This is a genomic window from Micromonospora sp. (assembly GCF_048594385.1).
Lineage (GTDB): Bacteria > Actinomycetota > Actinomycetes > Mycobacteriales > Micromonosporaceae > Micromonospora > Micromonospora wenchangensis.
In genome coordinates this window covers 1-51,849 of the sequence record NZ_JBMDWU010000420.1, presented here as the reverse complement: position 1 = coordinate 51,849, position 51,849 = coordinate 1, and the positions used below count along the sequence as shown (strand labels likewise).

Annotated in this window: 50 protein-coding genes, 1 tRNA gene and 1 pseudogene; 24 read left to right on the top strand and 28 right to left on the bottom strand. The window is 73.3% G+C overall.

Annotated features, from left to right (window positions below):
• The 6 genes from tmk to ACOJTC_RS22740 all read left to right on the top strand — a co-directional run.
• On the top strand, positions 1 to 1,786 hold a 1,786-nt coding region (gene tmk, locus ACOJTC_RS22765; RefSeq protein WP_420118406.1), incomplete at its 5' end, for a dTMP kinase.
• Positions 1,786 to 3,078 (top strand): DNA polymerase III subunit delta', encoded by a 1,293-nt coding sequence (locus ACOJTC_RS22760; RefSeq protein WP_420118405.1) that lies wholly within the window; start codon positions 1,786 to 1,788, stop codon positions 3,076 to 3,078. The genes tmk and ACOJTC_RS22760, both read left to right, overlap by 1 nt.
• A 108-nt stretch (positions 3,079 to 3,186) precedes the next feature.
• Positions 3,187 to 3,516, top strand: coding sequence for a YbaB/EbfC family nucleoid-associated protein (locus ACOJTC_RS22755; protein WP_088643476.1), 330 nt, complete (start codon positions 3,187 to 3,189; stop codon positions 3,514 to 3,516).
• Position 3,517: 1 nt separating this feature from the next.
• Positions 3,518 to 3,823: a hypothetical protein gene (locus tag ACOJTC_RS22750; RefSeq protein WP_204925812.1), complete on the top strand. Its 306-nt coding sequence runs from the start codon at positions 3,518 to 3,520 to the stop codon at positions 3,821 to 3,823.
• The gene (locus tag ACOJTC_RS22745) at positions 3,823 to 4,479 is read left to right on the top strand and encodes a hypothetical protein (RefSeq protein ID WP_204925813.1); all 657 of its coding nucleotides are present in this window, start codon (positions 3,823 to 3,825) and stop codon (positions 4,477 to 4,479) included. Before ACOJTC_RS22750 ends, ACOJTC_RS22745 begins: the two co-directional genes overlap by 1 nt.
• A 75-nt stretch (positions 4,480 to 4,554) precedes the next feature.
• A complete protein-coding gene (locus tag ACOJTC_RS22740; RefSeq protein ID WP_204925814.1) occupies positions 4,555 to 5,415 on the top strand; it encodes a PSP1 domain-containing protein in 861 nt (286 codons plus the stop codon).
• A 31-nt stretch (positions 5,416 to 5,446) separates the two neighbouring features.
• Here the strand turns inward: ACOJTC_RS22740 and ACOJTC_RS22735 are convergent, their stop codons facing one another.
• Complete coding sequence (locus ACOJTC_RS22735) at positions 5,447 to 5,815, bottom strand: VOC family protein (RefSeq protein WP_420118404.1); 369 nt, start codon at positions 5,813 to 5,815, stop codon at positions 5,447 to 5,449.
• 60 nt (positions 5,816 to 5,875) lie between these two features.
• On the opposite strand from ACOJTC_RS22735, the gene ACOJTC_RS22730 reads away from it, so the two are divergent.
• Complete coding sequence (locus ACOJTC_RS22730) at positions 5,876 to 6,355, top strand: MarR family winged helix-turn-helix transcriptional regulator (RefSeq protein ID WP_420118403.1); 480 nt, start codon at positions 5,876 to 5,878, stop codon at positions 6,353 to 6,355.
• Positions 6,356 to 6,496: 141 nt separating this feature from the next.
• On the opposite strand, the gene ACOJTC_RS22725 is transcribed toward ACOJTC_RS22730, so the two are convergent.
• Positions 6,497 to 8,278, bottom strand: coding sequence for a metallophosphoesterase family protein (locus ACOJTC_RS22725; RefSeq protein ID WP_420118402.1), 1,782 nt, complete (start codon positions 8,276 to 8,278; stop codon positions 6,497 to 6,499).
• A 111-nt stretch (positions 8,279 to 8,389) separates the two neighbouring features.
• Between ACOJTC_RS22725 and ACOJTC_RS22720 the strand changes: the two genes are divergently transcribed.
• Positions 8,390 to 8,463, top strand: a tRNA-Thr gene (locus ACOJTC_RS22720).
• 177 nt (positions 8,464 to 8,640) lie between these two features.
• Here ACOJTC_RS22720 and ACOJTC_RS22715 read toward each other — a convergent pair.
• From ACOJTC_RS22715 to ACOJTC_RS22700, 4 genes and pseudogenes are all read right to left on the bottom strand, one after another.
• Positions 8,641 to 8,844 (bottom strand): hypothetical protein, encoded by a 204-nt coding sequence (locus ACOJTC_RS22715; RefSeq protein ID WP_420118401.1) that lies wholly within the window; start codon positions 8,842 to 8,844, stop codon positions 8,641 to 8,643.
• Between the two features lie 10 nt (positions 8,845 to 8,854).
• Positions 8,855 to 8,956 (bottom strand): annotated as a pseudogene (locus ACOJTC_RS22710) (hypothetical protein); the annotation flags it as partial.
• Positions 8,957 to 9,029: 73 nt separating this feature from the next.
• Positions 9,030 to 9,401: a hypothetical protein gene (locus ACOJTC_RS22705; RefSeq protein ID WP_420118400.1), complete on the bottom strand. Its 372-nt coding sequence runs from the start codon at positions 9,399 to 9,401 to the stop codon at positions 9,030 to 9,032.
• Positions 9,402 to 9,452: 51 nt separating this feature from the next.
• A complete protein-coding gene (locus ACOJTC_RS22700; RefSeq protein ID WP_420118399.1) occupies positions 9,453 to 9,998 on the bottom strand; it encodes an SRPBCC family protein in 546 nt (181 codons plus the stop codon).
• Between the two features lie 112 nt (positions 9,999 to 10,110).
• On the opposite strand from ACOJTC_RS22700, the gene ACOJTC_RS22695 reads away from it, so the two are divergent.
• The 3 genes from ACOJTC_RS22695 (at position 10,111) to ACOJTC_RS22685 (ending at position 11,735) form a co-directional block, all read left to right on the top strand.
• Positions 10,111 to 10,773 (top strand): TetR/AcrR family transcriptional regulator, encoded by a 663-nt coding sequence (locus ACOJTC_RS22695; protein ID WP_420118398.1) that lies wholly within the window; start codon positions 10,111 to 10,113, stop codon positions 10,771 to 10,773.
• Between the two features lie 149 nt (positions 10,774 to 10,922).
• The gene (locus ACOJTC_RS22690; RefSeq protein ID WP_204925820.1) at positions 10,923 to 11,075 is read left to right on the top strand and encodes a hypothetical protein; all 153 of its coding nucleotides are present in this window, start codon (positions 10,923 to 10,925) and stop codon (positions 11,073 to 11,075) included.
• A gap of 72 nt (positions 11,076 to 11,147) precedes the next feature.
• Positions 11,148 to 11,735, top strand: coding sequence for an HAD family phosphatase (locus ACOJTC_RS22685; RefSeq protein ID WP_307826212.1), 588 nt, complete (start codon positions 11,148 to 11,150; stop codon positions 11,733 to 11,735).
• A 22-nt stretch (positions 11,736 to 11,757) separates the two neighbouring features.
• On the opposite strand, the gene ACOJTC_RS22680 is transcribed toward ACOJTC_RS22685, so the two are convergent.
• The gene (locus ACOJTC_RS22680; protein ID WP_357925592.1) at positions 11,758 to 12,378 is read right to left on the bottom strand and encodes a pyridoxamine 5'-phosphate oxidase family protein; all 621 of its coding nucleotides are present in this window, start codon (positions 12,376 to 12,378) and stop codon (positions 11,758 to 11,760) included.
• A 147-nt stretch (positions 12,379 to 12,525) separates the two neighbouring features.
• Between ACOJTC_RS22680 and ACOJTC_RS22675 the strand changes: the two genes are divergently transcribed.
• From ACOJTC_RS22675 to ACOJTC_RS22665, 3 genes are read left to right on the top strand one after another with little or no spacing between them, the layout of a single operon-like run.
• On the top strand, positions 12,526 to 13,032 hold the full coding sequence (locus ACOJTC_RS22675; RefSeq protein WP_420118397.1) for a DUF2231 domain-containing protein: 507 nt from the start codon (positions 12,526 to 12,528) through the stop codon (positions 13,030 to 13,032).
• A gap of 50 nt (positions 13,033 to 13,082) precedes the next feature.
• Entirely contained in the window at positions 13,083 to 13,568 is a 486-nt protein-coding gene (locus tag ACOJTC_RS22670; RefSeq protein ID WP_420118409.1) for an Hsp20/alpha crystallin family protein, read from the top strand.
• A gap of 7 nt (positions 13,569 to 13,575) precedes the next feature.
• Entirely contained in the window at positions 13,576 to 14,703 is a 1,128-nt protein-coding gene (locus ACOJTC_RS22665) for a glycosyltransferase family 9 protein (RefSeq protein ID WP_420118396.1), read from the top strand.
• A gap of 77 nt (positions 14,704 to 14,780) precedes the next feature.
• Here ACOJTC_RS22665 and ACOJTC_RS22660 read toward each other — a convergent pair whose 3' ends face one another.
• Both ACOJTC_RS22660 and rfaE2 read right to left on the bottom strand, forming a co-directional pair.
• A complete protein-coding gene (locus ACOJTC_RS22660) occupies positions 14,781 to 15,653 on the bottom strand; it encodes a glycosyltransferase family 2 protein (protein ID WP_357925600.1) in 873 nt (290 codons plus the stop codon).
• Positions 15,650 to 17,539 (bottom strand): D-glycero-beta-D-manno-heptose 1-phosphate adenylyltransferase, encoded by a 1,890-nt coding sequence (rfaE2, locus tag ACOJTC_RS22655; protein WP_420118395.1) that lies wholly within the window; start codon positions 17,537 to 17,539, stop codon positions 15,650 to 15,652. Before rfaE2 ends, ACOJTC_RS22660 begins: the two co-directional genes overlap by 4 nt.
• A 122-nt stretch (positions 17,540 to 17,661) precedes the next feature.
• Between rfaE2 and ACOJTC_RS22650 the strand changes: the two genes are divergently transcribed.
• Positions 17,662 to 18,204 (top strand): type 1 glutamine amidotransferase domain-containing protein, encoded by a 543-nt coding sequence (locus ACOJTC_RS22650; RefSeq protein WP_420118394.1) that lies wholly within the window; start codon positions 17,662 to 17,664, stop codon positions 18,202 to 18,204.
• A 112-nt stretch (positions 18,205 to 18,316) separates the two neighbouring features.
• The gene (locus tag ACOJTC_RS22645) at positions 18,317 to 19,990 is read left to right on the top strand and encodes an MDR family MFS transporter (RefSeq protein ID WP_420118393.1); all 1,674 of its coding nucleotides are present in this window, start codon (positions 18,317 to 18,319) and stop codon (positions 19,988 to 19,990) included.
• Positions 19,991 to 20,141: 151 nt separating this feature from the next.
• Here the strand turns inward: ACOJTC_RS22645 and ACOJTC_RS22640 are convergent, their stop codons facing one another.
• Positions 20,142 to 20,633, bottom strand: a complete 492-nt coding sequence (locus tag ACOJTC_RS22640; RefSeq protein WP_357925609.1) for an NUDIX domain-containing protein — start codon at positions 20,631 to 20,633, stop codon at positions 20,142 to 20,144.
• Positions 20,634 to 20,717: 84 nt separating this feature from the next.
• On the opposite strand from ACOJTC_RS22640, the gene ACOJTC_RS22635 reads away from it, so the two are divergent.
• Positions 20,718 to 22,367: a fatty acid--CoA ligase gene (locus tag ACOJTC_RS22635; RefSeq protein ID WP_420118392.1), complete on the top strand. Its 1,650-nt coding sequence runs from the start codon at positions 20,718 to 20,720 to the stop codon at positions 22,365 to 22,367.
• 179 nt (positions 22,368 to 22,546) lie between these two features.
• On the opposite strand, the gene ACOJTC_RS22630 is transcribed toward ACOJTC_RS22635, so the two are convergent.
• The 5 genes from ACOJTC_RS22630 to ACOJTC_RS22610 form a co-directional block, all read right to left on the bottom strand.
• Positions 22,547 to 23,560, bottom strand: coding sequence for an NADPH:quinone reductase (locus tag ACOJTC_RS22630; RefSeq protein WP_420118391.1), 1,014 nt, complete (start codon positions 23,558 to 23,560; stop codon positions 22,547 to 22,549).
• 9 nt (positions 23,561 to 23,569) lie between these two features.
• A complete protein-coding gene (locus ACOJTC_RS22625; RefSeq protein ID WP_420118390.1) occupies positions 23,570 to 24,706 on the bottom strand; it encodes a glutathione-independent formaldehyde dehydrogenase in 1,137 nt (378 codons plus the stop codon).
• A 41-nt stretch (positions 24,707 to 24,747) separates the two neighbouring features.
• Positions 24,748 to 25,404 (bottom strand): HAD family hydrolase, encoded by a 657-nt coding sequence (locus tag ACOJTC_RS22620; protein WP_420118389.1) that lies wholly within the window; start codon positions 25,402 to 25,404, stop codon positions 24,748 to 24,750.
• A gap of 81 nt (positions 25,405 to 25,485) precedes the next feature.
• Entirely contained in the window at positions 25,486 to 25,704 is a 219-nt protein-coding gene (locus ACOJTC_RS22615) for a helix-turn-helix transcriptional regulator (protein WP_420118388.1), read from the bottom strand.
• 21 nt (positions 25,705 to 25,725) lie between these two features.
• Positions 25,726 to 25,917, bottom strand: coding sequence for a hypothetical protein (locus ACOJTC_RS22610; protein ID WP_420118387.1), 192 nt, complete (start codon positions 25,915 to 25,917; stop codon positions 25,726 to 25,728).
• A 540-nt stretch (positions 25,918 to 26,457) separates the two neighbouring features.
• Between ACOJTC_RS22610 and ACOJTC_RS22605 the strand changes: the two genes are divergently transcribed.
• The gene (locus tag ACOJTC_RS22605) at positions 26,458 to 26,730 is read left to right on the top strand and encodes a hypothetical protein (protein WP_420118386.1); all 273 of its coding nucleotides are present in this window, start codon (positions 26,458 to 26,460) and stop codon (positions 26,728 to 26,730) included.
• A gap of 15 nt (positions 26,731 to 26,745) precedes the next feature.
• On the opposite strand, the gene ACOJTC_RS22600 is transcribed toward ACOJTC_RS22605, so the two are convergent.
• From ACOJTC_RS22600 to ACOJTC_RS22570, 7 genes are all read right to left on the bottom strand, one after another.
• Positions 26,746 to 28,533, bottom strand: coding sequence for an ABC transporter ATP-binding protein (locus ACOJTC_RS22600; protein ID WP_420118385.1), 1,788 nt, complete (start codon positions 28,531 to 28,533; stop codon positions 26,746 to 26,748).
• A gap of 4 nt (positions 28,534 to 28,537) precedes the next feature.
• Positions 28,538 to 30,442 carry an ABC transporter ATP-binding protein gene (locus tag ACOJTC_RS22595; protein WP_420118384.1) on the bottom strand — a complete coding sequence of 635 codons (1,905 nt, stop codon included), beginning with the start codon at positions 30,440 to 30,442 and terminating at the stop codon, positions 28,538 to 28,540.
• Positions 30,443 to 30,447: 5 nt separating this feature from the next.
• Entirely contained in the window at positions 30,448 to 31,422 is a 975-nt protein-coding gene (locus ACOJTC_RS22590; protein ID WP_420118383.1) for a hypothetical protein, read from the bottom strand.
• The gene (locus tag ACOJTC_RS22585) at positions 31,419 to 34,901 is read right to left on the bottom strand and encodes an AMP-binding protein (RefSeq protein ID WP_420118382.1); all 3,483 of its coding nucleotides are present in this window, start codon (positions 34,899 to 34,901) and stop codon (positions 31,419 to 31,421) included. Before ACOJTC_RS22585 ends, ACOJTC_RS22590 begins: the two co-directional genes overlap by 4 nt.
• A complete protein-coding gene (locus tag ACOJTC_RS22580; protein ID WP_420118381.1) occupies positions 34,898 to 36,685 on the bottom strand; it encodes a hypothetical protein in 1,788 nt (595 codons plus the stop codon). Before ACOJTC_RS22580 ends, ACOJTC_RS22585 begins: the two co-directional genes overlap by 4 nt.
• 313 nt (positions 36,686 to 36,998) lie before the next feature.
• On the bottom strand, positions 36,999 to 37,823 hold the full coding sequence (locus ACOJTC_RS22575; RefSeq protein ID WP_420118408.1) for an SCO6745 family protein: 825 nt from the start codon (positions 37,821 to 37,823) through the stop codon (positions 36,999 to 37,001).
• Positions 37,824 to 37,962: 139 nt separating this feature from the next.
• The gene (locus ACOJTC_RS22570) at positions 37,963 to 38,610 is read right to left on the bottom strand and encodes an FKBP-type peptidyl-prolyl cis-trans isomerase (RefSeq protein ID WP_420118380.1); all 648 of its coding nucleotides are present in this window, start codon (positions 38,608 to 38,610) and stop codon (positions 37,963 to 37,965) included.
• Positions 38,611 to 38,798: 188 nt separating this feature from the next.
• Here ACOJTC_RS22570 and ACOJTC_RS22565 point away from each other — a divergent pair, with 188 nt between their 5' ends.
• Complete coding sequence (locus ACOJTC_RS22565) at positions 38,799 to 39,191, top strand: PPOX class F420-dependent oxidoreductase (RefSeq protein ID WP_420118379.1); 393 nt, start codon at positions 38,799 to 38,801, stop codon at positions 39,189 to 39,191.
• A gap of 64 nt (positions 39,192 to 39,255) precedes the next feature.
• Here the strand turns inward: ACOJTC_RS22565 and ACOJTC_RS22560 are convergent, their stop codons facing one another.
• Positions 39,256 to 40,296: a Ku protein gene (locus ACOJTC_RS22560; protein ID WP_420118378.1), complete on the bottom strand. Its 1,041-nt coding sequence runs from the start codon at positions 40,294 to 40,296 to the stop codon at positions 39,256 to 39,258.
• Positions 40,297 to 40,381: 85 nt separating this feature from the next.
• Here ACOJTC_RS22560 and ligD (ACOJTC_RS22555) point away from each other — a divergent pair, with 85 nt between their 5' ends.
• The gene (ligD, locus tag ACOJTC_RS22555) at positions 40,382 to 41,320 is read left to right on the top strand and encodes a non-homologous end-joining DNA ligase (protein WP_420118377.1); all 939 of its coding nucleotides are present in this window, start codon (positions 40,382 to 40,384) and stop codon (positions 41,318 to 41,320) included.
• Positions 41,313 to 42,224: a non-homologous end-joining DNA ligase gene (gene ligD / locus ACOJTC_RS22550; RefSeq protein WP_420118376.1), complete on the top strand. Its 912-nt coding sequence runs from the start codon at positions 41,313 to 41,315 to the stop codon at positions 42,222 to 42,224. Before ligD (ACOJTC_RS22555) ends, ligD (ACOJTC_RS22550) begins: the two co-directional genes overlap by 8 nt.
• A gap of 63 nt (positions 42,225 to 42,287) precedes the next feature.
• On the opposite strand, the gene ACOJTC_RS22545 is transcribed toward ligD (ACOJTC_RS22550), so the two are convergent.
• Together ACOJTC_RS22545 and ACOJTC_RS22540 are read right to left on the bottom strand one after the other, a co-directional pair.
• Positions 42,288 to 44,633 carry an esterase-like activity of phytase family protein gene (locus tag ACOJTC_RS22545; RefSeq protein ID WP_420118375.1) on the bottom strand — a complete coding sequence of 782 codons (2,346 nt, stop codon included), beginning with the start codon at positions 44,631 to 44,633 and terminating at the stop codon, positions 42,288 to 42,290.
• 193 nt (positions 44,634 to 44,826) lie between these two features.
• The gene (locus tag ACOJTC_RS22540; RefSeq protein ID WP_363650272.1) at positions 44,827 to 45,108 is read right to left on the bottom strand and encodes an SCO0607 family lipoprotein; all 282 of its coding nucleotides are present in this window, start codon (positions 45,106 to 45,108) and stop codon (positions 44,827 to 44,829) included.
• 100 nt (positions 45,109 to 45,208) lie between these two features.
• On the opposite strand from ACOJTC_RS22540, the gene ACOJTC_RS22535 reads away from it, so the two are divergent.
• Positions 45,209 to 45,955, top strand: a complete 747-nt coding sequence (locus ACOJTC_RS22535) for a TIGR03089 family protein (RefSeq protein ID WP_420118374.1) — start codon at positions 45,209 to 45,211, stop codon at positions 45,953 to 45,955.
• Positions 45,956 to 46,192: 237 nt separating this feature from the next.
• On the opposite strand, the gene ACOJTC_RS22530 is transcribed toward ACOJTC_RS22535, so the two are convergent.
• Entirely contained in the window at positions 46,193 to 46,489 is a 297-nt protein-coding gene (locus ACOJTC_RS22530; RefSeq protein ID WP_204925850.1) for a hypothetical protein, read from the bottom strand.
• Between the two features lie 129 nt (positions 46,490 to 46,618).
• Entirely contained in the window at positions 46,619 to 48,298 is a 1,680-nt protein-coding gene (locus tag ACOJTC_RS22525; RefSeq protein WP_420118373.1) for a DNA repair helicase XPB, read from the bottom strand.
• A 172-nt stretch (positions 48,299 to 48,470) separates the two neighbouring features.
• Here ACOJTC_RS22525 and ACOJTC_RS22520 point away from each other — a divergent pair, with 172 nt between their 5' ends.
• Positions 48,471 to 49,358, top strand: a complete 888-nt coding sequence (locus tag ACOJTC_RS22520; RefSeq protein ID WP_420118372.1) for a L,D-transpeptidase family protein — start codon at positions 48,471 to 48,473, stop codon at positions 49,356 to 49,358.
• A gap of 160 nt (positions 49,359 to 49,518) precedes the next feature.
• Positions 49,519 to 49,752, top strand: coding sequence for a hypothetical protein (locus ACOJTC_RS22515; protein ID WP_420118407.1), 234 nt, complete (start codon positions 49,519 to 49,521; stop codon positions 49,750 to 49,752).
• 30 nt (positions 49,753 to 49,782) lie between these two features.
• On the opposite strand, the gene ACOJTC_RS22510 is transcribed toward ACOJTC_RS22515, so the two are convergent.
• A partial coding sequence (locus ACOJTC_RS22510; protein ID WP_420118371.1) for a helicase-associated domain-containing protein occupies positions 49,783 to 51,849 on the bottom strand: 2,067 nt, incomplete at its 5' end.

The window sequence follows — 51,849 nt, the reverse complement described above, 5'->3', positions numbered from 1 at the left end:
CTGGGCGGCGATCGCCACCTTCCTGATCGAGTCGATCACCCTGCTCTGGATCCCGGCCAAGGAGGCCGCGGTCCCCAACCTCATCCCGCGCGCCCGGCTGGAGACCGCCAACCAGCTCACCCTGATCACCACGTACGGCCTGACCCCGGTCGCCGCCGCGATCGCCCTGGCGGTGCTGGACCGCAGCGTGCGCGGGGTCACCGGCGGCGAGATGCCGAGCTGGGCCGAGCCCGCCCAGCTCGCCCTCTGGTTCAACGCCTTCTCCCGGCTCGCCACCGCGCTGGTGGTGGCCTTCGGCATCAAGGAGATCAGCCAGGCCCAGGCCCGGGAACGGGGTGAGCGCGCCGAGCAGGGCATGTTCAGCCAGTTCACCGAGGGCTGGAAGTTCATCGGCCAGACCCCGCTGGTCCGGGGCCTGGTGCTCGGCATCTTCGGCGCGTTCGCCGGTGGCGGCATCGTGATCGGCACCGCCAAGTTCTTCGCCGCCTCGCTCGGTGCCGGCGACGCCGCGTTCTACATGCTGTTCGGCGCGATCTTCATCGGGCTGGCGGTCGGCATCGGGCTCGGCCCGATGATCGTCCGGGACATGTCCCGCCGTCGCTGGTTCGGCATGAGCATCGTGCTGGCCAGCGCGTCCGTGCTGGTCCTGGCCTTCGCCATCCACCTGTCGATGGCCATCCTCGGTGCGATCATGGTCGGCGCGGGCGCCGGCATGGCCTTCCTCGCCGGCACCACGCTGCTCGGCGGCGAGGTCGCCGACGAGGTACGCGGCCGGGTCTTCGCCGTGGTGCAGATCGGCACCCGGCTGGTGCTGATCCTGGCGATCGCGCTGAGCAGCCTGCTGGTCGGGGTCGGCGGCTCGCGTCAGCTCACCATCGCCGACCTCGGCATCTCCGTCTCCTCCACCCGGCTACTGCTGCTCGCCGCCGGCCTGGCCGGCATCTTCGCCGGGATCAGCGCGTTCGGGCAGATGGACGACAAGAAGGGCGTGCCGGTCCTGGCCGACCTGTGGGGCTCGATGCGCGGTCGGCCGCTGATGCCGGCCGAGCCGTTCGTCTCCAACGGCCTCTTCGTGGTCTTCGAGGGCGGTGAGGGGGCCGGCAAGTCCACCCAGTTGGAGCAGCTCGCCGCCCGCCTGCGCGAGCAGGGCCGGGACGTCGTGGTGACCCGGGAGCCGGGTGCCACGGCCGTGGGTGAGCGTATCCGGGCCCTGGTGCTTGAGGATTCCGGCGCGGACGCCCCCTCCCCACGCGCCGAGGCGCTGCTGTACGCCGCCGACCGGGCCCACCACGTCGCCACCGTGGTCCGCCCCGCCCTGATCCGGGGCGCGGTGGTGATCAGCGACCGGTACGTCGACTCGTCCCTGGCCTACCAGGGCGCGGGTCGTACGCTGCCGGTCGACGAGGTCTCCTGGCTCTCCTCCTGGGCCACCGGCGGGCTCAAGCCCGACCTGGTGGTGCTGCTCGACGTCGATCCGCGCACCGGCCTGTCCCGGGCCGCCGCCCGCAACCAGGGGGCCGACCGGCTGGAGGCCGAGTCCGTGGCCTTCCACGAGCGGGTCCGCTACGCCTTCCTCGACCTCGCCGCCAACGACCCGAAGCGTTACCTGGTGCTCGACGCGGCCCGCCCGGTAGACGAGATCGCCGGCCAGGTCGGCCGCCGGGTGCAGGAGTTCCTGGTGGACCCGGCCGGCATCGTGCACCCGCGCCCCGCGCACGGGCCGGACACCTCGGTCCAGCCCGAGTTATCCGACACGGAGCTGGTGGGGATGGAGCACCGGACCTGATGCCGGACGTCTTCGCCGAGCTGGTCGGCCAGGACGACGCGGTCGACACCCTGCGCCGGGCCGCCGCGTCGGCCGCCGCCGTGCTGCGCGCCGCCCACCTCCCGGCACCCTCCGCCACCGCCGACGATCCGGACGACGACCTGGCCGCCCTGGCCGAGGCCGACGAGGATGCCGCCGCCGGGTCGACCGCCACGGCCGTCGACCCGGGTGCCGGGATGACCCACGCCTGGATCTTCACCGGCCCGCCCGGTTCCGGCCGTTCGGTGGCCGCCCGCGCCTTCGCCGCCGCCCTCCAGTGCGTGCACGGCACCGGCTGCGGCACCTGCCCCGGCTGCCACACCACGCTCACCGGCACGCACGCCGACGTCCGGCTGGTGGCCCCCGAGGGGCTCTCCATCGGCGTCGGCGAGATGCGCGCCCTGGTGCTGCGGGCGGCGAGCACCCCGTCCGGCGGGCGCTGGCAGGTGGTGATCATCGAGGACGCCGACCGGCTCACCGAGGCGGCCGGCAACGCGCTGCTCAAGGCGGTCGAGGAGCCGCCACCGCGGACGGTCTTCCTGCTCTGCGCCCCGTCCACCCACCCGGAGGACGTGTCGGTGACGATCCGGTCGCGGTGTCGGGTCGTACCGCTGCGGCAGCCCTCGGCGGCGGCGGTCGCCGAGGTGCTGGTCCGGCGGGACGGCATCGCGCCCGACGTGGCGCAGTGGTTGGCCGCCGCCGCGCTGGGGCAGGTGGGGCGGGCCCGGCGGCTGGCCCGCGTCCCCGAGGCGCGTCAGCGTCGGGACGCGGTGCTGGCGGTGCCGCGCCGGCTGACCGGGGTGGGCACCGCGCTGGACGCGGCGTCGGCGCTGATCGAGGCGGCCGAGGCCGAGGCGGCGGCCTCGGTGGCGGAGTCCGACGCGACCGAGCGGGCCGCGTTGCAGACCGCGCTGGGCGCGGGCGGCACCGGCCGGGGCGCGGCGGGCGCGACGCGCGGCTCCGCCGGCCAGCTCAAGGACCTGGAGAAACGGCAGAAGTCGCGGGCCACCCGGGCCCAGCGCGACGCCCTGGACCGGGCCCTGGTGGACCTGGCCGGCTTCTACCGGGACGCGCTCACCTCGGCGCTGCGCGCGCCGGTCGCCCCGGTGCACACCGACACCGCCGCGCTGGCCGAGGCGGGCGGGCAGAAGTGGGCCCCGGAGGGTGCGCTGCGCCGGCTGGAGGCGGTCCTGGAGTGCCGGGCCGCGATCGAGGCGAACGTCAAACCCCGCATCGCCGTGGAGGCGATGATGCTCTCGCTCTGGCGCGGCTGACCCCCGGTTCCCGCCCATCGACACGTGTTGACGGGGTGCGGTACGGTCCCGGTGGGCCGCGGTGATCGTGGTGGCACGCAGGGTGAGGTCGACCTGGGGGGAGATCGGATGCCGCGCGGCGAGATCGACGAGGCGTGGATCGAGGAGGCGGTGCGGCGGTACCGCCGGATCGAGTCCCTCCAGGCCGAGTTCGACCGGGCGGTGGAGACCGTCGAGGTGACCGTCCGCTCGCCCGACGGGCTGGTCGAGGTGGTGGTGACCGCCGGTGGGCGGATCACCGACGTGCGCTTCCTCGGGCCGCTGCACAACCGCCACCCCCGGGACGTGGCCGGCTCGGTGCAGGCCGCCGTCACGGCCGCCGCCGACGCCGCCCAGTGGGCCCGGGAGAAGCTGCACAACGAGACGTTCACCGCCTACCGTCCGCTCGCGGGGGCGTGAGATGGACGCCCTGCGTACCCTCGCCGACCGCCTCGACGAGGCGAGCGCCACCCTCGCCGCGCTGTCCCGGACGGTCACCGCCACCGACCCGCCGCACCCGGCGTTCGGCGCGCACGCCGCCGGCCGTCCCGGCGAGGTCGGCCGGGCCCTGCACCGGCAGTGGACGACCGCCACCGACGGCCGGGCCCGCGAGGCGGGTGCCGCCGCCGCCCGGCTGGCCGCCGCCGCGTCGGCCGTCCGCAGCGCCGCCGACCGCTACACGTCCAGCGACGAGGCCGCCCGCCGCCGGCTGGCCGGGGAGGCGTGATGGACCCGCTGGACCGGCTCGCCGAGCCCGGCCTGGACCTGCTCGCCCGGGTCGACACGCTGCTCGCCGCCGGCGCGCCCGAGGCGCACCCGGTCTGGCCGCTGCTGCGCCGGATGCAGCTGCTGCCGGGGGAGGCCCTGCGCGCGTTCCTCGACCTGCATCCCGCGCCGCTGGCGACCGCCGGCCACGCCGTGCGCCGTCTCGTGCGGGGGTACGACGACGCGTGCGCCGCCCTCACCGATCCGGGCATCTGGTCGGGCCCGGCCGGGGCGTCCTACGACGAGGCCCGTACCGCCCTGCTGCGCCATCTGGACGAGGGCCCGGAGAGCCTGGTGGGCCGGCTGGAGTCCACCGCCGGTTACGCCGACGCGCTCGCCGACTGGGTGGAGGGCAGCCGGTTGGCGGTGGCCCGGGTGCTGGCCGAGGTGCTCGGCTCCACCGAGGCGGTCCGGGTCCGGGTGGCCGCCGGGGCGGGTGCCGGGCCCGCCGGGGCGGCTGCGGCGGCCGAGATCGCCACCCGGGTGCTCGCGGTGCTCGGGGTGGCCTACGACGGGGCGGAGACGTTGCTGCGCCAGTGGTCGCCCAGCCTCGCCGAGTCGACCTGGCGGCCGACCGGGGGGCCGTCGTACCACGGCGGCCCGGTGCGGATCGGCTGATGGGCCGACCGACCCGGCGGGGGGCCCGCCCGTCGCACCCGGACCGGTTCCGTCGATCCGTCGTAGGCTGAACGCATGGGCATGCTCTGCGCGGTCAGCTTCAACCGGTACGGGCGGCTCTACTACCTCGACCCGGGTGAGTTCAGCCCGCAGGTCGGTGACCGGGTGCTCGTCCCCACCGACGACGGTCCCGAGGTGGCGGAGTGCGTCTGGGCGGCGCAGTGGGTCTCCGAGGAGACTGACGGCTTCCCGAAGCTTGCCGGGTTGGCCGGCGACGACGACCTGCGCCGCGACGAGCTGCTGCGGCGGCGCAAGGCCGAGGCGAAGGTGGCGGCGAAGCGGCTGATCCGGGAGCACGGCCTGCCGATGAAGGTGGTCGCGGTGGATCACGTCCTCGCCGCAGCCGAGGGGGCCGGGGACCGGACGACCGTCTACTTCACCGCCCCGCACCGGGTGGACTTCCGCTCGCTGGTCCGGGACCTGGGTGCGACCCTGCACTGCCGGGTGGAGCTGCGGCAGCTCTCCGCCCGTGATTCGGCCCGGGTGCAGGGTGGCATCGGTTCCTGTGGCCGGGACCTGTGCTGCGCCACCTTCCTCAACGACTTCGAGCCGGTGACCATCCGGATGGCCAAGGACCAGGACCTCCCGCTGAACCCGCTGCGGATCTCGGGCGCCTGCGGCCGGCTGATGTGCTGCCTGAAGTACGAGCACCCGCTGTACACCACGTTCACCGAGTCCGCCCCGGCGATCGGCAGCCGGGTCAGCACGCCCGAGGGGGACGGCCGGGTGGTCGGCCACAGCGTCCCGAGGGATGCGGTGACCGTCCGCCTGGACGCTGACGGCTCGCGCTCCATGTGCTCCCGCGCGGACGTCTGTGGCTCCCGGAGCGCCTACGAGAGCCGTGACCCGGCCGGCCCCGGAGGGGCCGCGCGCTGACCGACGGTCCACGGGTGTCGGGCACGGCCCGTCAGGCGCGGTCGTGCAGGGTGATCTGGTAGCCGTCGGGGTCGGCGAAGGTGAACGTCCGGCCGAAGGGCCCGTCGACCGGCGCGGAGACGATGGTGTGCCCGTCGGTGACGAGCGCGTCGTGGATGGCCTGTACGTCCGTGGCGTGGAGCCAGATCGCGGCACCGATGCCGGGCCGGGCGGCGGAGGCGAGATCGGTGCCGGGGACGACGTCGCGCAGGGCGAACGCGATCGGTGTGGTGGCGAAGACGACGGCGTGCGGCGGCCCGGCCGGCGAGCGGACGAGGCCGAGGTAGCGCTCGTAGAACGCCTGCGAGGCGGCGAGGTCGCGCGCCTGGAACGAGATGAAGTCGGGGCCGGTGACGGGCATGCGATGCTCCTTCAGTCGTGTCAGGTTCCTGACATGCACAAGCTATGTCAGAATGCTGACATGAGTCAAGTTGGTGCCGGCATCGACCTGGAGACGTCCCTGGGCTACCTGCTGAAGGAGGCGTCGAGCGCCCTGCGGGCGGCCATGGAGGAGGTGCTGCGACCACTCGGGATGGGTGTGACGCACTACGCCTGCCTCGAACTGCTGGCGCAGCGGCCGGGCATGTCGAACTCCGAACTCGCGCGGGGCGCGTTCGTGACCCGGCAGACGATGAACGTGCTGCTCCAGAATCTGGAACGGGAGGGCTACGTGGTGAGGCCGGCGGCGGCACCCGTCGGCAAGGCGCTGCCCACGCGACTCACGCCGAGCGGTCGACGCAGCCTGGAGCGGGCGAGCGCGGCGGTCCGTTCCGTCGAGGTCAGAATGCTCTCCGGCATGACCGGCCCCGAGCGCTCAGCCGCATTCCACGCCCTCAAATCGATGATCCACTCCCTGACCTCCCCGCCCGCGCCGCCGCCCCCCGCCGACGACCGGGGTTGATCAAGAGGTTTGCGTCAGGGTGGGCACGGCGGGTGACGCGAACTTCTTGGTCAACTCCGACGGGCGACGGGCGACGGACGGCGGGCGGCGGGTGGTGGCGCGGGCGGCGCGGCGGGGCCCGTGCCGGGTGTGGACGGGAAGTCAGGTGAGGGTTACCGGGGGTTCGGCGAGGCGGGGGGTCAGCGGCGTGCGGGGGGTCAGCCAGGAGGCCGTGGGGGACTGGTCGGGGTTGAGCTGCCAGTCGTGGCAGACCCGGTCGACGGCGATCGGATAGACGGTAAGCGTGCCGTCCGGGTCGATGCGCATCCGCAGGAACGACTTCGAATCCTCGATGCCCTGCCCGGCGAACAGTTCATTGACGTTTACCCCGAAGGCGCCCGCCACCAGCAGGTATGCGGCCACCAGCTGGGTGGCGACCAGGCCGATCACCGGGCCGTAGACCACTGCGGCGGCGACCGCCGGCAACGGCCACGGCCAGTGGTAGAACGGCAGGTGCAGCCACACCCAGGTGCCGGCGACCGCGAGCGCCACGTGCGCCAGGCCGTGACCGATACCGAGCAGCCAGTGCCGGACGTGCCGTTTCCCGCCGGCGCTGGGCGGCTGGGCGAAGAACGCCGCGCCGAGCAGCGTCACCCCCAACATGATCACCAGCGGGACGCTGAACAGTCGCTGCTCGGTGCCGGTCCGGTTGGCCGCGACCCCGGCCATGGCGAGCATCAGCAGCGTGTGCAGGGTGCCGAGCAGGGTCCCGAAACCCGGGTTGCGCCGGGGCAGCCGGTGGAAGATCCCCCAGCCGTAGCGGCGGGAGCGGGCCGCGTCCGGGAACCGGGCCACCAGGTCGTACGCCCGGGTGCGGCTGGCGCGGCGGGACAGGGTGTCCTTCGGTGGCACCTCGATCCGCTCGGGCAGGGTGTGCGTCGGATACAGGTACGCGCCACCCCCGCCACAGGTGATCAACTGCCGTTCCGGGCCGGCGTACCGGGCGTAGTGGTGCAGGTCGCCGGAGACCAGCAGCCGCACGTGCGCGCCGGTGGGCGCGATGATCGTCCGGACGAAGTAGTCGATCGAGTCGTACGCGGTGGGATGGTCGACGGACTTCACCCAGGTCGGCGCCGGCACCGCCAGGATCACCCGGGATTCCGGGCCGAGCCGGCGGGCCACCTCGTCGAAGTACGACAACTGCGGATCGTCCAGGTAGGACCCCGACTGGTCGTCCAGGCCGAGCAGCCACCATCCGGCCGGCAGTTCGACCGCGAAGTACGACCGGGACTGGCCCGTGCCCCAGCCGCCGAAGTTGCGGTCCCGGGAGCGGACGAACAGCCGCAGGAACGCGGTCAGCCCGTCGTACCAGTCGTGGTTGCCGGGCACGGCGAACAGCATCGGCCGCTGCGGCGGGGCCACCGGCAGCGCCGCCTGGTACGGCCCCTTGCACCGGTCCTCGTACGCCTCGTAGGCCGCCGAGGGGTAGACCTGGTCGCCGCCCATCACCAGGGTCTGTGCCCGGGGCAGCCGGTGCCCGTCCACGGTCAGCTCCGGCTGGGCCAGCAGGTACGCCACCGAGTACGTGGCGTCGAAGCCGTCGCCCAGGTCGGCCACGTAGTCGAGCCAGAGGCCCCCGTCCGGGCCGACCTGCGCGCCGATCCTGGCGTCGAGCGCGTTCTGCAGCTCCCGCTTGTCCAGGTACGCCCCGAACAGCATCGCCAGCAGGGTACGGATGCCGGTGCTGATCAGCAGGAACGGCGCCAGCCAGGGGACCGGTTTGCGGGGCGTGAAACCCAGCTCCACCGGATCGGTGCCGCGTGGCCTGCGGACGGCCCGCTCGCCGGGGGCGTGCTCGGCGTCCGGGTCCGATCCGTGGCCGACCGGGTCGGCGGGACGTCCGGAGGTGGCGGGGCGCTCGGGGGTGGCGGGGTCGTCGCTCACCCGGGCAGCCTAGCCGTCCCGCCCGACACGGATGTCCCTTGATGTCCGGGTCCTCCGGCGGGGAACCCCCTCGGTCCCGTCGGGGGTCGTACCGTACACTTGACGATCGTTGCCGCCTTAGCTCAGTCGGCTAGAGCGACGCACTCGTAATGCGTAGGTCGACGGTTCGATTCCGTCAGGCGGCTCGGGTAACCGAAAGGCCCCGTGACCAGGCTGAATGCCAAGGTCGCGGGGCCTTTTCGCGTTGCCGCCGAGATCAGCTTGCCCGGCGCTCCGTTGCACTTTCCCGTTGCAGCAGGGCCGCGAGGTTGCCGTCCATGAGCGCAGGCCGGCCACGGTTGTGGCTGCCCTCCACGCAGGTCTCAGGAGCGCTTCTTCTTCGTCCAGATGACGTAGACGGCGCAGAGGATCAGCATGAGGACGGCGATGGTGATCCATGCCCAGCGGGCGAAGGGCTCGTCGGCCATCACGGCGCGGATGGCCGCCAGGACGGCGAGCGCCAGCGGGCCCAAGCCGAACCACTCGGAGTGCTCGGAGTAGGTCAGATCCTTCAGCGCCTGCCTCATGCGGCCAGTCTAGGTAGCGGCGGTGCGCGGGCCCCGCCGCCAGGATCACGCCGCCGAGCAGACCGTCCAGAAGGGTCGGCGCCTTCGAGTCGTGCCGGCCGAGGAGACGCAGCGCGCCCTGGCAGGTGAGAGCGGAACTATCCCCGAACTCTGAGCGCCCGCAATGATCCTGCCCGTCACGCCGGCTAGCCAGGTTCGCGGGTGCTGCGGCGTTCGCGTAGCGCGTGGTAGGCGACTGCGAGGGCGATGCCGAGGACGACGATGACGACCTCGTGCGCCGGGTGGAGGTTCTTCGACAGGCTGGGGGCGCGGTCCGGGCCGATCGCCCAGAGCGCCAGTCCCGTCCCGTAGGCCGCGCCGAGCGCGCCGGCCCACCACCGCAGCGGGCGCAGGGCATCGTGGCGGAACGCGGTGACCAGCGTGATCGCCACCGGGATGACGGCCACCATGGAGAACTGGACGGCGACGAGAGCGGCGGTCGCCCAGGCGCTGATGACGAGGGGGCGTGAGCGGGTCAGCATGCCCGGGGGGCTGGCCGTCGTCGGTGCGGGGGACATGGCGGGTTCCTTCCGGTACGAGGGGCGGGCGGCGGGTGGTCCCACCGGGGTTCAGGGGCGGACGGCCCGGTCGGTGCGTTCGGCGGCGGCCTTGAGATCGGCCAGCCAGGCATCCAACCCGTAGCCGAGGTAGGTGGTGGAGGTCGCCACGTCGGCCTCGACCTGGGCGCCGGTCCAGGTCTCCTCGGTGCGGACCAGCACCCCGCCGGTGACCTCGGTGAAGGTCCAGACGTGGACGCCGTTGTCGATGTGCAGGCCGTCGCCGACTCCCGGGCCGGCCCAGCGGAGGCACCGGTAGGGCGTCAGGTGCGCGACGGTCGAGGTGATGGTCAGGGTCGTGGCCGGGGTCATCGGGGTCTCGGGGACGGGCGTGGTCCACCGGAACACCGACCCCGCGCGCAGTTCGCCGTCGTCGAGGCGGGTGACGGTGGTGACCGGCGCCTGCCAGGAGGGCCAGTTCCCGACGTCGGTCTGGAGCTGCCAGACAGTGTGCAGCGACGCGTCGATCAGCGTCTCGGCGCGGTAGCGGATCCGGGCCGCCGGGTCGACACCCTGCCCGTCGCAGGCGATCACCGGCTGGTGCGTGGTCGATGCCATCTGTCTCCACCTCTCTCACTTCTGCGATCTGCTGTCGCTCTGGTTACAAGCTATAACCAATGCAAGTTTCGGTCAATGGTCATGGTGATAGCCTGTAACTAACGTGAGAGTGATGGTGGAGGGGTGGTCCATGGGTGCCGACGTGACCGGTCCGCGCGAGCGGTACCGCGCCCAGGTGCGGGCGGAGATCAAGCAGCGGGCCTGGGAACAGCTCGCCACGACCGGGGTGTCGGCGCTGTCGCTCAAGGCGATCGCCGAGCACCTGGGCATGAGCGGCCCGGCGCTCTACCGGTACTTCGCCAGCCGGGACGAGCTGATCACCGCACTGATCCGCGACGCGTACCGCAGCCTCGCCGACACGCTCCGGGCCGCCGCCGACGCCGGGGCGGACGTCGCCGGGCTGGCCCGTGCCGTGCGCGCCTGGGCCCTCGACGATCCGCAGCGCTACCTGCTGATCTGGGGTACGCCCGTACCCGGCTACCACGCCCCCGACGACACCACCGCGATCTCGGCCGAGATCATGGCGACCGTCGTCGACGCCTACCGCAGCCGCGACGTCCCGCCCTCGGGGCGACGGATCGAGGCCCACCTCGACGACCATCGCGGCTGGATCGCGGACCCGACCGTACCGGCCGCGACGCTACGGCAGGCGCTGGCCTTCTGGACGCGGGTGCACGGCGTCCTGTCGCTCGAACTCGCCGGCCACTTCGCCGGCATGGGGTTCGACCCGGCACTGCTGTTCGACGACGAGATCGACGACCTCCTCTGCCGCTGAGCACCGGGGACGGGGCACGCCACCACCGCCGTTGGCCGCCGGGTCGGGACGCGGCACCAACACCGCAACGGCACCGGTCGATGCCCGTTGTCCGGTACGGCTAAGGTCAGCAGTCGGCTACCGTACGCATACGAGGATGGGACCCCTCGATGAGATGTGCCTTCTGTGGCCGGTGGTGGCCGCTGCCCTGGGCGTGCGGCCGGTGCCGGCGTGAGCGTCGCCGGATGCGCCGCGACTACCTGCGCCGCGCCGCGCCGCAGGACGCGCTTCGTGACATGACCCGCACCGACCCGGACCGCTGACCGGCCACCACGCCGCCCGACGGGAGCCGGCGCGGGCGAAGGGGCAGGTCCCGCCGTGGCTATCCTGGGCCCGTGCTGCCCCTGCCGCCCGGCGACTTCCGGGCCTACCTGTTCGACTGCGACGGCACCATCGTCGACTCCATGCCGGTGCACCACCTGGCCTGGCGGGCGGCGCTTGACGAGTGGGGCTGCGACCTGCCGGAGGACCTGTTCTACGCCTGGGGCGGCCGGCCGGTGGCCGACATCGTCGTCGACCTCAACGCGCGGCACGGGCTGGCGATGCCTGTCGACGTGGTGGCCCGTCGCCGGGAGGACGCCTACCAGAGCTTCCTGCCGCAGCTCACCGCCGTGCCGGGGGTGCTGGCGCACATCGAACGGGCACACCGGCAGGTGCCGTTCGCGGTGGTGTCCGGCAGCACCCGGGAATCGGTGACCGCCTCGCTGACCGCGCTCGGCCTGCTCGACCGGTTCGACGTGCTGGTCTGCGCGGAGGACTACGCGCGGGCCAAGCCGGACCCGGAGTGCTACCTGATGGCGGCGCGGCTGCTCGACGTACCGCCGGAGCAGTGCCTGGTGTTCGAGGACACCGACCTGGGGGTCGCGGCGGCGACGGCGGCGGGCATGGCCTCGGTCCGGGTCCCGCCGCCCTGGCAACGCTGAATCCTTACCAGGCCGGCGGCCGTCACCCCCGGTAGAGCCTCTCCGCGTACGTCGGGCCGTAGTAGTGCTCCAGGTCGGCCAGGCTCTCGGTCAGCGTCTCCACCTCCTTGGCCAGCCGGGCCCGCGACGGCAGCGCATCCGGCTGCCAGGTTTCCGGCTGCCACAGCGCGGAGCGCATGAACGCCTTCCCGCAGTGGTAGAAGATCTGCTCGACGGCCACCTCGACGGCGAGCACCGGCCGGTGCCCCTTGACCAGCATGTCGTCGAAGTAGGGCGCGTCGCGCACCAGCTTCGCCCGGCCGTTGATCCGCAGGGTGTCCGTCCGGCCGGGGATCAGGAAGATCAGCCCGACGTGCGGGTTGTCGAGGATGTTGCGGTAGCCGTCGGCCCGCCGGTTGCCCGGTCGCTCCGGAACGGCGATCGTCCGGTCGTCGAGCACCAGCGCGAAGCCGGCCGGGTCGCCCTTGGGGGAGACGTCGCAGCTGCCGTCCGCGCCGGCGGTGGCGACCAGGCAGAACGGCGACGCGGCCAGCCACTGCCGGTCCCGCTCGTGCAGCACGGTGCGTTCCTTGGCCGCCGCGCGGGGCATCGGTGCCCCCAGCAGCGCGCGTAACTCCTCGTGCGAGGTGATCTCTGCCGTCACGTCCGCCTCCCCCGTCCGTTGGTCCCGGTGGCGGGCGGTGGCACACCGGCCGCCGTACGTCAGCCTAGGCGGGCGTGGCGAGCGGGGCCGCCCCGGGCGGGCGGGTACCGGCTCCCCCGCCCGCGACAACGCAGTGGAAGGGCCGCCATGGAGAGCCGACTGAAGGTGCTCGGGCACCCGGTGCACCCGATGCTGGTGATGTTCCCGGTGGCGCTGCTGGTCACCGGCACCCTCTTCGACATCGTGGACACGGTCGGCGGGCCCGACTTCCTCGCCGAGGTGGCGTACTGGAACATCACCGTCGGCCTGGTCGGTGGCCTGCTGGCCGCGGGGGCCGGCACGTTCGACCTGCTGGCCATCCCGGCCGGCACCCGGGCCAAGCGGGTGGCGCTCACCCACGCGGCGGCGAACGTCGCGGTGATCCTGCTCTTCGCCGCCGTCTGGGCGGTCCGGTTGAACGCCGAATCCCGGGCGGCCGGCGGCGCGCTGATCGCCATCGAGGTGGTCGGCCTGGCCATCCTCGGCGTCAGCGCCTGGCTCGGCGGGGAACTGGTCGACCGGTTGGGGGTGGGTGTCGACTCCGACGCCGGCCTGGACGCCCCCAGCTCACTGCGGCCCGCCGCGACCGGCCGACCGGTGGGGGAGGTGCGGTGAGCGACCAGCCGGGCCGGGGCTGGCGTGGCCGCCAGCCGGGCTGGGACCCGATGGGCGAGCTCCAGGCGTTGCGCGCCGAGCTGAGCCGGCTGGTCGGCGGCCGGGGTGCATCGCCCGACGTCGAGCTGACCGAGGTCGCCGACGGCTGGCAGGTGGTCGTCCGGCTGCCCGGGGTGGCGCCGGAGGAGGTCGCCGTCGAACTCGACGACCGGGAACTCTGCGTCTGGGCCCGGTCCGAGGCCGAGGTCAACGCCGACCAGGGCATCCCCGGCGGGTTCGAGACCCGGGGCTTCGAATACCGGGTGGACCTGCCGTCCCGGGTCGACCCCGACGCCATCGACGCGGTGATGGACCACGGCCTGCTCCGGGTCCACCTGCCCCGGGCGGCCCGGCCCGCGCCGCGCACCATCACCGTCGGCCGCGCCGGCTACCCGCCCGGTCCCACCCGCACCGGTACGTCCACCGGCGTGGACCCGGCGGCGGACCGGGAACTGCACCACCCGGACACCGCCGTCGACCCCCTCGACCGGCCGTAGGCCCCCGGTGACCAGCCCCGCCCTGGGTGGCCCGCTGGGGGAGCGGGTGCCCGACGTGACCCGGATCGCCGTGCTGCGGGCCAACGCGCTCGGCGACCTCATCTTCCTGCTGCCCGCCCTGGACTCGCTGCGGGCCGCGTACCCGGCGGCGGAGATCGTGCTGTTCGGCGCGCCGTGGCACGCGGCGTTCTGGCGGGACCGGCCCGGCCCGGTCGACCGGGTGCTGGTCGTCCCGCCGGCCCCCGGCATCCGCGAGCCCGGCCCCGACGAACCGCCCGGATCGCTCGACGACTTCCTGGCCGACGCCGCCCGGGAGGGCTACGACCTGGCGTTGCAGGTGCACGGAGGCGGGGCCAACTCCAATCCGATCATGAGCCGGTTGGGGGCCCGGGTCACCGCCGGGTTGCGCGCCGAGGACGCCCCCCCGCTGGACCGCTGGCTGCGCTACGTCTACTACCAGCCCGAGGTGACCCGCTACCTGGAGGTGGTGGGCCTGGTCGGGGCGGACGCGGTCACCGTCGTACCGACGCTCACGGTGACCGACGCGGACCGGGCGCAGGCGCGGGCGGTGCTGGGCGAGCCGGAGCGGCCCCGGGTGGCGCTGCACCCGGGGGCGAGCGACACCCGGCGGCGCTGGCCGGCGCGGCGGTTCGCCGAGGTGGCCCGGGTGCTGCACGACGACGGGTACGAGGTGCTGGTCACCGGCACCCCCACCGAGCGGGCGGTGGTCGACGAGGTGGTCGCGGCGGCCGGGGTGCCGGTCCGTCCCCAGGTCGGCACGCTCAGCCTCGGCGGGTTGGCCGCCGCGTACGCCGAATGCGGGCTGGTGGTCTCCAACGACACCGGCCCGCTGCACCTGGCCGGCGCGGTGGGGGCCCCGACGGTGGGCGTCTACTGGGTCGGCAACATGATCAACGGGGCGACGCCGTTGCGCGCCCGGCACCGCCCGATCGCCGCCTGGACGACGCGCTGCCCGGTCTGCGGGGTCGACTGCACGCCCGGGATCTATCCGCACCGGCCCGGCGACGGCAACTGCCCGCACCGGGACTCGTTCGTCGCCGACGTGCCGGTGGCCGAGGTGCTCGAAGCCGCCGCCGACCTGCTCCGCCCCGAACCGGGCAGCGCCGCCGGCTGACAGTCCCGGGTCGTCCGTACCGTCGGCCGACGGGCCCCGGGCCGGGACGACCCCGGCGGATCGGCGGCCGGCCGGGCTCAGGCCGGCTGCGGGGTCTCGGCGGCGACGACCTCCCACGCCTCGACGTCACGGTCGGTCACGGTGGTCGGTGACTCCAGGTGGTACGCGCCGCTGGGCAGCACGCCCGCGCCGCCGTACCGGGCCAGCACCGCGAGCTGGGCGGCGACGTCCTCGCCCTGGTGGTTCTCCGGCACCCGCCGCCAGAACTCGAAGCCGCCCGCGTCGACCAGCGCCGCCCGGTCGTAGAGCACGCAACCGCCGATCCAGGAGACCTTGTACGCCCGCCACGCCCCCGCCGGCAGCCCCAGCTTCTGCTGGACGTGCAGCAGGTTCGCGGCCGGGTGGATGGCGGCCCGCTGCCACTGCGGGGTGTCGGGGCGGACCCGTTCCGGCACCACCGGGCCGTCCCACTCCTCGTAGTGCCGGTGCGTCTCGGGACGGACGTCGTCGGCGTACGACAGGCCGTGCACCGCGTTGCCGACGAACCCGCAGCCCAGTTCCCCGATCGCGGTGACCAGCCGGTCCAGGGTGCCCGGTTCGAGCCAGACGTCGTCGTCGAGGCAGAGCACGTAGCGGGCCACCGACCGGTCCAGCAGGTACGCCCGGTGTTCGGCCAGTCCGCGCCGGGGCAGCCGCCGGGTGAGCAGCACCGGGTGCCCCCGGTGGCGCAACGCCCGGACCATGGTGGCCGCCGCCGGGTGCGCGTACGCCGGGTCGTGGTCGGACTGGTCGCTGACCACCACCCCGAAGTCGGGGACCTCGACCTGGGCGGCCAGCCCGGCCAGGGTGACCGCCAGCTCGGCCGGCCGGTTGCGGGTGGGGATCAGCACGTCGAGCCGACGGGGTCGGCGGAACTCCCCGGCCGAGCCGAGGTCCAGCGGTCGGTTCACGTGATCCTGCCCAGGTGTTCGGCGGTCGGGGTCGGGGTGGCCGGGGTCGGCTCCGGGCCGGGTGCCGCGGGCATTCCGGCGGCGGGTCGCAGCCGGTCGGCCGGTGGGTCGCCGGTGGTGGCCAGGCCGGTGGCGGCCTGGGCGCGGATCCGGTCGATGATCGCCGAGGTGGACCGGTCCGGCACGTAGCCGAGGGTGCGCACCTGACCGCCGAGGCGGCGTACCAGGGGTGCCTCGGGGACCATCTCCGGCGGGTAGTCGCCGCCCTTGACGTACACGTCGGGGCGGACCGCCTCGATCAGGTCGGCCGGCGAGTCCTCCTCGAAGACCACCACGTGGTCCACGCAGGACAGCGCGGCGAGCAGGGCGATCCGGTCCTCCACCGGGTTGACCGGCCGGTCGGCCCCCTTGAGCCGGCGGACGCTGGAGTCGGAGTTGACCGCCACCACCAGCAGGTCGCCGAGCGCGCGGGCCTGTTCCAGGTAGCGCACGTGCCCCGGGTGCAGCACGTCGAAGCAGCCGTTGGTGAACACCACGGACCGGCCGGTTCGCCGGTGGTCGGCGACGATCGCGTCCAGCTCCCCGGTGCCGACGAGCGTCGGATGAGTGCCGCCGCCGGCTGCGCCGCCGAGCGCGTCGAGCAGGTCCTCCCGGCGGCACACGCAGGTGCCGGTGTCGGAGACGGTGATGGTGGCGGCGAGCTGGGCCAGTTGGGCGGCGGTCGGCAGCGGTGCCCCGGTGGCCAGGGCGAGGGTCATCGCCGCCAGGTACGCGTCCCCCGCGCCGACGGCGTGACTGGCCGGGACGGGGGTGCTGTGGCTGCGCCGGGGTGCACCGTCCGGGCCGCCGACGATGGCACCCTCGGTGTCCAGGGTCACCGCGACCACGTCCGCGCCGGTGTGCGCCCGCAGCTCGGCCAGCCGCGCCCGGGCCAGCCCGGCCCGGTCGACCCCCTCGCCGACGGTGGCGTTGACGGTCACCCCGGCCCCGGTCACGCTCAGCCCGTCCCCGGTCATCGCGACCCGCCCCTCGCCCGGGGTCGGCTCCCCGGTCGGGCCGGTCGGTGCCCTGCCGACGCCGCCCGGGGCGGTGCCCACGACCAGCTCCGACGGCCCGTCCGCCGGATCGTTGGGCGGGTGGTCCAGGTGCAGGCCGGTGCCGCCGGTACGGGCCGGGGCGGGCGGCGCGCCGAAGCCGGCGGCGGCGCGGGCCAGCAGCCGGGTCGCCTCGGCGAAACTGGGGGTGACCACCGTCGGGTTCAGCCCCCGCCAGTCGGCGAGGTCGTGGGCGTCCAGGGCGACGGTGGCGTACCGGTGCCGGTGGGCGACCAGCCAGGCGCGTACCGGGGCGGGCAGCGCGCCGAGGCCGTAGTCGCAGACCACCAGGGTGGGCGCGACCCCACCGGCCACCGCCCGCAGCTCCTCGGTGGCGCAGCTCAGGGCGGTGAGCAGCCGACCGACCCCGTCGTCGTCGAGCGGGTCGTCCGGGTCGCCGGAGTCCTCGCGGAGCAGGATCTGGTTGCCGGCGAGCATCCGGCGTTTCACCGGCGTCGGCCGGTGCGGTTCACTGACCGTACGGTCCCAGACGCCGGCCCGGTCCAGGCAGTCGTGCAGCTCGTCGCCGGCCACGTCCGCGCCGACCGGGGCGACGAGCAGGGCCCGCCCGCCGAGGGTGGCGATGTTGACCGCGGTGTTCGCGGCCCCACCGGCGGCGGTGATCCGTCGGCGCAGGGTGAGGATCGGCGCGGGGGCCTCCCGGCACAGCCGCTCCGACTCGGCGAAGCGCCACTCGTCGAGCATGGCGTCGCCGACGACGAGGACGGCGCGTTCCCGCCAGCTCTCCACGACGGTGGCGAGCCGGCGCTGTTCCGCTGCTGCTCCTGCCATGCCCACCGGGGTCCCCCGCCCCGACCAGGCCAAACCCTCCGCCGCGACCGGCGACCAGGGTCACGTTTCGGGCCCTACGCCCCGGGAACCGACCAGAGGTATCCGGAGAGGGGAAAACCGACATGGCAGCCACGACATTGCAGGGCAAGCGGATCGCGTTCCTCGCCACCGACGGCGTGGAGGAGGTCGAGTACGTGCAGCCGCGGGAGGCGGTCGAGAAGGCGGGCGCGACCGCCGAGCTGGTGTCGCTCAAGCCCGGCACCATTCAGGCCTTCAACCACCTGGACCAGGCCAAGACGTATGACGTGGCGGTGACGGCGGCCGACGCGGACGCCGAGGGCTACGACGCGCTGGTGCTGCCCGGCGGGGTGGCCAACCCGGACTTCCTGCGGACCGACCCGGACGCGGTCCGGTTCGTGCAGGCGTTCTTCACCGCCGGGAAGCCGGTCGGGGTGATCTGCCACGGCCCGTGGACCCTGGTCGAGGCGGGTGGGGTGGCGGGCCGCCGGATCACCAGCTGGCCGAGCCTGCGTACCGACCTGACCAACGCCGGCGCGACCTGGGTCGACGAGCAGGTGGTGACCGACGGCAACCTGGTCAGCAGCCGTAAGCCCGACGACCTGCCGGCGTTCTGCGCCGCGATCGTCGACCGGTTCGCCGGCTGAGGCGTACCCCGACGGGCATGCGGGTCCCTGGTGGCCCGCGTGCCCGTCGGGTGCCGGGCAGGTTTCCTCCGGTGCGTAGGCATGTTCGCGGGGGAGCGGGAAAGAAGGCGGGATGACCGCCCAGACCCACGGCCAGCCGGTGCTCCAGGCCCGCCAGCTCCGTCTGTTGATGTTCGGCCTGATGACCGGCATGCTGCTGGCCGCGCTGGACCAGACCATCGTCGGTACGGCGTTGCCCACCATCGTCGGCGAGCTGGGCGGGATCGACCACTACTCGTGGGTGGTGACCGCCTACCTGCTCGCCTCGACCGCCTCCACCCCGCTCTACGGCAAGATGGCCGACCTGTACGGCCGCCGCCCGGTCTTCCTCTTCTCGATCGGCACGTTCCTGCTCGGCTCGCTGCTGGCCGGCCTGTCGCAGGACATGACCCAGCTGATCGTCACCCGGGGCGTGCAGGGCATCGGGGCGGGTGGCCTGATGACGTTGGCGTTCACCATCATCTCGGACGTGGTGTCGCCCCGGGAGCGTGGTCGCTACCAGGGACTGTTCGGGGCGGTCTTCGGCGTCTCCTCGGTGGCCGGGCCGCTGGTCGGCGGCTACTTCGCCGAGACGAGCTGGCGGTGGATCTTCTATCTGAACGTGCCGCTGGCGCTGTTGGCGATCGTGGTCTGCTACCACGTGCTGCGGTTGATCCCGTTCGAGCGGCGGGAGCACACCGTGGACTGGCTGGGCGCGGCGCTGCTGGTCGCCGGGGTGAGCGCGCTGCTGCTGGCGCTGAGCTGGGGTGGCAACTCGTACGCCTGGGGTTCGGCGACGATCATCGGGCTGTTCGTGGCGGGCGCGGTGCTCGGGGTGGCGTTCGTGCTCCAGGAGGCCCGGGTCGGCGAGCCGATCCTGCCGCTCGGGCTGTTCCGCTCGGCGACGTTCGCGCTGGCCAACTCGGCCGGCTTCGTGCTCGGTCTGGTGATGTTCGGGTCGATCATCTTCATCCCGCTCTACCTGCAGATCGTCAAGGGCGCCTCGCCCACCCGCAGCGGCCTGCTGATGCTGCCGATGATGGCCGGCATCATCGTCACCTCGATCGTGACCGGCCGGGCGATGAGCCGGATCGGCAGGTACAAGTGGTTCCCGGTGGCCGGTTCGGTGGTGCTGGTCGCCGGCATGCTGCTGTTCACCCGGCTCCAGGTGGACAGCTCGCTCTGGGCGGCGTTCGGCTACATGGTGGTCATCGGCGTCGGGCTGGGCCTGTGCATGCAGTCGCTCATCCTCGGCGTGCAGAACGCGGTGGACGTACGGAACCTGGGCGCGGCGACCTCCTCGGCGACGTTCTTCCGGTCGCTGGGCGGCTCGTTCGGGGTGGCCATCCTGGGCGCGGTGCTCTCCTCCCGGCTCGCCGGTGGCCTGGCCGACCGGCTGCCCGGCGCGATCGCCCAGCTCCCGCCCGAGCAGCGGGCGGCGGTGGCGGGCAGCGGCACGAACATCTCGATCAACGACCCGGCGACGATCCTGGCCCTGCCCGGTCCGGTCCGGGCGGCCATCCAGGCGTCCTTCGTCGACGCGCTGCACCTGGTGTTCCTGACCACCGGCCTGATCGCGCTGCTCGCCGTGCTGGTCACCCTGGCCCTGCCGAACGATCAGCTCCGGGGCGCCGGCCCGCAGGGCGCGACCGGTGGCACCGACCCGCTCGGCGGCAAGGCCCCCGCCCCCGGCGGCAAGCCCCTGACCCGGGAGTCCAAGGAGGAAGCCGCCGCCGACCTCAACGCCAAATCCCAAACCATGCTCTAACCCCGCTCCGCCCGCTCCGGCCCGCCCGTTCCGGCCCCGCCCCGCTTCGGTGATCAAGAGGTTTGCGTCAACCTCCGCGCGGATTCCTGACGCAAACCTCTTGATCACCGGGGCAAGCGGGGGAACCGGTGCGGGGCAGCGGGGCCGGGTGCTACTTGAGGATGAGGCGGTTGGTCTGGGTGAAGACGTCGAGGTCGGCGAGGGTTTCCGGGACCGAGAGGGAGAGCGGGGCGGGGAACTCGTGCGGGTGCAGGAAGGCGGCGTCGGTCGTCTCGTCGGTGACCCGGGCCAGCTCGCCGTCCCACTCGTCGACCCGGAACGCGGCGGTGAAGATCTGGTAGGTGTGGCCGTACATGTTGGTGTGGGTGCGGTCCGGGCCGGTGTAGAGCGCGAAGGCGCTGACCCGCAGGGCGCGCAGGCCGGTCTCCTCGCGTACCTCCCGCACCGCGCAGTCGGCGATCGACTCGCCGAGTTCCATCGCTCCCGCCGGCAGCGCCCACTGGCCGTTGTCCGAGCGGCGGATCAGCAGCACCCGCCCGGCGTCGTCGCGCACCACGGCCCGGGCGCCGACGAACATCAGCGTCCGGTCGCCGGCCAGGGCGCGTAGCTGTCCCACGTACGAGTCGGCCCAGGAGATACTCACCCGGACAATCTACGCAGCATCCCGGGGACGGTTCGACGTTCCGGGGGTTCCCAACGTGTGACCGGCGACACTAGCTTGTCACCCATGCGTAGCACGATGATGGACGCCCCGCTGCAGGTCGCCCGGATCCTCGAACACGGTGTCACCGTGCACGGCACGGCCGAGGTGGTCACCTGGACGGGGGCCGAGCCGCGCCGGATGTCGTACGCCGAGGTGGGGCGGACGGCGGCCCGGCTGGCCCACGCGCTGCGCGACGAGTGCGGGGTGACCGGCGACGAGCGGGTCGCCACCTTCATGTGGAACAACACCGAGCACCTGGTGGCGTACTTCGCCGTGCCGAGCATGGGCGCGGTGCTGCACACCCTGAACATCCGGCTCTTCCCCGACCAGGTCGCCTACATCGCCAACCACGCGCAGGACCGGGTGGTGCTCGTCGACTCGACGTTGATCCCGCTGCTGGCCCGGGTGCTCGGCGAGTTGACCACGGTGCGGCACGTGGTGGTGGTCGGCGGGGGCGACCCCGGGCCGCTGCGGGCGGTCGCCGGTGACCGGGTCACCTTCCACCACTGGGACGAGCTGCTGGCCGGCCGGCCGGAGCACTTCGACTGGCCCGAGGTGGACGAGCGGGACGCCGCCGCGCTCTGCTACACCTCCGGCACCACCGGCCACCCCAAGGGCGTCGCCTACTCGCACCGGTCGATCTACCTGCACTCGTTGCAGGTGTGCCTGCCGGAGGGGTTCGGGCTCGGTCCGGGTGACCGGGAGTTGGCCATCGTGCCGATGTTCCACGCGATGTCCTGGGGACTGCCGTACGCGGCGTTCCTCTCCGGCGCGTCACTGATCATGCCGGACCGGTTCCTCCAGGCCGCGCCGATCGCCGAGATGATCGCCGCCGAGCGGCCCACCCTGGCCGGTGCGGTGCCGACCATCTGGAACGACCTGCTGGCCCACCTGGACGCCAACGACGTGGACACCTCGTCGCTCAAGGAGGTGATCGTCGGCGGCTCGGCGTGCCCGCCCGCGCTGATGCACGCGTTCGCCGAACGACACGGCATCGAGGTGATCCACGCCTGGGGGATGACCGAGATGTCCCCGCTGGGATCGGTGTCCCGGGCACCGGCCGGGGTGACCGGCGACGAAGCCTGGCGGTACCGCTACACGCAGGGGCGGGTGCCGGCGGGGGTGGCGGCCCGGATCGTCGGCCCGCTGGGCGAGCCGCTACCCGCCGACGGGACGTCCGTGGGGGAGCTGGAGGTGCGCGGGCCGTGGGTGACCGCCAGGTACGTCGGCGACGACGCCCCCGATCCCGAGAAGTTCCGCGACGGCTGGCTGCGTACGGGTGACGTCGGCACGCTCTCGCCGGACGGGTTCATCACCCTCACCGACCGGGCCAAGGACGTGATCAAATCCGGTGGGGAGTGGATCTCCTCGGTGGAGCTGGAGAACGCGTTGATGGCCCATCCGGACGTGCAGGAGGCCTGCGTGGTGGGGGTGCCCGACCAGCGGTGGGGTGAGCGTCCACTGGCCACCGTCGTGGTCCGGGAGGGCGCGTCGACCAGTGTGGAGCAGCTCCGTGCGTTCCTCGCCGGTTCGGTGGCACACTGGCAGCTGCCGGAACGCTGGGCGGTCATCGACGCGGTGCCGAAGACCAGCGTCGGCAAGTTCGACAAGAAGGTGGTGCGTTCGCGGTACGCCGCCGGCGACCTGGAGGTACGGGAGCTGGCGGGGCCGTAACACTTTTCGGCGACTCGTCGCCGATGGGGTAGGGACGTCACTCCTGAAACATCCCTCCCCAGGGGCGGCCCCGGCGTTCGCACCGCGCCGGGGCCGCCCTTCCTTGCGGGGTGACCCGCCATGTCATTGTTGCGAGAATTACTCGCGTCTGTCCGGGCGATTGCGAAATGTCCTCGGAACTACTGCCCGGCGGTGTCGATCAGCACCTTGCCCACCACCGCGTCCTCCACCGCCCGGTGCGCGTCGGCGGCCTGCGCCAACGGAAAGCGGTGCAGCGGCAGGCCGGCCTCCGTGCCCACCCGTACCGCCCCCTGGGCGACCGCCGCCGCCACGTCGGTCACCGCCTGCGCCTTGGCCGCCTTCGGCGCGGTGTAGACCAGCACGAACTGCCAGCGGGCGTTCGGGGCCATCAACGGCCGGATCGGCAGGGTCACCTCGCCGCCACCGTCGTCGGCGTAGACGCAGACCGCCCCGCCGGGCCGCAGCACCTGCACGTCGGTGCCCGCGTTGCGGGCGGCGGAGACCTCGACGACGGTGTGCACCCCGTCGGGGGCGATCTTGCGGACCTCGTCGACCACGTCCTGTTCCCGGTAGTCGATGACGAAGGACGCCCCGGCCGCCGCCGCCAACTGTGCCTTCTCCGGACTGCTGACCGTCGCGATGACGCAGGCGTCGGCCCAGCGGGCCAACTGGATCGCCGCGTTGCCCACCGCACCCGCCCCACCCTGCACCAGCACCACGTGGTCACTGAGCGCCCCGGCGTGCAGGGTGTCCGGCATGTACTCCCCGACGGTCAGGCAGCGGTGCGCGGTGAGGAACGGAATGCCCAGGCACGCGCCGAGGTCGAAGGAGGCGTCCCCGAGCGGCACCACCTGCCGGACCGGCACCACCGTGTACTCGGCGGCCGTACCCCAGGGGCGCTGCCAGGCGGCCTCCCAGACCCACACCCGTTCCCCGGTCAGACCCTGGTCGACCCCCGCGCCGACCGACTCCACCACGCCTGCCCCGTCCTGCCCCGGGGTCTGCCAGCCGACCGGTAGCGGCTGCTGTCGCCGGCTCTTCCAGTCGGTCGGGTTCACCCCGGCCACCGCCAGCCGGACCAGCACCTCCCCCGGGCCCGGCTCGGGCACCGGCCGGTCGACCAGCCGGAGCACCGACGGGTCACCGGTGCGTTCGTACACGATCGTCTGCATGCCGTCTCCTCAGGCCGCCGGTTTGAGCACCACCTTCGAGTAGCCCGCCTCGCGGCGGTCGAAACGCTGGTACGCGTCCGGCGCCGCGTCCAACGGCAACTCCTTGCTCACCACGAAACTCGGCGTGGCCCGCCCCGCCATGATCAGATTTCGCAGGTACTCGTTGTAGGTCTTCACGTTGGCCTGCCCGGTGCCCATCCGCAGGCCCTTCTCGAAGAGCTTGCCCATCTTGAACAGCAGCTCACCCTTGCCGGAGTGCTCGTCCGGCGCACCCGGGTCGTTGGCCAGGTAGAGGCCGACCACGCCGATCGCGCCGGTCGCCCGGACCACCTCGACCAGGCTGTTCAGCACCGCCGCCGGCTGCTCCGCGCCGCCCTTCCCGGTGGCCTGGTAGCCGACCGCGTCCACCCCGTGGTCGGTGCCCACCCCGTCGGTCCGGTCGAGGATCTGGGCGACCGGGTCGCCGGCCGAGAAGTCGATCGGGGTCGCTCCGATCGACTCGGCCAGCCGCAGCCGGTCCGGCACCCGGTCCACCAGGAACACCTCGGCGGCACCCATCAGGACCGCCGAGTACGCGGCCATCAGCCCGACCGGCCCGCCACCCATCACGGTGATGTTCTCGCCCGGCCGCAGCCCGGTCATCGCCACCCCGTGGTAGCCGGTGGGGAAGATGTCGGCGAGCATCGCGTAGTCGTTCTCGTGCTCGGTGCCGGGCGGCAGCTTCAGGCAGTTGAAGTCGGCGAACGGCACCCGCAGGTACTCGGCCTGCCCACCCCGGTACGGCCCCATCGCCACATAGCCGTACGCGCCACCGGCGAAGCCGGGATTGACGGTGAGGCAGAAACCGGTCTTCTGCTCCCGGCAGTTGCGGCAGAACCCGCACGCCACGTTGAACGGCATCGACACCCGGTCACCGACCTTGATCCCGCGTACCCCGGTGCCGGCCTCGACCACGGTGCCCATGTTCTCGTGACCGAAGACGATGCCCGGCTCGGCGAGCGTGCGCCCCTCGTACATGTGCAGGTCGGATCCGCAGATCGCGGTCGTGGTGATCTGCACGACCACGTCGTCCGGATGCTCGATGCGCGGGTCCTCGACGTCGTCGACCGTCACCTCGTGCGGCCCCTGGTACACCACAGCTCTCATGGTCCCGACGCTAGGCGGACCGGCCGGGTCGCGGAGGCGGTTCAGCCGAGCCGGTCCACCACCTCCGGGGTGAGGTCGTGCACCGAGGAGAGCACCACCGCAGCCAGTTCCGCCGCGTCCGGATCCAGCGGGTACGACCCGTGCGGCACCGCGACCACCCGCATCCCGGCGGCGGCGGCCGAGCGGACCCCGTTGGAGGAGTCCTCCACGGCGGCACACCGGGCCGGGTCGACCCCGAGCCGTTCGGCGACGGCCAGGTAGACGTCGGGCGCGGGCTTGCCCCGGGCGGTCCGCTCGGTCGACAGGGTCACCCGGAACTCGGCGGTGAGGTCCGCAGCGGTCAGTGCCGCGGCGATCAGCCGGGTCGGCGAGGAACTGGCCAACCCCAGCGGCCACCGCGCGGCCAACCGGCGCACCACCAGGTCGGCGTCGTCGATAAGCGGTACGCGCACCGCGTACCGCCGGGCCATCTCCTCGACCACCTCGGCGGCGACCTGCTCGGCGGTCCGGTCGACGCCCAGCTCACCGCTGAGGTATTCGGCCCACTCGCCGGTGCTCATCCCCATCAGCCGCCGCTGGGTGTCGGGCTGCCAGGTGCCGCCCCGCGCCGCCACGTACGCCCGGCGCACCTCCTCCCAGACCGGCTCGGAGTCCACGATCACGCCGTCCAGGTCGAACACCACCGCATCCACCGTCACCGCCCCATCCTCCCCGACGCCACCCGACCCTGGTCGCCCGGCGTCGGCAGTGCTCGCCGTTGTGAGGTGGCACCTCGCGAGTCAGCTCTGGTCGTCCTCGTCCGCCGGCGGCGTGGGGCGGCGGTGTTCCCTGATCCACTCTTCGACGTCCTCGGTCAACCACACCTTCATGCCACGCAGCTCCCGGTACGGCCTCGGGAAGGTGCGTCGGTTCGCGATCTGCTGAAACCGCGACCGGGAGACGCCCAGGCGTTGGGCGATCTCGTAGGGCCCCATCAGGTCGCCTGGCCCTCGGTCCATGTCCCGAACGTAGCCCCGGGGTCAGTCCTCGTCGGCGGGGCCGGGGCGGTTCGTGGCGATCCACGCCCGGACGGCCTTGCCATCCCAGACGCGGCCCATCTTCAGGGTGACGAAGGGGTCGGGGAATCCCTTGCGGCCCACGATGATCGTGGCGCGCTGCTTGCTGATCCCGCCCAGCAGGTCGCGGATCTCATCCAACCCGAGCAACTCCACAGGCTGACGCTATGGTCTGGCGCACTTGCATAAGGTGGTAGCGGGAAGTGCAACGTCCTTTGGGGTTGCCCTCGTACAATATCGTGTGATGTGGTGGACCGATGACAAGCCACGGACCTGTTCCGCCTGTCTGGACATGTGCCGGGTGTGAATCGCCCTGGCCATGTCCCACCCGCCGCAGGGAGTTGATCGCGGAGTACGACCGCGCTCCGGTGTCCCTCGCCGTCTATATGGGCGCGTATCTGGTGTCAGCCATGCAGGACATGGGCTGGGCTCCGGCTGGCACCCTCCACCGCAGATTCCTCGGTTGGCTGCCCGGGCCCAACCGGTCGGCCCGCCGACTCGTGATCAACCAAAGGCCATGGCCGGGCGGTGGGTCGTGACCGAGCCCGAGGTGCCGTTCTTGATCCAAGCGGCCTGGATCGTTATTGACGACCACGCTGTCCAGCGTTGCCGTCACTGCCGCCCGGACGGCTGGTGCCCACGTGTGGCGATCTCGCGTGCTCGGATTCTCGCCTGGCGGCAGGTAAGGGACCTGCGATGACCACACTCCGAGCGGGTGACCTGATTGAGGTGACCCGGGCTGCCAGCGTCCAGTTCGTCAAGCCCATCCGGTGCCGGGTCATCCGGGTGCTCGACTGGATCACCTACGACGGGTGGTGCTGGCTCGACGTCTACCAACTGGACGACAAGGGGGAGGCCGTCGCCCGACGGTCGATCTTCGTACGGCCGGCGGGGTTGGTCGTCCACCGACGGATCGCCACCGTACCGGTCGGGCGACAGCGGCGGTCCGGATCGGACGTGCGGCCCTAAAGAGGCGCAGAGCGGTCAGCGGTAGGCGGCGGCCTGGGTGCCGTAGAGGGTGGCGTACACGCCGCCGAGGCGGATCAGCTCGTCGTGGGTGCCCACCTCGCGTACCCCGCCCTCGCCGATCACGATGATCAGGTCGGCGGTGCGGACCGTCGAGAAGCGGTGCGACACGAAAACCGTCACCCCGCCGCTGTCGGCGGCGACCCGGGCCGCCCCGTCGGCGTACCTGGCGAACAACCGGTGCTCGGCCTCGGCGTCCAGCGCCGACGCCGGCTCGTCCAGCACCATCAGCAGGGGGGCGTCGCGCATCATCGCCCGGCCGAGCGCCAACTGCTGCCACTGCCCGCCGGAGGCGTCCACCCCGCCGTCGGCGTGACTGCGCCCCAGCCGGGTGTCCAGCCCGTACGGCAGCTTGTCGGCGACCTCGCTGTGCGCGCGGGCCAGGCCGGTGCGGACCGCGTCCTCGTCGGTGGCCCGGGGCAGGTCCCCGATGCCGACCGCCAGCCGGGCGGTCAGCTCCGGCCGCGCGTAGTCCTGGAACGCGGCGGTGGTCCGCGCCCGCCAGGCGGCCAGGTCGAGATGACGCAGGTCGACCCCGTCGACCAGGATCGCGCCCCGGTCGGGTTCGTAGAACCGGTTGAGCAGCTTGACCAGCGTGGTCTTGCCCGCGCCGTTCTCGCCCACGACCGCCACCGTGCTGCCGGCGGGCAGCAGCAGGTCGACGTCACGCAGCACCGGCTTCGCCGCGCCCGGGTAGGTGAAGCTCACCTGCCGCAGCCGGATGCCCTCCAGCAGGCGCGCGGGTGGTTGCAGTGGCGTGGCGGGCGCGTCGGGCGCGACGACCGGTGGGGGCACCAGGTCACGCACCTCGTCCAGGCGGCGCAGGGACCGGCCGCTGCGCGCCAACTGCTGGGTGATCGTCACCGCTGCGGCGACCTGGTGGTTGAGCTGCGAGGCGAGCATGATCGCCAACACCACGTCGCCGACGTCCGCCCGGCCGCGTACGGCGTCACGGACCACCAGGACCAGGGCGGCGACGTAGCCGAGGGCGAACACGGCCTGCCCGGCGGCGCGCCACAGGCCGGCGGCCAGCTCGCCGCGCCAGAGGCGGGCGGTGGCACGCTGCCAGTGCGTGGCGTAGCGCTGCTGGAGGTGCCCCTCCAGGCCCAACAGGCGCAGCTCCTTGGCCGAGGCCGCCGTGGTGGTCAGCTCGAACAGGTGCCGGGCCTGCCGGGTGTCGACGACGCTGTCCGTACGGGCCCGGTCGGCGGCGGCCTGGGCCCGGCGACCGGCCAGCACCGGCAACGCGGCCAGCAGGGGCAGCAGCACCAGCGCCGGATGGGTCAGGGTGAGCAGCACGGTGGTCAGCAGCAGGCCGACCGCCAGCGAGCCGCCGGTCAGCAGCGCCTGGAGACCCTCGCCGATGCGCTGCAGCTCGTCCTGGGCCAACGCCATCCGGTCGGCGTGCTCGGGCCGCTCGTGGTGGTCGAGGTACGGGGTGCCGTTGCTGATCTCGATGAGCTGCTCGTCGGTGCTGAGCACGTTGAGCTCGGACACCTCGAAGTACCCGATGTGGGCGAAGTGCGCGCAGGTCAGCGCCGCGATCGCGGCCACCGCGACGGCCAGCCCCGCCCAGGCCGCCGCCCCGGCCCGGCCGGCCGCCGCCGCGTTCGTGAGGTGTTTGAGCGCCACCGCGCTCGCCGGCACCGCCACCGCGTTGCCCAGCATCAACGCCAGCGCCACGGCCATCTTGCGCCGGTCCTGCCGCCACGACAGCCGCAGCAGCCCGGTGATCGCCCGCATCATCGCCTCAGCCCACCCGCTGCGCCAGCGGACCAGCGCCCTCGTCGGTGTCCCGGTCGTCCCCGTCGTCGGCGAACCGCTCCGCCTGGAGGGTGAACATCGCCGCGTACCGGCCGCCCGCCGCCATCAGCTCGTCGTGGCTGCCCTGCTCGACGACCCGCCCCCCGTCGAGCAGGACGATCCGGTCGGCCAGCCGGACGCTGGACAGCCGGTGCGAGATGAGCACCGTCGTGCGGCCCCGGGTCAGCTCGGCGAACCGGGCGAAGAACTCGGCCTCGGCCCGCACGTCCAGCGCCGCCGTGGGCTCGTCCAACACCAGCACCGTGCTCCCGTGGTAGAGCGCGAACAGGGCACGGGCGATGGCGATGCGCTGCCACTGCCCACCCGACAGGTCGACCCCGCCGTCGTACGCGCGCGACAGCAGCGTGTCCAGGCCGTCCGGCAGCGCGTCGAGGGTGTCGAGCAACCCGGCCGCCTCCGCCGCGCGGCGGATCCCGGCCCGGTCGTCGAGATGTTCCACCGCGCCGAACCCGATGTTGGCCGCCACCGACAGTTCGTAGCGGACGAAGTCCTGGAACACCACGGCGATCCGCCGCTGCCAGTCCCGGGCCGGCAGGTCGGCGAGGTCGACGCCGTCGGCGCGTACCGCACCGGCATCCGGCGAGTAGAGCCGGGCCAGCAGTTTCACCAGGGTCGTCTTGCCCGCGCCGTTCACCCCGACCAGGGCGGTGCAGCGGCCGGCGGGGATGTGCAGATCCAGACCGTCGACCACCGGCGTGGCCCCACCCGGGTAGCCGAAGCGCACCCCGGTGAAGTCGATGGCCGGGGCGACGGAGGCGGGCGGCCCGGCACCGCCCCGGTCGGCGGGTTCCGGGTAGCGGGCCATGGCCTGCTCGAACGCGGTGATGGCGGTCTCGGCGTTCATGCCGTACTGGGTCTGGGTGTCGGAGTCCGGGTAGAACTCGCCCAGCCGGATCAGGGCCAGCACCGCCTGCAACACCAGTGCCAGCGCGGCCAGGTCGTACGCCCCGTCGGCGGCGCGGACCCCCGCCAACGCCAGCACCGCCGCCACGCCGACCAGCCCCACCGCCGTGTACGCCAGGTAGGGCCGCAGGTAGATCCGGCGGCGCTCGGCCCACACCGGGGCCAGGGCCCGGCGGTAGACCTGCCGGTAGCGTTCGGTCAGCCAGCCGGTGAGCCCGAAGACCCGCAGCTCCTTGGCGGCGGCCGGACCCATCGCCAGCCCCCGCAGGTAGCGGCTCTCCCGGCGCAGGGCCGCGACGTCGCGGATGACCCGGGCGTAGCGGCGCAACCCGCCGCGCTGGCCGTGCCGGAACAGCAGCACCACCGCCAGCATGACCAGCGCCGCCCACGGCCCCAGCACCACCGCCACCACCACCGTGAACCCGGCGACCTGGGTGTACGGCCCGACGAGCGCGATCAGCCCGGCGTAGGCCGCGCCCGGGGTGCGGAACGCGAACCGCAGCTCGTGCCCGGCCTCCCCCAGCTCGTCCAGGACCGCCGGGTCCTCCAGCGGGGTGATCTCCCGGGTCGACAGCGACGCCTGGATGAGCCGCCGGTACATGTGCCCGTCGACGCGGCGGCTGAGCTGCTCGGCGACGGCCTTCTGCGCCGCCTCCGCGAGTTGCGCCGCGATCAGCGCCGCCCCGGCGACGGCCAGCGGCCACCACACCCCGGCCGGTCGGGCGGTGCCGTGCAGCACCGGGCCGATCCGGCCGACGGTGGTGCTGACGGCGATCGCGAAGACCACCGGCAGCACCCCCCGGGACACGCTGAGCGCCAGCGCGACGGCACTCCAGCCGGCTCCGGCGGCGGGCCACTGCCGGGCGATGCGCAGCCGGGCGGCGGCGGCCTCACGCCACTGCCCGACGCCGGAGGGGGAGGCGGTCATCGCGGTCAGCCGAAGATCTCGTCCCGCAGGGACGCGGGCAGGTCCAGCTCCTGCGCGCAGGACCGCACCGAGACCTCGTAGGACTCCACCACCTCGGGGCTGTCGGCCACGGCCAGCTCCGCGTCGGTCAGCACCGTGACCGACCGGGGCCGGAAGCGGTACTCGTCGGCGTTGCCGTGCAGACCGGGTACGACGTAGGGCTCCGGCTCCACCGGGTTGTGGATCTTCGACTGGTCGGAGTTGAGGTCGCCGGCCGCACCCCAACCGGTGAGCATCTCCGGCTGGTACAGGTGGCCGATGCCGAGGCGGTCGAACAACCGGGACACGGTCTCCTGCGGGGCGCGGCTGCACTCGTACGGGAAGTGCGTCACCGCCAGCCCCTCGGCCCCGGCCCAGGCGCGCATCCGCGTGTAGTTGAGCGTGCTGAGCACGAAGTTCTCCACCACCCGCTCGCGCCCGATCTTGCCCTCCCACTTGGCCATCCACGAGTCGAGCGAGGCGCGCGGCTGCCGGTCCAGCACCAGCAGGCGCAGCCGGTCGACGGGCCAGCCGGCCTCGACGAGGCAGCGGGCCGGGTTGAACAGCGCCTCGAACGGCACGTACGGCCCGGCCATCTCCTTGGCGAACAACACCGGCTCGCCGTCGGGCAGCTTCCACGGCGAACCCTCGCCACCGGTCAGCGCGAACCGGCCGATGGTCTTGACCGGCTGGTAGTAGGCCGCCGCCCGCGCCATGCCGAACAGGTTGGTCACGGCGGTCGAGCCGACCCGGCAGCGCCCCCAGCCGAGCACCAGCAGCGGGTAGTCGTCCGGGCCCCGGCCGGCGAAGCCGTCGCGCAGGGTATCCACGATCTGGGCGGTGACCTCGTCGACGGTGGTGGTGACGACCTGGTAGCGGCCGTCGGGCGGCAGCGCGACGGTGGTGAGGGCGTCGTCGCCGGCGGCGGCCAGCCGGTGCAGCAGCGGATAGGGGTCGGTCATCGGGACTCCTGGTGGTCGGAGGGGCGGGTGCGGCCGAGGTCGAGCAGCGCGGTGACGTCCCGCAGGGCCACCGGGCGCAGCGCGGCCTCGCACAGCAGCGACTCGACGCCCCGCAGCACCCGCTCGCCGACGGCGCCGGGCACCCGCCGGGTGTCGGCCAGCAACTGCAGCGCGCAGCCACCGGCCAGGTAGGGCATGGCCAGGAAGAAGGTCATGTCGTGCCGGGCCACGGCGGTGACCTGCCGCACGGTGGTCTGCGCCGCCAGGGCGGTCAGCGCGGCCCGGTCGGGCGGTTCCGCCGGCACGTCGAAGTCGCGACCCAACCGGGCGTCGTTGAAGTACACCGACAGGTCGGCCTGCGCGCCCTCGGCCGCGATCAGCTCGTCCAGGGCGTCCGGCGGATAGGTGGCGTGGAAGTAGGACTCCGTCGAGTCGCGGTAGCAGCGCCGCACTGCGTCGTCGACGTCACCGTCGCCGATCTCGAAGACCAGCAGCGCGTTCTGGGCGATACCCGTGGCCAGTTGCCGCTGGCGGGGGGTGTTCCGGTTGCCCGCGATCAGCTTCACCACGGCCCGGTCCCGGCCGGTCAACGCCGCCTGGACCAGCAGCGCGGCGGTCAGCACCACGGTGGACGACGACGCCCCCGTCCGCTCGGCCAGCGCGCCGGCCGCCGCCGCCACGGCGGTGGACTCCATCCGCCAGGTGACGACCGGCAGCGGACCCGCGTCCTGCTCCGGCCCGTCGAAGATCCGCTGCGGTACCAGGGGCAGCCGCTCCCGCCAGTACGCCAGGGACCGGTCGGCCCGGCGCTGCCCGGCCGGCGACGCCTCGTAGCCGGCCTGGTCCAACGGCTGCCAACCCGGCGCGGGCAGGGTCCGCTCGCCCTCGATCAGGGTGCGCAGCTCCGCCAGCAGCAGCTCCAGCGACCAGCCGTCCAGCGACACGTGCGAGGCGGCCACGGCCACGGCCTCGACCTGGCCGTCGACGCGCAGCAGCGCCCACCGGACCGGCCAGTCCCGGTCCAGCCGGAACGCGGTGCCGGCCAGTTCGGCGGCGGCGGCGTCCGCCGCCTCCGGCAGTTCGGCGGCGGTGGTGTCCCGCACCAGTGGCGCGTACGACCCGTCGGCGAGCAGGTGCTGGCGGGGTCCGTCGACGTCCTCGGTCATCAGGGTGCGCAGCACCTGGTGCCGCAGCACCAGCTCCGACCAGGCCATGGTGACCCGCTCCGTGGTGACCGGGACGGCCAGCCGCAGCACCCGCCGGATGTTGAAGTCCCGGCTGGCCTCGCCGAACCACTGCATCGGCCGGTACATGGCCAGCTGCCCCCAGGTCAGCGGCGCGGAACCGGCGGACGCCCCGGAGAACCGGGCCTGCACCGCCGCGTCCCCGACCGCCGGCTGGCCGGCGTCCGCCCGCAGCGACCGGTCCGGCTGCCCACCAGTGGGCGTCGCCGCGACCACGGGGGCCGGCGGCCGGTGGTCGGGCATCCCGGCGGCCAGGGCACGCACCGTACGCCTGTCGAACAGGTCGGCGATGCCCACCGGCAGGCCCAGCTCCTCGTCCAACCGGGTGACGACCTCGACCACCTGCATGGAGTCGCCGCCGAGTTCGAAGAAGTCGTCGTCGACACCGAGGCGGTCCACCCGCAGCACCGCGCCGACCACCCCGGCCACCGCCGTCTCCAGGTCACCCGAGGGCGCGACGTACGCGGTGCTCAGCGCGGGCCTCACCACCGGGGTGGTGGGCAGCCGGCGGGTGTCGACCTTGCCGTTCGGGGTGAGCGGGTACTGCGCCACGTACAGGAACCGGCTCGGGACGGACGCCTCCGGCAGCAGACCGGCGGCGTGGGCGCGCAACTGTGCCTCGGTCGGCCGGGGCTCGTCCTCGGACCGCAGGTAGGCGACCAGGTGCAGGTCGTGGCCGTCGGGTTCGGCGATCACCACCGCCTCGGCGACGCCGGGGCAGCGGCGCAGCGCGTCCTCGACGGCGGGCGGCTCCACACGCTGGCCCCGGATCTTCACCTGCCGGTCGGCGCGGCCGAGCACGTCAAGCACCCCGTCCGGGCCCAGCCGGCCCAGGTCCCCGGTGCGCAGCAGCCGCCTCCCGTCGCCACCGGGGTGCGGGATCCACCGCTGGGCGGTCAGCACCGGCTGGCCGTGGTAACCCCGGCCGATCACCGCCCCGCCCAGGCAGATCTCGCCGGTCTGCCCCGGCGGCGCGGGCCGGCCCTGCTCGTCGAGGATGTGCACCTCGGCGTTGGGGATGGGGGCACCGACCGGCAGCCGTCGCCCGACCGTCCGGTCCGCGCCGATCCAGTACCAGGTCGCGCCGACGGTCTCGCTCATGCCGTAGTGGTTGCCGAAGCCCGACTTGGGGCTGCCGCTGATCCACGCGTCGAACTCGGGGGTCAGGTACAGCGGCTCGCTGCCGATCATGACCTGACGGGCGACGTCGTCGACGCCGCCGAGGGCGGTCATCGCCCGCACGTGCGACGGGGTGAGCTTCAGGAACCCGCACGGGGCGGCGGCGGTCAACGCGATCAGATCGTCGAACGCGACCGGCTCGGGCGCGACCTCCAGCTCCCAGTCCGCGACCAGCGCCGTGAACAGCGTCATCACCGACCCGACGAAGTACAGCGGGGCGTGCAGCACCGCCCGCTCCCCGGGCTGGAACGCGAACTCCTCGGCGCACCAGTGCACGTAGTTGACGAGCTGGCGGTGGGTGCCGAGCACCCCCTTGGGAGCGCCGCTGGTGCCGGAGGTGTACATGATGAACGCCAGGTTCTCGACCCGGCAGCCGCCGTCACCGTCGTCGCCGACCGGCTCCGGCAGGTCGGTCACGTCGAGCACGGTCGACGGGTAGCCGGCGTCCACGAGGCCCCGGTGCTCCGGGCCGGTCAGCAGCACCGGATCGCCCGCGTCCGCCAGGATCCGGGCCCGCCGGTCCGCCGGATCGTGCACCGACAGCGGCAGGTCCGCCGACCCGGCCGCCAGCACCGCGAGGATCGCCACCACCGCGTCCACCGAGCGGGGGAGCAGCACCGCGACCGGGGTCTCCGGCCCGGCGCCGTGGCCCCGCAGCACCCGGGCGGCGTGCCGGACCCGGTCCCGCAGCTCCCCGGCGGTGACCGCGACCCCGGCGCAGCGCACCGCGACGCGCCCCGGGTCGGCCGCCAGCGCCCGGTCGACGAGGACGTGCAGCGGGGTGTCCCCGAACGGGCGGCGGGGGCCGGTGGCGACCGACGATGTGGCGTCCACCGTGGCCGGTTCCGGCCGGATGGCGGGGCCGGTGCCGGCACCCCCGGCGGTACGCAGCGAGGCCGGCCGCAGGTCCGTCCAGTGTGCCGCGACGTGCTCCAGGCACGCCTCGACGGGCCCGGTGAACACCGTCGTCCAGCCGCCCGGCAGCGGCCGGTCCGCCGGCCACAGGGAGTACTGGTCCTCGCCGTTGACGACGACCTGCTGCGGGTCGACGCTCACGCGAGCCCTCCGACCGCCTGCTGTGCCGCGTCGAGCCGCTCGACGGCGTCCCGCCACGACTCCTTGGTGTACCAGTCGCCGCTGAACGCGGTGATCGCCGGGGCCCAGCCGTCGTGCGCGTCGGCGTAGCCGGCGATCTCGCGCCAGAACACGTCCACCAGCGCCGAGTACCGGCAGGCGGTCCGCAGGTCGGTCAGGGTGAACGGTGGCCCGTCCATGCGGACCAGCCGGATGTCGAACGCGCCCCGATACTGCCGGCCACCGACCGTGAACGGCTGCTTCCACATCGCCGCCCCGGGGGCCCGCAGGGTGTAGCGGACGCGGGAGGTGCTGTGCCCACCGTGGCGCAGGTCGCCCCACTCGGCGATGTCGGGCACCAGCGGCGGGAAGAAGTAGTGCCGCTGGCGGGGCACCTCGACCCGGTCGAAGTTACCGGGCACGAAGTGCCAGCGGTTGTACATCATCCGCTGCGCCACCTGCCACAGGATGTCGGTGACGGCGGGGGCGGGCAGGTCGGCGGCCATCCGGGGGCTGGGCAGCACGCAGCAGAAGAAGTCGGGTTTCTTCAGCCCCGCCACCTCCTCGTCGTACCGCCCGGCGGGACCGTCGAGGCGGGACAGGTCGCGGATGCCGCTGGACATGCCGTAGTCGGCGTGACTGTCGACGACCGCGCCCAGCACGATGCCCTCCAGGATGCCGGTCAGCTCGCGCTCGTCGCCACCCGCGTGCACGTTGCGCAGGGCGGCCGTGGTGGCGTGACGCACCCAGGAGGCGGCGTCCTCGCCGTCGACCGGCTCTGACCGGACGCCGGTCGACGTCCGCAGGGTCGGCGGCAGCTCGACCTGACTGCGCTGCTCACCCTCCCACGGCAGCAGGTACTCGTCCTTGGCGTAGGTCAGCCCGTTGATCCGCCGGTAGCGGATGTGACCGCTGCCGTCGACGAGTTCGACCAGCTCACCGGCGAGTGTGGCCAACTCGGCCAGGGTCGCGGTGCTCAGCTCCCGGGTGGCCTGCCCGTCGAGCGCGCGCAGGTACGTCGCGCAGCGGGTGGTCAGCACCTTGCGGAGGCTGACCGCGTTGAGCTGGCGGCCGTTGAACTCCTCGAACCGGACCGCCCGGCCGGTGCGGAACAGCAACTGGATGGACGCGACGAAGAGCCGCTCCTCCGGGCTCCAGTCTGCCGGTGGACGGCCCCGCAACGCGGGCAGCACGCCGTCGCGGATGAGCGTGCTGGAGCCGGAGTCGGAGCGGGAGAACACCCGGCGCTCGACGAAGATCAGGACGGTCTCGACCCGTTCGACCCAGTCGATGACCTCCTCCAGCCGTTCCGGCAGGCTGCCGTCGGCGTGCCAGGTGTGCAGCATCTGGTCGAGTTCGCGGCGCTGGTGCTCCTCCTCGACCTGGGCCGGCAGCCACTCCTCGTCGATCATCTCGACCATCCACCCGGGCAGGGCGAGTTCGGCCACCACCTCTTCGGCCGGCAGGTCGCCGCGCGCCGGTTCGTGGATGGTCAGCTTGCCCAGCGCCGAGTGGGCCAGCACGAACTGGGCGGCGGTGGCGTCGGTGCCCGGTGCGGTGAGCCGGAGGTGCTGCCGGCCGAGCAGGTGCCGGACGATCGCCTGCTCACGCAGGGTCAGTCCGTCGAAGGCGGACCGGAAGGGCACCTTGCCCGCCATGGTGAGCAGTCGCAGGACGGCCGTCTGGGCGCTGCTGTCGAACAGTTCGACAGGGTCGCGCACGTCGCGCAGTTCCTGGCTCCACTGGTCGAATTTCGTACGTCGCACGGTCCCGCCTTTCTCGACCAGGGCAGGCTGCGGCGTTCGCACGATGAGGCTCGTACGACGACGGCCACCGCCGTGCGGTGACGACAGGGCATGCGGCGGCCGGCAGCCGACCTGGAGGGTGGAAGGCTCCCGTGGCAGTGCCACGGCGAGAAGGAGACGACACTCCACCCCGGTGTGGGAGCGCTCCCGATCACGAAGTCTCGCCGACGATGAAACATGTGTCAACAACGTGTATCGGCCACCGACGACCTGCTACGACGCGACTACCCGGTACGGCACCGATGGTCCGATCCGGGCGGCGGGCCGGGGGTGGTCAGGAGGAGAGCGCGGGGAGCCCGATCGGGCTGTCCGCGGGGATGACCGTGTGGCAGGCGCGGGCGACCGGCACCAGCAGCTCGCGGAGCCGTCGCGTGCCGTCCGGGCCGAGGGCCAGCCAGGGACGGGCGGCCGCCCGGTCGGTCGCGTCCTCCACGGCCCGCAGCCCGGCGTGCCCCACCTCGGTGGGGGTGCCCTCGCCGGTCAGCCAACCCCGGTCGACCAGCCGGGCCCGCGCCTGCGCCCACTCGTGCCCGGTCCAGCCCCGGCCGAGCAGGTGCTCCTCCGGCCGGTCCTGGGCGACCCGGAACGCCAACGTCTCGACCGGGTCGAGGCCGGCGGCGACCAGGGCCGCCACGTGCCCGTCACCGCGGTGCTCGCGCAGCGTGGTGGCCGCCTGCCAGAGCCGGGCCAGCGGGTAGTCGCCGCGTGGCAGGGCGGCGTTGGCCGCACCGAGCACCCGGCCGGCGGTGTCCGCCCCGACCGCCGCGACCTCCAGCAGTTCGGCCGCCTCGGCCAGGTGCGCCTCGGGGAGTTCGTAGGTGAGTTCGGCGAGCGCCTGCACAGCCCCGGTGAGCCGGGCGCGCAACGCCTCCTCGGGGGCGGCGAGCTGCCACACCGCCGGCAGCGCCCGGCCCACCATCGGCGGGGCGAAGGTGAAGAAGACGGCGGTCACCGGGGCGGCGTCGACCGCCCCCAGCGGGGCGGCCCGACCCGCGAAGTAACCCCGCCAGTAGCCGCGCAGCCCGATCGCCTCGGTGGCGGCGCGGGCCCGGGGATGGAAGTAGGTGATCGCGTGCAGGGGTTCGACGTGCGTCCACATCAACCGGGCGGTGCGCCCGGGATCGTCCAGCGGCGGCACGCGCACCTCCGGGTCGGTGGGGTCACCGTGGCGCGGACCGGCCGCCCACGGTGACCCCGAACCTACTGCCGGTAGGTGCCGGCCGGAAGACCCGTGTGGTCTACTGCACCGCCAGCACGTCGACGATGAACCGCAGCGGGCCGGCGGGCGCGCCGGGACGCTGCGGCTTGTCGCCGTACGCCAGGTCGGCGGGGATGTCGAGCTGGACCCGGCTGCCCACGGTCTGACCCTGCATGCCCTGGTCCCAGCCGGGGATGACGTTGCCCTGGCCGAGGCCGAAGGTGAACGGCTCGGACCGCTTCCAGGAGGCGTCGAACTCCTCACCGGTCTTGTACGACACACCCACGTAGTTCACGGTGATCTGCTGGCCGGCCTGGGCGGCCGGGCCGGTGCCCCGGATCAGCGGGGTGGCCTTGAGCCCGGTCAGCTCGCCCTCGCCCTTGGTAGCCTGCGGCTTGGTGCACAGCGCCTGGTCGGCACCCTCGGGCAGCTTGGGGAAGTCACCCGCGCAGCCGGCCGGTGCCGCAGCCGGCTTCGGGTCGTCCTTCTCGCCGTTGCGGACCACCACGAACACCCCGACGATCACCGCGATGACGGCCACGCCGGCGACGGCGCCCAGCCACGCCTGCCGGCGCTTGCGCTTCTCGGCGGCCTTCTGGGCCGCCAACTGGGCGGCGAGTCGCCGCTGTGCCTTCGTCTCCGGGGCCTGACCCTGGCCCGCCGAACGGTTCTCCGTACGCTCGCTCACGTCCTCGACTCCCTGCTGATGTGGGTGGCCGGCCCGGCGACCGGTTCCGTGGCCAGCGCACACGGTACCCGGATCGATGCCGAGGGTGGGCCGTCGCCCGCCAGTCGTGTCCGGTCATCGGGTCGGGCCTCCCGGTTCGTGCCCGTCTTCCCGGGTGGCGGGGGCCGTCCGGCGGTAGGTTCTCGACCATGGCGATCCTCACCGACGAAGACAAGGCCCTGCTCACCGAACCGCAACTCGCCCACGTGGCGACCATCGAGGCGGACGGCACCCCGCACGTCACCCCGGTCTGGGTGGACGTCGACGGCGAGCACATCGTGTTCAACACCGCCAGGGGGCGGCAGAAGTACCACAACATCGCCCGCAACCCGGTGGTCGCGGTCTCCGTGGTCGACCGGGCCGACGACTTCCGCACCCTGTGGGTGAAGGGCACCGCCGAGTTCGTCACCGAGGGCGCCGACGCGCACATCGACCGGCTGGCGAAGAAGTACCTCGGGCAGGACACCTACCCGTTCCGGCGGCCCGACGAGGAGCGGGTGATCGTCCGGATCACCCCCACCGAGAAGCTCGGCCGGGGCTGACCGACGCACGACCCCGGCAGGACGGCCCACCGTCGCGCCGGGGGACGGGGCGCGGGTCCGCCGCTCAGGCGCTGCGGCGCGGGGCGGCCTTCTTCTCGGCGGTCTTCTTCGCCGGGGCCTTGGTGGCCTTCTTCTCCGTGGTCTTCTTCGCGGCGGTCTTCTTCGCCGGCTCCGCCTTCGTCGCCGGGGTCCTCTTCGCGGTGGCCTTGCCGGCGGTGGTCTTCTTCGCCGGTCCGGCCTTCGCCGCCGGTGTCTTCGCCGCCTGCTTGGCCGACCGGGCCGACGAGATCGGCGTCGGCTCGCCGGCCCCGCCGGAGGGCGCCTCGCCCCGGGCCACCCGGGCCCGCTCCACGGACGCCTTCAGCGCCGCCATCAGGTCCACCGCGGCGGCCGGCGCGGCCTCCTCCTCCGCCGGCTGGACCACCTCGCGGCCCTCCACCTTGGCGTCGATGACCTCCTGCAACGCCGCCCGGTAGTCGTCGGTGAAGGCGTCCGGCTGGAATTCGCCGGCCATCGAGTCGATCAGGGAGGCGGCCATCGCCAGCTCCGGCGGGCGGACCTTCAGGTCCTCGTCGAGGAAACCGAAGTCGGGGGTACGCACCTCGTCGGGCCAGAGCATCGTGTTGAGCAGCAGCACCCCGTCGCGGACCCGCAGGGTGGCCAACTGTTCCCGCTGGCGCAGCGCCACCTTGACGATCGCCACCCGCTCCGAGTCGGCCAGCGCGTCGCGCAGCAGCACGTACGGCTTGGTGGCGGTCCCCTCCGGCTCCAGGAAGTACGCCTTGTTGTAGAGGATCGGGTCGACCTGCTCGGCGGGGACGAACTCCAGCACGTCGATCGCCCGGGAACTGGTCAGCGGCAGGTCGGCGAAGTCGGCGTCGGTGAGGATCACCATCTCGCCGCCGCCCAGGTCGTAGCCCTTGGCGATGTCGTCGTAGCTGACCTCCTCGCCGCAGACCGAGCAGGTGCGCTTGTAGCGGATCCGGCCGCCGTCGTCGCGGTGCACCTGGTGGAACCGGATGTCCTTCTCCTCGGTCGCCGAGTAGAGCTTCACCCCGATCGAGACCAGCCCGAACGACACGGCTCCCTTCCAGATCGCCCGCATCCCGATGCTCCTCTCCCGCCCTGACCAGGATCGCAAACGATCGAAGCCCCCGCACGTGCTTCGGTGCGCAACTACAGTCGGACAGGTGCCCGGCGCGCCGTTGAAGCCGATGCTCGCGACGACCGGGTCGCTCCCGGTGGGTGTCGGCTGGGCGTACGAGTTCAAGTGGGACGGGGTCCGCGCGCTGGCCGACCTGACCGGTGACCAGCCGCACCTGTTCGCCCGCTCCGGCGTGGAGATCACCGCCGCGTACCCGGAGCTGGTGACGCTGGCCGAGCAGGTCGACGACGCGCTGCTCGACGGTGAGGTGGTCCTCTTCGACCCGGCCGGGCAGCCCTCGTTCACCGCCCTCGCCGAGCGGATGCACGTCCGGGACGGGGCGAAGGCGGCCCGGCTGGCGGCGACCCTCCCGGTCACGTACATGATCTTCGACCTGTTGCGGTGGCGGGGTGAGGACCTCACCGGGTGGCCGTACCACGAACGGCGGGCGGCGCTCGACGGCCTGGGGCTCGGCGCGGCCCGGTGGACGGTGCCCCCCTGCTTCACCGACGGTGCCGCCACCTACCAGGCGGCCGGGGAACACGGCCTGGAAGGGGTGCTGGCCAAGCGGGCCGACTCGGTCTACCGGCCCGGGGTGCGCTCACCCGACTGGGTGAAGGTCAAACTGGAGGTGACCGGGGACTTCGTCATCGGCGGCTGGCGGCCCGGGGCCCGGAAGATCGGCGGGCTGCTGGTCGGGGTGCCCGGCCCGGACGGGCGGCTCACCTACCGGGGGCGGGTCGGCGGTGGGATCGGCGCGGCCCTGGAACGGGAGCTGCTGCGCGAACTCGAACCGCTGCGCGCCGACGGGTCGCCGTTCGCCGGTGACGTGCCGCGCGAGGACGCCCGGGGTGCGATCTGGGTGACCCCCCGGATCGTGGTGGAGGTCAGGTACGGCCAGCGCACCCCGGACGGGCGGCTGCGCTTCCCCCGGGTGCTGCGGCTGCGCCCCGACAAGCCACCCGGGGAGGTGGAGGATGCCTGAGCGGGTGAAGGTCGAGGTCGACGGCCGGGCGCTGGAGCTGTCCAACCTGGACAAGGTGCTCTATCCGGAGGCCGGCTTCACCAAGGGCGAGGTGATCGACTACTACACCCGGATCGCCCCGGTGCTGCTGCCGCACCTGGCGGACCGGGCGCTGACCCGGATCAGGTTCCCCAACGGCGTCACCGGCGGCTCGTTCTTCGAGAAGAACGCCCCCGCCGCCACCCCCACCTGGGTGCGCACCGAGACGCTGCCCGTACCCGGATCGAGCAAGGGCCGGGAGACCATCGACTACGTGGTCGCCGACGACCTGCCCACCCTGGTCTGGCTGGCCAACCTCGCCGCCCTCGAACTGCACACCCCGCAGTGGCGGATCGGCACCCACCCGGACCTGATGGTCGTCGACCTCGACCCCGGCCCACCGGCAACGTTGCGGCAGTGCTGCCGGGTGGCGCTCCTGCTGCGCGACCGGCTCGCCCGCGACGGGGTGACGGCGTACCCGAAGACCTCCGGCAAGAAGGGCATGCAGCTCTGCTGCCCGGTCAGCGCCACCCAGGACGCCGAGGTCGTCTCCGACTACGCGAAGCGGATCGCCCAGGAGTTGGAACGGGAACACCCGGAACTGGTCGTGTCGCGGATGGCGAAGAACCTGCGGCCGGGGAAGGTCTTCATCGACTGGAGTCAGAACAACGCGGCGAAGACGACTGTCGCGCCGTACTCGTTGCGGGCGCAGGCGGTGCCGGCGGTGTCGACGCCGCTGACCTGGGACGAGGTCGAGTCGGGGGCGGCCGGGAAACGGCCTGCGGCGAAGCCGTACACCGCCGGGGAGGTGCTGCGGCGGGTGGAGAAGTCCGGCGACCTGCTCGCCCCGCTGCTCGACGGCGGCCCGGCACTGCCGACGGCGTGAGCCGCGCGACGGCCCGGCCGACCCGCGTGAGCTGTGGCGGGTCGGCCGGGCCGATCGGTCGACTCAGCGCTGTCCGAAGACCTTCCGGTACGTGCCGAGGCGCAGCAGCACGGTCTCCCCGGTGGCGTCGAGCACGCCGTCGTTGTCGGTGATCGCGTAGACCTGGCCGTCACCGCCGACGGTCAGCCCTTCCACCTTCTCCTGGGTCCAGCCGTTGGTGGCCCGCAGCGCCGGCAGCACGTCGACGGCGAGGGTCTTGGGCAGCACCGTCAGCGGGCCGGCGGCGGCCGGGCCGGTCGGCAGCGGCACCGTGTAGATCCGCTTGACGGCGGCGGCCGGGCCGTTGAGCTTGTCCCGTTCGATCACGGCGAGCCGGTCACCGACCACGGTGACCTCGGAGAGCCCGATCCAGTCACCGGGGACGGTGGTGCCCTCCAGCCGGTAGCCGAACCAGCTCCAACTGTCGGCCGTCACGTCGTACCGGCCGATCCGGACGACGCCGGCCGGGTCGGTGGCGACCTCCCGCTGGAGCACCGCCCAGACGATCTCCCGACCGTCGCGGCCGGTGCTCGCGGTGACCCCCTCGAAGCCCTGCTTGCCCAGCCCGGCGGCGACCTCGGCCGGCAGCGGCACGACCTGCTCGGTACGCCCGTTGCCGTTCAGCCGGACCAGCCTGTTCTCACTGCCCTTCGCGCCCTCGACGGCCAGCCAGAAGCCGCCCTGCGGCCGGGCGAAGATCCCCTCCGCGTCGTACCCGACGGGGGTGCCGGCGGCGTCGGTCACCGTGGTCGCGTCGGCGACCACGGCCGGCGAGCGTCGGGTGTCGACGGTCAGGATCCGGGTCGGGGTGTACGCGGCGTCGGTGACGCTGTAGAGCTGCTGCGGCCGGCCCGGTACGGCGGACAGCGCGCCCAGCGCCCCCCAGCCGATCGGCGCGCCCGAGGCGTCGTCGGCCGAGACGATGCTCGGGAAGCCCGGCCTGTCCGCACCCAGCCGGTAGAGCGACACCGAGGCGCGGACACCCACCGAGGCGTCGTCGGTCTCGCTGGACACCGCGAGCAGGTCACGGGAGGGGATGGGGAGTAGCCCCTCCGGGCCGTTGGTGGTGGGCAGCACCTGGCGCAGCACCGGGGCGGTGGGCCGGGTGAGGTCGTAGACCGCGACGAAGTTGCTCCGCTCCGACCCGACGAACGCGTACCGCACGCCGTGGTACTCGGCGACGGCCACGCCCTCCGGCTCGGTGCCCTTCTTCGCGGCCCGGTCGTTGTTGTGCAGACCGTAGCGGACCGCGAGACGCTCGAAGGTGTTGCCGGCGTCCCAGGCCACCTGGCCGGTCCGGCTGTCGAAGACCGACCAGCCCCGGGTGCCGCCCCGCCAGTCACCCTCGTTGGCCGTGGCCAGGTAGCGGTCGTTGATCCAGGCCACCGCGTCGGGTTCCCGGGGAACGTCGGTGATCGAGCCGGTCAGCTCGATCCGGCCGTCCTTGACCGTGTCGATGCCGCTGACCGAGGCGGTGCCGGTGCTGAACGCCCGGGTGATCCGGCCGGTGGGCACGTCCACCAGCACGACGCCGTTGTTCTCCTGGAGGGTGACCGCGAGCTGGTTCCGCCCGTTGATCGAGACGTACTCGGGTTCCGGATCGGTGGGCTCGGTGATCCCGGCGGCGGCCAGCATCGGCAACGCCCGGCCGTCGGGTGCGGTCAGTGCGACGGTACGCAGCTTCCACCGCTGCGGCGTCGTCTTCCCGTCGAGGTCGATGAGCTGGACGAAACCGGCGGGCGCCTGCGGCAGGTCACCCTTCCTGCCGCCGGGCGGGGTGGCGTCCTCGTCCCGCTCGTTCTCGATGGCGATCGCCGCGTACCGCTCGTCGTGGCTGATCGCGATGGAATCGGGCTGCCCGCCGAGGTCGATGCTGCGCACCCGCTGCCGGGTGGCCAGTTCGATCACGTCGAGGCGGCCGGAGGGGGCGGTGTAGCTGGCGCTGGTGTTCACCACGACCAGCACGTACCGGCCGACGACCGCCACCGAGGTCGGCTCGTCCTCGGCGTCGCCGAGCTGCGCCAGGGAGAGGGTGCCGAGACCGCGCGGCTGGTCCGGCCGGCCGATGTCGAGGAAGCCGATCCGCCGGGCCGCCGCGTCGGTGTAGACCAGGGTACGGCCGTTCGGGCTGACCGCAGAGATCTCGGCCACCGTCGCGGTGGCCGGGTCCTCGCCGGCCGGCCGGTTCTGGATCACCGGGTAGGTGGCGGTGCGGTCGAAGGTGAGCTTCCGGTCCGGGTAACCCTGGCTGGCCGCCGTACTGCCCGGGGCGGTGTGGTCCGGCGCGGCGACCGCACTGCCCGGGGCGGTCAGGGTGGCCAGTGCCAGGCCGGCCACCACCGTCGAGGCGAACACTCTTCTCGCTGTCACTGCTCCTCCGAACGTTTCGATTCGGACGGAGGCTGGCAGGCGTGACCGAGCGCAGGTCGACCAGCGGGTTAACGGCCGGCGACGGGCCGGCGGTGAGCTGGCTCGCCGCCCTCGTCGTTTCGGTTCCTTTTCCCTGGTCGAAGGGGTGGCTGGGCGGTCCGACCCGGTCACCGCACGACGACGGCCGATCCGGTCACCGCTCGATGATGACGCCGTTCGCGTCGATGCCGTGGTCCCGCCAGTAGACGTCCCACTCGTCGTCGACGTGCTGCGGGACCTTGCCCTGCGGGTACCGGACGTACGGCGCGGTCGGCTCCTGGCCGTCGGGGAAGCAGGCGCTGCCGCCCTGTCCACCCACCGCGATCGCCGGGTACTCGCCATCGCTGCAGATGCTCTCCCGGTAGCCGCAGCCGCTGGTCAACAGCAGGCCGCCCAGGCCCACCCCGGCAAGAACGATCATGATCCGCGTACGCATGGGTCGAGTCTCGTGGCGACGGGCGGCGCTGTCATGCGCACGCGTACTCAACTCTTCCCGGCTCGGTAGGGTGGGGCGTTCCGTCCGGACAGGAGGACCGATGGTTGCCCACCTCGCCGTCACCACGTCGACCGACCTGCCTGAGCAGGCAGAACAGCCACTGCTGACCTACTGCGACGACGCAACCGGGGAGCGGACGGAGCTGACCGCGAAGCAGCTCGGTGACTGGGCGGCGCGCACCGCCGGCCTGCTGCGCGACGGGTGCGGGCTGGGGCCGGGCAGTCGGGTCGCGGTGCTGCTGCCGCCACACTGGCGTACCGCTGCGGTGTTGCTCGGGGCCTGGTCGGTGGGGATGGCGGTGTCGTTCCGGCCGCGCGCCACCGCCGGGTTGCCGGTCCTCGAACCGGGCGGCGAGCGGCCGTACGACGCGGTCTTCGTCACCCCGGAACGCCTCGACGACTGGCTGGAGGACGTGCCCGACGGGGTGCACCGCTACCTGGTCGGCACCGGCCCCGGGGCGCTGACCGACGTGCCGGTGGGGTGGCTGGACTGGTCCGCCGAGGTGCTGCGGCACACCGACACCCCGCCCGACTACGCCGCCGTGCACCCGGCCGCCCCGGCCACCCCCGACGGCACGAGCTACGCCGTCTGGGGACGCCTGGCGAAGGAGGTCGCCGCCCAGCTCGACCTGCGCCCCGGCGACCGGCTGCTGGTCGACGCCGCCGAACACGAACAACCGGTGAAGTGGCTGCTGGCCCCGCTGGCGGCCGGCGCCTCCGTGGTCGTCTGCGCCAACCTCGACCCCGCCACCCGCCCCACCACCGAACACGCCACCCACACCCTCTGACCCACCCGCCTCACCCCGCTGAGCGTGCGCGTGGTGATCAAGAGGTTTGCGGCAGTCTTGATCTTCAAGTTGACGTAAACCTCTTGATCACCGGGCCGGGTGGGGCCGGGTGGGGGTGGGGGTGGCTGGGTGGGTTGTGATCAACTCAAGGGGGCTGGTGTAGCGGTATCGGGTTGAGTTCGATGGCGCTGCATCGGCTCCCCTGAGTGGATCATGATGGCGTGCCGGGCGGTGGGGTCAGCAGGTGGTGTTGCCGGCGGGGACCCAGCCGTCCAGGGACGGGTCCTCCGCACCGTGGCCGTAGATCCAGGTGTCGTTGTCCTCGGACCAGCCCTGCCCGTGCCAGCGGAACCCACGACCGGCGGTCAGGGTGCGCAGCACCTGGCCGTGCGGTGCCGTGCGTAGCCAGGTGTTCTGGGTGAGGTTGCAGAGGAAGCCGGGCGCATCGCTGGCCGAGGCCGGTGCGGCGGCCACGGCGGTGCCCGGGACGGCGACGACCGCGATCGTCAGGACGTGCAGAATTCGGCGCTTCACTCTGATTCCCTTCGACGTGCCGGCATCGACGGTCAACCGTCGACTGTGGACAGATTAGCCGTCGCGGGGGAGCTGCGCCGGTCGGGCGGAACGAGAGCAGCCCGGCCGGCGGGAACACGGCGGTGCCGGTCAGTCGACCGTGGGCAGCTTCGGGCCGAGGACGTCGTCGGCGTCGACGATCGTGTACGCGTACCCCTGCTCGGCGAGGAAGCGCTGCCGGTGGGCCGCGTACTCGGTGTCGATGGTGTCCCGGGAGACCACCGTGTAGAAGTGCGCCTGCCGGCCGTCGGCCTTCGGCCGGAGCACCCGGCCCAACCGCTGCGCCTCCTCCTGCCGGGAGCCGAACGTGCCGGACACCTGGATCGCCACCGCCGCCTCGGGCAGGTCGATGGAGAAGTTGCCCACCTTGGAGATGACCAGCGTGCGCAGCTCACCCGAGCGGAACGCGTCGAACAGCCGCTCGCGCTCCTTGTTGGTGGTGGAACCCTGGATGATCGGCGCGTCCAGGTACTCCCCGAGCTGGTGCAGCTGGTCGATGTACGCCCCGATCACCAGCACCTGGTCGTCGGGGTGCCGCTGCACGAGGGCGCGGACCACCGGCAGCTTGGTGCGGGCGGTCGCCGCCATCCGGTAACGCTCCTCGGCCTCCGCCGTCGCGTACGACATCCGCTCCGCGTCGGTCAGGGTGACCCGGACCTCGGTGCACTCGGCCGGGGCGATCCAGCCCTGCGACTCGATGTCCTTCCACGGCGCGTCGTACCGCTTGGGGCCGATCAGGCTGAACACGTCACCCTCCCGGCCGTCCTCGCGGACCAGGGTCGCGGTCAGGCCCAGCCGGCGGCGGGCCTGCAGGTCCGCGGTGAACCGGAAGATCGGCGCGGGCAGCAGGTGCACCTCGTCGTAGACGACCAGACCCCAGTCGCGGGCGCCGAACAGGTCCAGGTGGGTGAACGCGCCGCCGCGCCGCGAGGTGAGCACCTGGTACGTGGCGATGGTGACCGGACGGATCTCCTTGCGCTCGCCCGAGTACTCCCCGAGCTCCTCCTCGGTGAGCGAGGTGCGGGCGATCAGCTCCCGCTTCCACTGCCGGCCGGCGACCGTGTTGGTGACCAGGATCAGCGTGGTCGCCTTCGCCTCGGCCATCGCCGCCGCGCCGACCATGGTCTTGCCCGCCCCGCAGGGCAGCACCACCACCCCGGACCCGCCGGCCCAGAACGCCTCCACCGCCTCCCGCTGGTACGACCGCAGCGTCCACGGCTTGCCGCCGTCCTTGCCGGCCTCGGTCAGCTCGATCGGGTGCGCCTCACCGTCGACGTACCCGGCCAGGTCCTCCGCCGGCCAGCCCAGCTTGAGCAGCGCCTGCTTCAGCCGACCCCGCTCGGACGGGTGCACCCGGATCGTGTCGTCGTCGATCTTGTCACCGAGCATCCCGGCGAGCTTCTTGCTCTTGGCGACCTCGATCAGCACCATCCGGTCCAGCCCGCGCAGCACCAGCCCGTACGCCGGGTCGTTGGCGAGCTGGAGCCGGCCGTACCGGTCCATCGTGTCGGCCACGTCCACCAGCAGGGCGTGCGGCACCGGGTAGCGGGAGAACTTCAGCAGCGCGTCGACCACGGCCTCGGCGTCGTGCCCGGCGGCGCGGGCGTTCCACAGCCCCAGCGGGGTGAGCCGGTAGGTGTGCACGTGCTCCGGGGAACGCTCCAGCTCGGCGAAGGGCGCGATCGCCATCCGGCAGGACTGCGCGTCCGGGTGGTCGATCTCCAGCAGCAGCGTCTTGTCGGACTGCACGATCAGTGGTCCACCGCTCACGCCAGGTCCCCCTCCTCGGCCGGATTCCCCGACCGGCGGCGAATCCCGCCGCAGGCCGACCATCCAGTGTTGCACGGGGGTGGGAGACTGCCAGAAAATCTTCGCAATGGGTGCAACGTTTCCCGGGGGACACACGTCTACCAGTGGGACGACCGATCCGGGGAGGCACACTATGCAGGTCCGCCACAGAGCCCGGGTCGTCGCCCTGGCCATGGTCATGCTGGTCGGCGCCGGTGGGTGTGCGTCCGTGCCGCAGGCCGATCCGGGTGGCACTGGAGGAGGGCTCGCCCCGGTCGGCAGTGCGGAACAGGTAACGGGGGCGGGTGCCTCCTCCCTGCCCGACCAGCTGACCGGGTCCGACACGAAGCCCCGGCACCGGGAGAAGCCGCAGCCGAAGGTCCGCGCCAGCAAGACCCCGAAGGCGTCGACCGGGCGTCGCCCGCGCGTCCCGCAGAAGTCCAACCAGACCCGCTGCCAGGTGGGCGAGCACCAGCGTGAGGTGGAGACGTACCTGGCCCGGCTGGGCGGGTTCGGCACGGTCACCGTGGACGGCCGGCAGACCGACGCCGACTGCGCCACGATCAAGAAGTTCCAGCAGCGGTACGACATCCGCCCCGCCGAGGGTCGCGCCGGCCCGTTGACGCTCGACGTGGCGAAGCGACTGGCCACCACCGACGTCAAGCGCTGCTCCGCCGGCTCCGGCACCACCTTCTGCGTCGACCTGACCCGGCAGACCACCTGGGTGATGCGCGACGGCAAGGTGGTCGCCAAGCCCACCGTCACCCGGACCGGGATGGCCGGCTACGCCACCCCCGCCGGCACGTACAAGGTGAGCCTGCGCAACCTGAAGGAGTGGTCCAACCCGTACGAGGTGTGGCTGCCCTACTGGCAGCGCTTCAACGGCGGGATCGGCTTCCACGAGACCACCACCTACCTGCACAACGCGGGCATCGGCTCGCACGGCTGCGTCAACCTGCTGCACGCCGACGCGGTGCGCTGGTGGGAGCTGGGCAAGGTCGGCTCCCGGGTGGTCCTGGTCGGTCGTCGCCCTGGCACCTGAGCCTTCCGTCCACCCTGCCCGTCTCGTCTCCGGCCCTCGGTAGTTGTCCGTAGGGGCCGGATCGGGGGTATTTCCCCCTGTCCGTCCTGGCGACCGGGTGCCACCCTGGAAGCCGGGGGCCGGACGGGGTGGGAGGGCTGGGATGAGCGTCGACCACGAGATGATCGCCGAGGACGCGGCGAACGGCGAGCAGGTGACACCGACCGACGAGGTGTCCACGGCCACCATGGTCGGGTACTCCGTCGCCGGGATCGCCGTCGTCGGCTGGTTCCTCTTCGGATGGCTGGTGCAGCGGCAGGGCTTCATCGACTCGGTCGGTGAGGCCGCCGGCACCGGCTTCGCCCTGCTGCTCATCGTCTCCGTCGTCGGCACCGTCCGCCGCAGCCGCCGCTGAGCGACAGCGGAGGACGTCGCCGCCGGGCGGTCAGTTCTCCCGGACGGCCGCGGTGATCCGGTGCAGGGCGAAGGTGTGCAGCATCTCGGTCCGCTCGTCCTCGGCACGCAGGTAACCCGCGCCGATCGACACCGGCCGCAGCAGCCGGGACAGCGTCGCCCCGTGGGCGTCGACGTAGCCGACCCAGACCAGCGCCTTGTCCCGGACCGCCTGCTGGAGCACCGCCAGGGCCTCGGCGTGACCGTGCGCGGGCATCGGGCCGGCCGCCGCGCGGGCCGCACCGCCGCGTACCACCGCCGGGGCCCGCCGGGCCGCCCGCGCCGCCGCCTCGCCCCGCCGGATCTGCTCCACCACACCCAACAGCCGGGGCAGCGCCAACCGGGGCGTGGCCAGCGGGTCCACCGCCCGCCCGGTCAGCACCCGGGCCGGGGCCCGTCGCACCCGGGGCCGGGCCAGCACCGTCGTGCCGGTGGCGTCCTCCGGCACCGGGGCGTAGCCGGCGTCACGCAGCGCGGTCAGCATCCGCCCCACCTGGTACGGGGTGCACAGCACCGTCGGAGCCAGCCGGCGGAACGTCAACGCCGTCAGCCGCCGGTCGGCCAGCACCTCCGCGAGTAGCGCCTCGTCGTCGCTGCGCACGTACCCGCCGGCGGAGCCGACCCGCAGCCCACCGTGCTGCCGGGCCACGTCGTCCACCAGATAGGTCAACCCCTGCGGGATCGGGGTGCGCGACCGCCGCCGGAACAGATCGTGCAGGTCGTCGGCCGTGTAGCCGGAATCCAGGGCCCGTCGGACGCTGGCCGTGGTGACCCGGTGCACGCTGGCCCCACCCGCCGATTCCGGCGCGGTCACCGTCTCCAGTTCGGCGGCGAGCATCGGGTCGGGTGGGCCGGGCACCACCACGCTCAGGTCGGCCTGCACCAGGAAGTGGTCGACCGGTGCGGGAAGCAGGGCGTCCAGCGTCCGGACGGTGCCCGACGGGTCACCGCTGTCGACGTCGGAGCGCAACCCCAGCGGGTCGTCCCCGCCCCGCTCGTCGGTGTCCGTCACGTCGGCGAGCAGCAGCCGCCCGTACGAGGTGAGCGCGCCGAGGCCGGTCACCCCCAGCCGGGCCGCCTCGGTCAGCACCTCCCGGTGCGCGGCCTCCCGCCCCCGACTGCGCCGGGGGGCCCGCCAGTCGAGCAGCGCCAGCACCTCCTCGGCGGTGGGGGCGGTGGCCGGTTCCAGCTCGGCCAGCACCCCGAGCACCGCCCGACGGGCGGCCGGCGCACCGGCCCGCTCCGCCTCGGCGGAGAGCACAGTGACCGGTCGGTCCCGGTCGTCGCGCTGCCCCACCAGACCGGCCTGCCGGCTCATCGTCAACCACGCGCGGGCCAGCTGCTCCCAGCGGTGGGCCAGCGACACCGCCCGCCACACCTCGTAAGCCCCGGTGGGCAGCACCTGCTGTTCGCCGCCGTACCGGCTCGCGGCGGCGGGGAGGTCCAGTTCGCCGAGGAGACCTGCCGCGTACGCCACCTCGACCAGCAGCGCGGTCGTCGACTCGTCCAGGGCCACCGTGCGGGCCAGCCGACGCAGGTCGCGTACCCCGATCCCGCCGGAGCGCAGCACCGGCGCCGGCTCGGCGGTCAGCGCCTCCAGCAGCGCCTCGGTGTGCCGTACCACCTCCATGGTCTGCCCGACCCCGGCGGAGTCGACGGCCTTGGCTTCCCGGGGCGGCGCCGCGACCGGCGGCGGGTCGATCCGCAGCGGTCCGAGCGGGCCGGTGTCCCGGCGCAGCAGCAGCCCCACCTCGCGGGGCAGCTCGACGGTCCCGGCGGAGACCGCCACCAGCAGCCGGGCCTCGACCAGCCAGCGCACCGGCGACCCGGTCGGGGCGCCACCGTTGGTCGGGTCGGGCGGCACGTCGTCCTCCGCGCCGAGCGCCGGCGCCTGCAGCGATCCGGGCGGCACGCTGCCGACCGGTGGACCGGCGGCGAGCCGGTCCAGGATCGCCCGCGCCGACGGGGGCGCGGCGAGCAGCGTCCGGCGCAGTTTCGCGGCGTCCGCGCAGAGCGCCGCCGCCCGCAGGTCCAGCTCCTCCGCCGGCCGACCGAGCCC

Coding starts and splice junctions, on each gene's coding strand:
- ACOJTC_RS22515 (WP_420118407.1), top strand. CDS start 49,519: ATGATCGCCGAGGACGCGGCGAACGGCGAGCAGGTGACACCGACCGAC.
- ACOJTC_RS22730 (WP_420118403.1), top strand. CDS start 5,876: ATGAGTCAAGTTGGTGCCGGCATCGACCTGGAGACGTCCCTGGGCTAC.
- ACOJTC_RS22745 (WP_204925813.1), top strand. CDS start 3,823: ATGGACCCGCTGGACCGGCTCGCCGAGCCCGGCCTGGACCTGCTCGCC.
- ACOJTC_RS22615 (WP_420118388.1), bottom strand. CDS start 25,704: ATGGACCGAGGGCCAGGCGACCTGATGGGGCCCTACGAGATCGCCCAA.
- ACOJTC_RS22600 (WP_420118385.1), bottom strand. CDS start 28,533: ATGATGCGGGCGATCACCGGGCTGCTGCGGCTGTCGTGGCGGCAGGAC.
- ACOJTC_RS22630 (WP_420118391.1), bottom strand. CDS start 23,560: ATGCAGACGATCGTGTACGAACGCACCGGTGACCCGTCGGTGCTCCGG.
- ACOJTC_RS22760 (WP_420118405.1), top strand. CDS start 1,786: ATGCCGGACGTCTTCGCCGAGCTGGTCGGCCAGGACGACGCGGTCGAC.
- ACOJTC_RS22755 (WP_088643476.1), top strand. CDS start 3,187: ATGCCGCGCGGCGAGATCGACGAGGCGTGGATCGAGGAGGCGGTGCGG.
- ACOJTC_RS22705 (WP_420118400.1), bottom strand. CDS start 9,401: ATGTCCCCCGCACCGACGACGGCCAGCCCCCCGGGCATGCTGACCCGC.
- ACOJTC_RS22520 (WP_420118372.1), top strand. CDS start 48,471: ATGCAGGTCCGCCACAGAGCCCGGGTCGTCGCCCTGGCCATGGTCATG.
- ACOJTC_RS22590 (WP_420118383.1), bottom strand. CDS start 31,422: ATGACCGACCCCTATCCGCTGCTGCACCGGCTGGCCGCCGCCGGCGAC.
- ACOJTC_RS22690 (WP_204925820.1), top strand. CDS start 10,923: ATGAGATGTGCCTTCTGTGGCCGGTGGTGGCCGCTGCCCTGGGCGTGC.
- ACOJTC_RS22560 (WP_420118378.1), bottom strand. CDS start 40,296: ATGCGGGCGATCTGGAAGGGAGCCGTGTCGTTCGGGCTGGTCTCGATC.
- ACOJTC_RS22540 (WP_363650272.1), bottom strand. CDS start 45,108: ATGCGTACGCGGATCATGATCGTTCTTGCCGGGGTGGGCCTGGGCGGC.
- ACOJTC_RS22575 (WP_420118408.1), bottom strand. CDS start 37,823: ATGTGGACGCACGTCGAACCCCTGCACGCGATCACCTACTTCCATCCC.
- ACOJTC_RS22670 (WP_420118409.1), top strand. CDS start 13,083: ATGGGCGAGCTCCAGGCGTTGCGCGCCGAGCTGAGCCGGCTGGTCGGC.
- ACOJTC_RS22650 (WP_420118394.1), top strand. CDS start 17,662: ATGGCAGCCACGACATTGCAGGGCAAGCGGATCGCGTTCCTCGCCACC.
- ACOJTC_RS22715 (WP_420118401.1), bottom strand. CDS start 8,844: ATGAGGCAGGCGCTGAAGGATCTGACCTACTCCGAGCACTCCGAGTGG.
- ACOJTC_RS22735 (WP_420118404.1), bottom strand. CDS start 5,815: ATGCCCGTCACCGGCCCCGACTTCATCTCGTTCCAGGCGCGCGACCTC.
- ACOJTC_RS22565 (WP_420118379.1), top strand. CDS start 38,799: ATGGCGATCCTCACCGACGAAGACAAGGCCCTGCTCACCGAACCGCAA.
- rfaE2 (WP_420118395.1), bottom strand. CDS start 17,539: ATGGCAGGAGCAGCAGCGGAACAGCGCCGGCTCGCCACCGTCGTGGAG.
- ACOJTC_RS22695 (WP_420118398.1), top strand. CDS start 10,111: ATGGTGGAGGGGTGGTCCATGGGTGCCGACGTGACCGGTCCGCGCGAG.
- ACOJTC_RS22740 (WP_204925814.1), top strand. CDS start 4,555: ATGGGCATGCTCTGCGCGGTCAGCTTCAACCGGTACGGGCGGCTCTAC.
- ACOJTC_RS22595 (WP_420118384.1), bottom strand. CDS start 30,442: ATGACCGCCTCCCCCTCCGGCGTCGGGCAGTGGCGTGAGGCCGCCGCC.
- ligD (WP_420118376.1), top strand. CDS start 41,313: ATGCCTGAGCGGGTGAAGGTCGAGGTCGACGGCCGGGCGCTGGAGCTG.
- ACOJTC_RS22675 (WP_420118397.1), top strand. CDS start 12,526: ATGGAGAGCCGACTGAAGGTGCTCGGGCACCCGGTGCACCCGATGCTG.
- ACOJTC_RS22645 (WP_420118393.1), top strand. CDS start 18,317: ATGACCGCCCAGACCCACGGCCAGCCGGTGCTCCAGGCCCGCCAGCTC.
- ACOJTC_RS22750 (WP_204925812.1), top strand. CDS start 3,518: ATGGACGCCCTGCGTACCCTCGCCGACCGCCTCGACGAGGCGAGCGCC.
- ACOJTC_RS22700 (WP_420118399.1), bottom strand. CDS start 9,998: ATGGCATCGACCACGCACCAGCCGGTGATCGCCTGCGACGGGCAGGGT.
- ACOJTC_RS22635 (WP_420118392.1), top strand. CDS start 20,718: ATGCGTAGCACGATGATGGACGCCCCGCTGCAGGTCGCCCGGATCCTC.
- ACOJTC_RS22535 (WP_420118374.1), top strand. CDS start 45,209: ATGGTTGCCCACCTCGCCGTCACCACGTCGACCGACCTGCCTGAGCAG.
- ACOJTC_RS22605 (WP_420118386.1), top strand. CDS start 26,458: ATGACCACACTCCGAGCGGGTGACCTGATTGAGGTGACCCGGGCTGCC.
- ACOJTC_RS22625 (WP_420118390.1), bottom strand. CDS start 24,706: ATGAGAGCTGTGGTGTACCAGGGGCCGCACGAGGTGACGGTCGACGAC.